At 52.3% G+C, this 57,478-nt stretch carries 59 protein-coding genes and 2 pseudogenes (1 of these 61 cut by a window edge); 20 read left to right on the forward strand and 41 right to left on the reverse strand.

All coding sequences use genetic code 11. The annotated features are described in order from the left end of the window. Window positions 1-16: 16 nt before the first annotated feature. The 8 genes from C772_RS09465 to C772_RS09500 all read right to left on the reverse strand — a co-directional run bounded on the left by C772_RS09465 (window position 17) and on the right by C772_RS09500 (window position 6,789). Window positions 17-1,000, reverse strand: a complete 984-nt coding sequence (locus C772_RS09465) for a zinc-binding dehydrogenase (protein ID WP_008299524.1) — start codon at window positions 998-1,000, stop codon at window positions 17-19. Next, window positions 981-1,937, reverse strand: coding sequence for an ArsA family ATPase (locus tag C772_RS09470; protein WP_008299525.1), 957 nt, complete (start codon window positions 1,935-1,937; stop codon window positions 981-983). The genes C772_RS09465 and C772_RS09470 overlap by 20 nt, the downstream gene beginning before the upstream one ends. Window positions 1,938-1,950: 13 nt before the next feature. Further along, complete coding sequence (locus C772_RS09475; protein ID WP_200858847.1) at window positions 1,951-2,229, reverse strand: cory-CC-star protein; 279 nt, start codon at window positions 2,227-2,229, stop codon at window positions 1,951-1,953. 38 nt (window positions 2,230-2,267) lie between these two features. After that, complete coding sequence (locus C772_RS09480; protein ID WP_008299527.1) at window positions 2,268-4,004, reverse strand: carbon starvation CstA family protein; 1,737 nt, start codon at window positions 4,002-4,004, stop codon at window positions 2,268-2,270. Window positions 4,005-4,201: 197 nt separating this feature from the next. Beyond that, complete coding sequence (locus C772_RS09485; protein ID WP_008299528.1) at window positions 4,202-4,654, reverse strand: NUDIX hydrolase; 453 nt, start codon at window positions 4,652-4,654, stop codon at window positions 4,202-4,204. Window positions 4,655-4,665: 11 nt separating this feature from the next. Next, window positions 4,666-5,145 carry an SRPBCC domain-containing protein gene (locus C772_RS09490; RefSeq protein WP_008299529.1) on the reverse strand — a complete coding sequence of 160 codons (480 nt, stop codon included), beginning with the start codon at window positions 5,143-5,145 and terminating at the stop codon, window positions 4,666-4,668. 86 nt (window positions 5,146-5,231) lie between these two features. Continuing rightward, on the reverse strand, window positions 5,232-6,008 hold the full coding sequence (locus tag C772_RS09495) for an exodeoxyribonuclease III (RefSeq protein WP_035002006.1): 777 nt from the start codon (window positions 6,006-6,008) through the stop codon (window positions 5,232-5,234). 58 nt (window positions 6,009-6,066) lie between these two features. Continuing rightward, window positions 6,067-6,789: a YebC/PmpR family DNA-binding transcriptional regulator gene (locus C772_RS09500; protein ID WP_008299531.1), complete on the reverse strand. Its 723-nt coding sequence runs from the start codon at window positions 6,787-6,789 to the stop codon at window positions 6,067-6,069. 155 nt (window positions 6,790-6,944) lie between these two features. Between C772_RS09500 and selD the strand changes: the two genes are divergently transcribed. The 5 genes from selD (at window position 6,945) to C772_RS09525 (ending at window position 11,471) form a co-directional block, all read left to right on the forward strand. After that, the gene (selD, locus tag C772_RS09505) at window positions 6,945-7,985 is read left to right on the forward strand and encodes a selenide, water dikinase SelD (RefSeq protein ID WP_008299532.1); all 1,041 of its coding nucleotides are present in this window, start codon (window positions 6,945-6,947) and stop codon (window positions 7,983-7,985) included. A 25-nt stretch (window positions 7,986-8,010) separates the two neighbouring features. Next, on the forward strand, window positions 8,011-9,093 hold the full coding sequence (mnmH, locus tag C772_RS09510; protein WP_008299533.1) for a tRNA 2-selenouridine(34) synthase MnmH: 1,083 nt from the start codon (window positions 8,011-8,013) through the stop codon (window positions 9,091-9,093). Between the two features lie 304 nt (window positions 9,094-9,397). Then, a complete protein-coding gene (locus tag C772_RS09515; protein ID WP_008299534.1) occupies window positions 9,398-10,126 on the forward strand; it encodes an ABC transporter ATP-binding protein in 729 nt (242 codons plus the stop codon). Further along, window positions 10,123-10,881, forward strand: a complete 759-nt coding sequence (locus C772_RS09520; protein WP_008299535.1) for an ABC transporter permease — start codon at window positions 10,123-10,125, stop codon at window positions 10,879-10,881. The genes C772_RS09515 and C772_RS09520 overlap by 4 nt, the downstream gene beginning before the upstream one ends. 173 nt (window positions 10,882-11,054) lie before the next feature. Continuing rightward, window positions 11,055-11,471, forward strand: coding sequence for a universal stress protein (locus tag C772_RS09525; RefSeq protein WP_008299536.1), 417 nt, complete (start codon window positions 11,055-11,057; stop codon window positions 11,469-11,471). A 328-nt stretch (window positions 11,472-11,799) separates the two neighbouring features. Here the strand turns inward: C772_RS09525 and C772_RS09530 are convergent, their stop codons facing one another. Both C772_RS09530 and C772_RS09535 read right to left on the reverse strand, forming a co-directional pair. Then, a complete protein-coding gene (locus C772_RS09530; RefSeq protein ID WP_008299539.1) occupies window positions 11,800-12,153 on the reverse strand; it encodes a nuclear transport factor 2 family protein in 354 nt (117 codons plus the stop codon). 26 nt (window positions 12,154-12,179) lie between these two features. Then, window positions 12,180-12,590, reverse strand: coding sequence for a carbonic anhydrase (locus C772_RS09535; RefSeq protein WP_008299540.1), 411 nt, complete (start codon window positions 12,588-12,590; stop codon window positions 12,180-12,182). Window positions 12,591-13,101: 511 nt separating this feature from the next. Between C772_RS09535 and C772_RS16840 the strand changes: the two are divergent. Next, window positions 13,102-14,125: pseudogene (locus C772_RS16840) on the forward strand (IS1182 family transposase); the annotation flags it as partial. Window positions 14,126-14,265: 140 nt separating this feature from the next. On the opposite strand, the gene C772_RS09545 reads toward C772_RS16840, so the two are convergent. The 3 genes from C772_RS09545 to C772_RS09555 all read right to left on the reverse strand — a co-directional run bounded on the left by C772_RS09545 (window position 14,266) and on the right by C772_RS09555 (window position 16,293). Further along, window positions 14,266-15,453 (reverse strand): MFS transporter, encoded by a 1,188-nt coding sequence (locus C772_RS09545; protein ID WP_008299547.1) that lies wholly within the window; start codon window positions 15,451-15,453, stop codon window positions 14,266-14,268. A 59-nt stretch (window positions 15,454-15,512) separates the two neighbouring features. Further along, window positions 15,513-15,932 (reverse strand): MarR family winged helix-turn-helix transcriptional regulator, encoded by a 420-nt coding sequence (locus tag C772_RS09550; RefSeq protein ID WP_008299548.1) that lies wholly within the window; start codon window positions 15,930-15,932, stop codon window positions 15,513-15,515. Window positions 15,933-16,017: 85 nt separating this feature from the next. After that, window positions 16,018-16,293: a hypothetical protein gene (locus tag C772_RS09555; RefSeq protein WP_008299550.1), complete on the reverse strand. Its 276-nt coding sequence runs from the start codon at window positions 16,291-16,293 to the stop codon at window positions 16,018-16,020. A gap of 154 nt (window positions 16,294-16,447) precedes the next feature. On the opposite strand from C772_RS09555, the gene proB reads away from it, so the two are divergent. From proB to C772_RS09585, 6 genes and pseudogenes are all read left to right on the forward strand, one after another. Further along, window positions 16,448-17,572 carry a glutamate 5-kinase gene (proB, locus tag C772_RS09560; protein WP_008299552.1) on the forward strand — a complete coding sequence of 375 codons (1,125 nt, stop codon included), beginning with the start codon at window positions 16,448-16,450 and terminating at the stop codon, window positions 17,570-17,572. After that, window positions 17,569-18,831 carry a glutamate-5-semialdehyde dehydrogenase gene (locus tag C772_RS09565; RefSeq protein ID WP_008299555.1) on the forward strand — a complete coding sequence of 421 codons (1,263 nt, stop codon included), beginning with the start codon at window positions 17,569-17,571 and terminating at the stop codon, window positions 18,829-18,831. The genes proB and C772_RS09565 overlap by 4 nt, the downstream gene beginning before the upstream one ends. Window positions 18,832-19,159: 328 nt before the next feature. Next, a pseudogene (locus C772_RS16375) lies at window positions 19,160-20,033 on the forward strand (transposase). 338 nt (window positions 20,034-20,371) lie between these two features. After that, window positions 20,372-20,863, forward strand: coding sequence for a DUF2243 domain-containing protein (locus C772_RS09575; protein ID WP_008299560.1), 492 nt, complete (start codon window positions 20,372-20,374; stop codon window positions 20,861-20,863). Next, window positions 20,853-21,647, forward strand: coding sequence for a cytochrome c oxidase assembly protein (locus C772_RS09580; RefSeq protein ID WP_008299562.1), 795 nt, complete (start codon window positions 20,853-20,855; stop codon window positions 21,645-21,647). The genes C772_RS09575 and C772_RS09580 overlap by 11 nt, the downstream gene beginning before the upstream one ends. Window positions 21,648-21,699: 52 nt before the next feature. Further along, window positions 21,700-22,632 carry an aldo/keto reductase gene (locus tag C772_RS09585; protein ID WP_035002010.1) on the forward strand — a complete coding sequence of 311 codons (933 nt, stop codon included), beginning with the start codon at window positions 21,700-21,702 and terminating at the stop codon, window positions 22,630-22,632. Window positions 22,633-22,732: 100 nt separating this feature from the next. On the opposite strand, the gene C772_RS09590 is transcribed toward C772_RS09585, so the two are convergent. Next, window positions 22,733-24,115, reverse strand: a complete 1,383-nt coding sequence (locus C772_RS09590; protein WP_008299565.1) for an MATE family efflux transporter — start codon at window positions 24,113-24,115, stop codon at window positions 22,733-22,735. A gap of 172 nt (window positions 24,116-24,287) precedes the next feature. On the opposite strand from C772_RS09590, the gene C772_RS09595 reads away from it, so the two are divergent. Continuing rightward, a complete protein-coding gene (locus C772_RS09595; RefSeq protein ID WP_008299566.1) occupies window positions 24,288-24,764 on the forward strand; it encodes an S-ribosylhomocysteine lyase in 477 nt (158 codons plus the stop codon). Window positions 24,765-24,815: 51 nt separating this feature from the next. Here C772_RS09595 and C772_RS09600 read toward each other — a convergent pair whose 3' ends face one another. The 6 genes from C772_RS09600 to C772_RS09625 form a co-directional block, all read right to left on the reverse strand. Then, window positions 24,816-26,237 carry a sodium:solute symporter family protein gene (locus C772_RS09600; protein ID WP_008299567.1) on the reverse strand — a complete coding sequence of 474 codons (1,422 nt, stop codon included), beginning with the start codon at window positions 26,235-26,237 and terminating at the stop codon, window positions 24,816-24,818. Between the two features lie 526 nt (window positions 26,238-26,763). Further along, window positions 26,764-28,518 (reverse strand): aminodeoxychorismate synthase component I, encoded by a 1,755-nt coding sequence (pabB, locus tag C772_RS09605; RefSeq protein WP_008299569.1) that lies wholly within the window; start codon window positions 28,516-28,518, stop codon window positions 26,764-26,766. Then, window positions 28,511-29,104, reverse strand: a complete 594-nt coding sequence (locus tag C772_RS09610) for an anthranilate synthase component II (RefSeq protein ID WP_008299570.1) — start codon at window positions 29,102-29,104, stop codon at window positions 28,511-28,513. The genes pabB and C772_RS09610 overlap by 8 nt, the downstream gene beginning before the upstream one ends. 147 nt (window positions 29,105-29,251) lie before the next feature. After that, window positions 29,252-30,388 (reverse strand): zinc metalloprotease, encoded by a 1,137-nt coding sequence (locus C772_RS09615; RefSeq protein ID WP_008299572.1) that lies wholly within the window; start codon window positions 30,386-30,388, stop codon window positions 29,252-29,254. Continuing rightward, the gene (locus C772_RS09620) at window positions 30,382-30,681 is read right to left on the reverse strand and encodes a TIGR04104 family putative zinc finger protein (protein WP_008299573.1); all 300 of its coding nucleotides are present in this window, start codon (window positions 30,679-30,681) and stop codon (window positions 30,382-30,384) included. Before C772_RS09620 ends, C772_RS09615 begins: the two co-directional genes overlap by 7 nt. Window positions 30,682-30,698: 17 nt before the next feature. Then, complete coding sequence (locus tag C772_RS09625; RefSeq protein WP_008299574.1) at window positions 30,699-31,202, reverse strand: DUF1648 domain-containing protein; 504 nt, start codon at window positions 31,200-31,202, stop codon at window positions 30,699-30,701. A 150-nt stretch (window positions 31,203-31,352) separates the two neighbouring features. Here C772_RS09625 and C772_RS09630 point away from each other — a divergent pair, with 150 nt between their 5' ends. Next, window positions 31,353-32,096: a glycosyltransferase family 2 protein gene (locus C772_RS09630; protein WP_008299576.1), complete on the forward strand. Its 744-nt coding sequence runs from the start codon at window positions 31,353-31,355 to the stop codon at window positions 32,094-32,096. Window positions 32,097-32,265: 169 nt separating this feature from the next. Here the strand turns inward: C772_RS09630 and C772_RS09635 are convergent, their stop codons facing one another. The 4 genes from C772_RS09635 to C772_RS09650 form a co-directional block, all read right to left on the reverse strand. Next, on the reverse strand, window positions 32,266-33,015 hold the full coding sequence (locus C772_RS09635) for a hypothetical protein (protein WP_008299577.1): 750 nt from the start codon (window positions 33,013-33,015) through the stop codon (window positions 32,266-32,268). Window positions 33,016-33,093: 78 nt separating this feature from the next. Next, complete coding sequence (locus tag C772_RS09640) at window positions 33,094-33,522, reverse strand: DUF1801 domain-containing protein (RefSeq protein ID WP_008299579.1); 429 nt, start codon at window positions 33,520-33,522, stop codon at window positions 33,094-33,096. Window positions 33,523-33,541: 19 nt separating this feature from the next. Next, window positions 33,542-34,450, reverse strand: coding sequence for a homoserine O-acetyltransferase MetA (metA, locus tag C772_RS09645; RefSeq protein WP_008299581.1), 909 nt, complete (start codon window positions 34,448-34,450; stop codon window positions 33,542-33,544). A 112-nt stretch (window positions 34,451-34,562) separates the two neighbouring features. After that, window positions 34,563-35,648: an SDR family oxidoreductase gene (locus C772_RS09650; RefSeq protein WP_035002056.1), complete on the reverse strand. Its 1,086-nt coding sequence runs from the start codon at window positions 35,646-35,648 to the stop codon at window positions 34,563-34,565. Window positions 35,649-35,853: 205 nt separating this feature from the next. Here C772_RS09650 and C772_RS09655 point away from each other — a divergent pair, with 205 nt between their 5' ends. Further along, the gene (locus C772_RS09655) at window positions 35,854-36,105 is read left to right on the forward strand and encodes a DUF2188 domain-containing protein (protein WP_008299584.1); all 252 of its coding nucleotides are present in this window, start codon (window positions 35,854-35,856) and stop codon (window positions 36,103-36,105) included. A 75-nt stretch (window positions 36,106-36,180) separates the two neighbouring features. After that, window positions 36,181-36,507 (forward strand): ArsR/SmtB family transcription factor, encoded by a 327-nt coding sequence (locus C772_RS09660; RefSeq protein ID WP_008299585.1) that lies wholly within the window; start codon window positions 36,181-36,183, stop codon window positions 36,505-36,507. A 59-nt stretch (window positions 36,508-36,566) separates the two neighbouring features. Here the strand turns inward: C772_RS09660 and C772_RS09665 are convergent, their stop codons facing one another. Further along, the gene (locus C772_RS09665; protein WP_008299586.1) at window positions 36,567-37,544 is read right to left on the reverse strand and encodes a formylglycine-generating enzyme family protein; all 978 of its coding nucleotides are present in this window, start codon (window positions 37,542-37,544) and stop codon (window positions 36,567-36,569) included. An 88-nt stretch (window positions 37,545-37,632) separates the two neighbouring features. Here C772_RS09665 and C772_RS09670 point away from each other — a divergent pair, with 88 nt between their 5' ends. Next, a complete protein-coding gene (locus tag C772_RS09670) occupies window positions 37,633-39,237 on the forward strand; it encodes a sulfatase family protein (protein WP_008299587.1) in 1,605 nt (534 codons plus the stop codon). Between the two features lie 40 nt (window positions 39,238-39,277). Here C772_RS09670 and C772_RS09675 read toward each other — a convergent pair whose 3' ends face one another. The 6 genes from C772_RS09675 to C772_RS09700 all read right to left on the reverse strand — a co-directional run bounded on the left by C772_RS09675 (window position 39,278) and on the right by C772_RS09700 (window position 45,230). Then, a complete protein-coding gene (locus C772_RS09675; RefSeq protein WP_008299588.1) occupies window positions 39,278-40,189 on the reverse strand; it encodes a cation diffusion facilitator family transporter in 912 nt (303 codons plus the stop codon). A 259-nt stretch (window positions 40,190-40,448) separates the two neighbouring features. Further along, window positions 40,449-41,186, reverse strand: a complete 738-nt coding sequence (locus tag C772_RS09680; protein WP_152419757.1) for a hypothetical protein — start codon at window positions 41,184-41,186, stop codon at window positions 40,449-40,451. A gap of 83 nt (window positions 41,187-41,269) precedes the next feature. Next, on the reverse strand, window positions 41,270-41,590 hold the full coding sequence (locus tag C772_RS09685; protein WP_008299590.1) for a hypothetical protein: 321 nt from the start codon (window positions 41,588-41,590) through the stop codon (window positions 41,270-41,272). Between the two features lie 118 nt (window positions 41,591-41,708). Next, the gene (opuFB, locus tag C772_RS09690) at window positions 41,709-43,229 is read right to left on the reverse strand and encodes an osmoprotectant update ABC transporter permease/substrate-binding subunit OpuFB (RefSeq protein ID WP_008299591.1); all 1,521 of its coding nucleotides are present in this window, start codon (window positions 43,227-43,229) and stop codon (window positions 41,709-41,711) included. After that, window positions 43,222-44,181: an ABC transporter ATP-binding protein gene (locus tag C772_RS09695; protein WP_035002065.1), complete on the reverse strand. Its 960-nt coding sequence runs from the start codon at window positions 44,179-44,181 to the stop codon at window positions 43,222-43,224. The genes opuFB and C772_RS09695 overlap by 8 nt, the downstream gene beginning before the upstream one ends. 95 nt (window positions 44,182-44,276) lie before the next feature. Next, window positions 44,277-45,230: an alpha/beta hydrolase family protein gene (locus C772_RS09700; protein WP_008299593.1), complete on the reverse strand. Its 954-nt coding sequence runs from the start codon at window positions 45,228-45,230 to the stop codon at window positions 44,277-44,279. Window positions 45,231-45,396: 166 nt separating this feature from the next. On the opposite strand from C772_RS09700, the gene C772_RS09705 reads away from it, so the two are divergent. After that, window positions 45,397-46,401, forward strand: coding sequence for an LLM class flavin-dependent oxidoreductase (locus C772_RS09705; RefSeq protein WP_008299595.1), 1,005 nt, complete (start codon window positions 45,397-45,399; stop codon window positions 46,399-46,401). Between the two features lie 337 nt (window positions 46,402-46,738). Here the strand turns inward: C772_RS09705 and C772_RS09710 are convergent, their stop codons facing one another. Further along, window positions 46,739-47,557, reverse strand: a complete 819-nt coding sequence (locus C772_RS09710; RefSeq protein ID WP_008299597.1) for a serine/threonine protein kinase — start codon at window positions 47,555-47,557, stop codon at window positions 46,739-46,741. Between the two features lie 203 nt (window positions 47,558-47,760). Between C772_RS09710 and C772_RS09715 the strand changes: the two genes are divergently transcribed. Continuing rightward, window positions 47,761-48,891: a trans-sulfuration enzyme family protein gene (locus tag C772_RS09715; RefSeq protein ID WP_008299599.1), complete on the forward strand. Its 1,131-nt coding sequence runs from the start codon at window positions 47,761-47,763 to the stop codon at window positions 48,889-48,891. 175 nt (window positions 48,892-49,066) lie between these two features. Here the strand turns inward: C772_RS09715 and C772_RS09720 are convergent, their stop codons facing one another. From C772_RS09720 to C772_RS16965, 4 genes are read right to left on the reverse strand one after another with little or no spacing between them, the layout of a single operon-like run. Then, window positions 49,067-49,960, reverse strand: a complete 894-nt coding sequence (locus tag C772_RS09720) for a PhzF family phenazine biosynthesis protein (RefSeq protein ID WP_035002014.1) — start codon at window positions 49,958-49,960, stop codon at window positions 49,067-49,069. A gap of 32 nt (window positions 49,961-49,992) precedes the next feature. Further along, window positions 49,993-50,751, reverse strand: a complete 759-nt coding sequence (locus tag C772_RS09725; protein WP_008299603.1) for an arylamine N-acetyltransferase family protein — start codon at window positions 50,749-50,751, stop codon at window positions 49,993-49,995. Between the two features lie 45 nt (window positions 50,752-50,796). Continuing rightward, window positions 50,797-51,210: an NADPH-dependent FMN reductase gene (locus C772_RS09730; protein ID WP_326977098.1), complete on the reverse strand. Its 414-nt coding sequence runs from the start codon at window positions 51,208-51,210 to the stop codon at window positions 50,797-50,799. Window position 51,211: 1 nt separating this feature from the next. Next, window positions 51,212-51,364: a hypothetical protein gene (locus C772_RS16965; protein ID WP_008299606.1), complete on the reverse strand. Its 153-nt coding sequence runs from the start codon at window positions 51,362-51,364 to the stop codon at window positions 51,212-51,214. Between the two features lie 135 nt (window positions 51,365-51,499). On the opposite strand from C772_RS16965, the gene C772_RS09735 reads away from it, so the two are divergent. Then, entirely contained in the window at window positions 51,500-51,922 is a 423-nt protein-coding gene (locus tag C772_RS09735; RefSeq protein ID WP_008299608.1) for a VOC family protein, read from the forward strand. 48 nt (window positions 51,923-51,970) lie between these two features. On the opposite strand, the gene C772_RS09740 is transcribed toward C772_RS09735, so the two are convergent. From C772_RS09740 to asnB, 5 genes are all read right to left on the reverse strand, one after another. Then, window positions 51,971-53,155, reverse strand: a complete 1,185-nt coding sequence (locus tag C772_RS09740) for a macrolide family glycosyltransferase (protein WP_008299610.1) — start codon at window positions 53,153-53,155, stop codon at window positions 51,971-51,973. Window position 53,156: 1 nt separating this feature from the next. Then, window positions 53,157-53,591 carry a helix-turn-helix domain-containing protein gene (locus C772_RS09745; RefSeq protein ID WP_008299611.1) on the reverse strand — a complete coding sequence of 145 codons (435 nt, stop codon included), beginning with the start codon at window positions 53,589-53,591 and terminating at the stop codon, window positions 53,157-53,159. Between the two features lie 325 nt (window positions 53,592-53,916). Further along, the gene (locus tag C772_RS09750) at window positions 53,917-54,987 is read right to left on the reverse strand and encodes a carbamoyl phosphate synthase small subunit (protein ID WP_008299612.1); all 1,071 of its coding nucleotides are present in this window, start codon (window positions 54,985-54,987) and stop codon (window positions 53,917-53,919) included. 74 nt (window positions 54,988-55,061) lie between these two features. Further along, window positions 55,062-56,366, reverse strand: a complete 1,305-nt coding sequence (locus C772_RS09755) for an ammonium transporter (RefSeq protein WP_008299613.1) — start codon at window positions 56,364-56,366, stop codon at window positions 55,062-55,064. A gap of 54 nt (window positions 56,367-56,420) precedes the next feature. Continuing rightward, window positions 56,421-57,478, reverse strand: partial view of an asparagine synthase (glutamine-hydrolyzing) gene (gene asnB / locus C772_RS09760; RefSeq protein WP_008299614.1) — the 3' portion only. The gene runs 790 nt beyond the window's last position; 1,058 of the gene's 1,848 nt are visible here — the last part of the coding sequence; the start codon falls outside the window, past its right edge — the gene reads right to left on this strand; its stop codon occupies window positions 56,421-56,423.

The raw sequence follows: 57,478 nt of genomic DNA on the forward strand, positions 1-57,478 counted from the left end.
GTCTATTGTCTTCCGCTTAATCCTCAATGCGTATGGCAATTTTGCCGAACTGCGTGCTGTTCTCCAGCTTTTCCATCGCTTCCCGGATGTCATCCAGGGGATAAACCGAATCGACAACCGGATGGATGTCCTTGTTCTCCATCAATTTCAGCAGGTCACGCAGCTCTTCCCGGTTCCCCATTGTCGAGCCGAGAAGATCATACTGTCCGTAGAAGAAAGAGCGCAGGTCGAAACGGATGTGATCATCCGTCGTGGCGCCGAATGAAACGATCCGTCCGCCTTTTTTCAGGACCTCCAGCGCCCGGTTGAACGTCGCTTCGCCCACACTATCAATGATGAGATCGATGGTTTCATCCTTCAGTTCCGCTTTCCAGTCCGCATTCGTGTCGATGGCGAGGTCCGCGCCGATTTCAGCCGCCCGGCTGCGCTTGTCCGCGCTTCTGGAGGAAACGATGACCCTGGCCCCGAGCGCCTTGGCAAACTGGATCAGATAAGTTGCCACGCCGCTTCCCGCCCCCGGAATGAACACTGTCTGGCCTGCCTCGATCTGTCCCCGGGTGACCAGAGCCCGGTATCCCGTCATGGCAGCAAGCGACAGGACGCCGGCCTCTTCCCATGACAGTCCGGCGGGCTTCGGCTCCAGCTGGTCTGCCGGGAGCACGATCTTTTCGGCCATCGTCCCGTTGTCCGGCATGCCAAGGATTTCGAAACCGGCGGGAGGGGCAGCCGACTGCTCCATCCAGCCGAGGGCCGGGTTGATGATGACTTCGTCGCCTTCCTTGAAACGGCTTACTCCTTCCCCGACCCGGCTGACGACACCCGCTCCGTCCGAGCCGATGACGACCGCTTCCTTGTCGGGCCCGAGGCGTCCCGGTATATAGAGGTCACGGCGGTTCAGCCCGGACACTTTCAGTGAGACGACCGCCTCACCCGGACCGGCGGCCGGATCCTCCATCTCCTTCAGTTTCCATTTTCCCATTTCATAAACGAATGCCTTCAATTTGTCCACCTGCCTTAAAATGTTGACTGAATGCCTCCAAATCTTCCATCGAAGCAATATCCCTCGGGAATAGGGGCACATAGATCAGTTCCTGCTCTCCGAATGTTTCTGCGATCAGTTCCAGGTATCCCCGCTCATGCACCCTGCGTTCCCTGAGAAATTCCCCGTCCGCCTCTTTCGGCAGCACCTTATTGACGATCAGGGTCCGGACGTGGAGATGATGGCGGCCGAGAAGCGACACCGCCTTCTCCGTCTCCAGGATCGGCAGCCTTTCAGGATTAAGGACGAAGATGAACCCGGTTTTTTCAGGATCGAGCAGAATCTCCCTCACCCGGGTAAAGCGATCCTGCCGGTCCCGAAGGACATCATAGATGGGATCCTCCACAGGATCTCCGTCATTCAGCAATGCCGAATAGTTTTCGTTCGTCTTTCTTCTCCTCTCCAATAGGCCCCTGATCCAGACTCCCATCAGCTCGGGCAGCGTCAGCAGCCGGATCGTATGGCCTGTCGGAGCCGTATCGAAGATGATCCGGTCAAACCGGTCCCGCTCCTCGAGAAGGATGGTCACCAGCCTGTCAAACAGAGCGGCTTCATCCGCACCGGGAGATGCCTTGGCCGTGTCCAGCTGACGGTTGACTTCGTCTGCCATCGCGGAGTGGACAACCCCCTTCAGATTGTCCTTCACGGTTCCGATGTAGGCCTCGGTCTCCCTGTCCGGATTGATTTCCAGCGCGGACAGGCGCTCAGCCACTTCTGTGATCTCCCCGTCCAATTCCCTCCCGAAAATGTCCCCCGTATTATGTGCCGGGTCAGTGGAAACCAGCAAGGTCCTATGCCCGTCTGCAGCTGACCTGAGGGCAATGGCCGCAGCAGAAGTGGATTTTCCGACTCCGCCCTTTCCCCCGACAAAGATCACTTCTTTGCTCAAAACATCCATTCTGATCCCCCCTTCAGCAGCACCGGATACCGGTCAGCGGGGATTTCTCCATCCCCATCCGGAGGTGCCAGTCGTGAAATTTCTCAATCATGTACGGGTACAGCTCCAGTGTATAGTAATAGACCGGATTTGGGATGCCGATCATCTCGGAATACAGGAGAAGCAGGAAAAGATCATCCTCATCCCGGAGTTCCGCCGCGATTTCCCGCTTATGGGGAAGGCTGATGACTTCCTCGTAATACCGGATCAGTTTCTTGAGTTTTTCCGACAGTTCGATCTGTTCCACCTCCATTAAGAAAGGGGCCGTACGGACGGCCCCCGTTCCCTGCATCAGTCTTCCGCCGGCAGTTTTTGGTCAATGCCCCTCGTCAGGACATTAAAGGCAGTCAGGATGATCCAGACCGCAAACACGAAGATGATTGCTCCGAAGACGAACAGAAGCATATTCGAGTTGCTGCCCCACATCGACCATTCGAAGAACACCTGCTGGAACATGGCGATGAGCGTCATGAACAGGAGGAAGATCATCGGGATCAGCGCGACCATATAGTTCCTGCCAAGCTTTTTCAGCCAGACCGCAATCAGCATCAGGCTGATGCCGGCCAGCAGCTGGTTCGCGGTGCCAAATAGCGGCCACAGCAGATACCCGCCGGATCCGAAGCCGTTCGGCCCTTTGGGGATCAGGACAAGTGCGGCACTGGACAGGACGGCCACGGACGTTGCAACATGCGCTTTGGCAAGGACGGGCATCTTGTACTCCATGCCGATTTCGGCGATGATATAGCGCATGAGACGGACGGAAGAATCCAGTGTCGTCGCCGCAAAGCTGATGATGATGATGGAGACGATCGTTGTGGCGACACTTGCCGGAAGACCAAGTCCTCCCGCCAGGACGGACGCCCCTTCGACGAAGTTTCCGAGTCCGCCGGCGTTGGCTGCACCGAAGCTGCTGTACGCCTCCGTGAATGCGGCGGCACTCGGGAACAGCGTCACGACAGCCAGGATGGAAATCAGCGCCAGGATCCCTTCACCGACCGCTCCGAGGTAGCCGACAAAGCGGGCATCTGTTTCTTTATCCAGTTGCTTGGAGGATGTTCCGGATGACACGAGACCATGGAATCCGGAGATGGCCCCGCACGCAATGGTGATGAACAGGAGCGGGAACCAGGAAACGTCATTTGCCGCATGGACCGCCGGCGCAGTGATTTCAGGATTCGTGAAAATCAGGCCGAGGTACAGAATGCCGAGTCCGACCACGAGCTGATGGGAGTTGATGAAATCACGCGGCTGGAGAAGTTTCCAGACCGGAAGTGTCGAGGCGATATACACATAGATCATGAGGATCACGATCCAGATGAAGAAGGCAGACGACACCGCACCGAGACCGAACAGCCCTGCCCCTTCCTCGCCGCCCATCATGGAGACGAGGTCGACCTGCAGCCAGCTTACCTGGCTGGCGACAATTGCCGTGATGTACATGACCGCAAGTGCGATCAGTGAAGGGACAAGCATCTTCTTCTGCCGCTTATAGACGGCATACCCGATCCAGACTGCCAGAGGTATCTGGATAAATACCGGAATCACACTTGCCGGATACTTGATGAACAGATTCGAGATGACCCAGGCAAATACTGCATTGACCATCAGGACAAGGATCAGGATGATGAACAAAAACAGCATTTTGGCCCGTTGGCCGATCAGCCGGTCCGCAATCGTCCCGACCGACTGGCCCTTGTTTCTGACAGACAGTGCCAGCGTCCCGAAGTCATGGACACCTGCGGCGAACACCGTACCTAAAATGACCCACAGGAAGGCAGGCAGCCAGCCCCAGTAAACGGCAATGGCAGGACCGAGGATCGGAGCTGCTCCTGCTACGGACGTAAAGTGGTGTCCCCACAGGACAAATTTGTTCGTCGGAACAAAATCGACGCCGTCCTTGTACTTGTGTGACGGTGTGACGTAATTCGGATCAAGACGGAAAATGCGTTCTGCGACAAACTTGGAATAATAGCGATAACCGAGCGCGAACACAATCATCCCGATCACGGCAACCAGAATTGCATTCAAACGATTTACCCCCTTTTAATTGGTTATATGGACCCACCTGCCGGCAATTAGCCGCAGTGGCGGAAACCCCTGTATCTCTTTTCGGCACTCTCTCTATGTATATGTGTTCATTATAAGTGAAATTTCCGTTTATTCAAACCTATCAAATAAGTTTATGAGTTTTTTCGGAACAAAAAAATGACGGGTCCGTATCCCCGTCACTTCCTGCTGTTGATATATTGCATGATCTGCTGCCTGATCATCGGGTTCAGACCTTCCGGAAGTTCATCCGGCCGGAAAAATCGGGCATCGGCCGTTTCCTTTCCGTCCGCTCTTGGCTCCTGGTCCCCTGCCGCATGAGCGGCATAGACAATCGTGACGGAATAATACTCGTCGCCATTTTCTAGCCTCGTAAATGTCTGTGGACCGGAAACGACTGTCACGAGAGTCAGTCCGTCAATTTCGATGGCTGTTTCTTCGAGCACTTCGCGGCGGCCCGCCTGCTCTGCGGATTCCCCCAGTTCCATGAACCCGCCCGGAATGCCCCAGCGGCCGTCAAAATCTTTCTTCAGAAGGATCCTGCCAAGGCCGTCCAAGACACCGACCCCCACGCCTGTCAGCAAAAGCGGCCTGCTGCCGGTCAGTTCCCTGAGTTCGCTGATGTATCCCATTCTGATCCCTCCTACAGATTTCCGACGGCAAGACTATAGGCATCATGCCATTTTTCCCAATCAGCATGCCGGTTTTCAGGCTGTCCGCCGTCCAGAAGAATGCCGATTACATCCAGGCAGACATGCCATCCTGCCAGATCCTTCACGGTCTGTCCGGTCAGCTGGTTGACCGTTTCCTTGAACGCCAGCACGGTTCCTGTCCCATCAGAGACCAGGTCAAACCGCACCACGTCACCGAACCAATCAAACTCAACTGTTTCTCCCGATTCAAATCTGAAAATCTCCAGCTTCTCTATCCCATGTTCTCCCATATCGAAAAGGTAATGGCCGCCTTCGGCTGCTTCACCCATCCGCAGCTCATCAAACCAGCGGGAAAGCCGGTCATTATCGGTCAGGTAAGTCCACACTTCCGCTTTCCCATGCGGATACCGGACTTCCCGATAAGCCGTCAGCCCTTCTCCGTTCCTGTTCAATTCAGCGATTTCAGCCATTTGTCTCCCCCTCAGAAAAAAATCAATCCGCCCTGCCAACATTTCGGCAGGACAGATCCGGAATCCTTCTTAAATTGATAAACCGATCAGGACACTGCCCGGCCTGGCTCAAGGTCGGCCTCAAGGACAATCGGGCAATGATCGCTCCCCATGATGTCACAATGGATATCCGCGTTTGTCAGAAGCGGCCCCAGCCGGTCCGAGGCGAGAAAGTAATCGATCCGCCATCCGATGTTCCTTTCGCGGACCTTGTTCATATACGACCACCAGGAGTAGACATCGGTCCGGTCGGGATAAAAGTGCCGGAATGTATCAATGAAACCCGCATCGAGCAGTTCAGTCATCTTCCTGCGCTCCTCGGAGGTGAAGCCCGAATTGCCGACATTTGTCTTGGCGTTTTTCAGGTCGATCTCCCTGTGGGCGACATTCAGGTCACCGCATAGGATCACCGGTTTTTCTTGGTCCAGCCGCTTGACATGGTCCAGGAAGCGGTCTTCCCATTCCAGCCGGAACGGCAGACGGGCCAGATCCCGCTGGGAGTTGGGCGTATAGACGGTAATCAGATAAAAAGCCGGAAATTCGAGGGTGAGAATTCTTCCTTCTTCCTGGGCATCCTCATCACCGAGGCCGTAGCTGACAGAGAGCGGCTCGTGCTTCGTGAACACCGCAGTGCCGGAGTAGCCTTTTTTCACTGCGTAGTTCCAATACTGATGATAGCCGTCCAGCTCCAGGCTGATCTGGCCCTCCTGCAGCTTCGTCTCCTGCACACAGAAGATATCGGCATCCACTTCATTGAAATAATCAAGAAACCCTTTTTTCACGCAGGCTCTCAGGCCATTTACATTCCACGAAACTAATTTCATCCTGGTGCTCCTTTCATGCAAAAACCCGCCTTCCATGGAGGGCGGGCATGCCAGGCTATTATTCATCGCCGAGGTCGACATTGTGATAGACCTGCTGGACATCTTCCAGGTCGTCAAGCACGTCGATCATTTTTTCGAACTGGGCCTGATCCTCTTCACTGAGCGATACTTCCGTCTGTGGAAGCATGCTGAGTTCAGCCACCTGGAATTCGGTGATGCCGTTTTTCTTGAAGGCTTCCTGAACAGTGTGGAAATCCTCGGGCTCGGCGTAGACGATCACGCTGCCCTCTTCCTCGAACACGTCACGGACTTCAATGTCTTCTTCCATCAGCATCTCGAGGATTTCTTCCTCGCCTTTGCCTTCGGTGGCGAAAACAGCCGTTGAGTCGAACATGTAGGAGACCGATCCTGCCACACCCATATTGCCGCCGTTTTTGCCGAATGCTGCCCGCACTTCCGATACCGTCCGGTTGACGTTGTTGGAAAGTGCATCGACGATCACCATCGAACCGCCGGGACCGAAGCCTTCATAACGGAACTCATCGAAGTTTTCATCCGAGCCGCCTTTCGCTTTATCAATGGCCCGGTCGACGATGTGCTTGGGTACGTTATAGGTTTTCGCGCGCTCAAGCACCATTTTAAGTGCCTGGTTGGATTCCGGATCCGGTTCGCCGCGCCGTGCAGCCACGTAAATTTCACGGCCGAACTTTGCGTTTACCCGGCTGGTGCTCTGGTCTTTTGCAGCTTTCTTGTCCTTGATATTGTTCCATTTACGACCCATGGGATCCACTCTCTTTCGGATTTGAACTTCTCTGCAATAATATAGTATACCATTTTCTCCTAGCAATATGAACACCGAAGCGTTGCTCCCCTACCCGAAAGGGACGATATGATATCATGGAAAGAAAAGACTTGCCAAAGAAAGGCCGGGATGACATGGCTTCAATCAAATTGACTACACTCACAAAAAAAGGCGGATGCGGATGCAAAATCGGACCTGCAGATCTCGCGGGCGTACTTAAAGAACTGCCTGCAGCCGTTCCGGACCCAAATCTTCTCGTCGGTCTCGACACAAGCGATGATGCGGGCGTCTACAAGTTGACTGATGACCTTGCACTTGTCCAGACAACCGACTTTTTCACGCCGATCGTCGATGATCCTTATGACTTCGGCCAGATTGCCGCAACCAATGCCATCAGCGACATCTATGCCATGGGCGGCAAACCTGTCACGGCTTTGAACATCGTGGCGTTCCCGATCGGAAACCTTGACAAGAAAATCCTTGCCGATATCCTGCGGGGCGCAGCGGATAAAATGAAGGAAGCCGGCGTCACGCTTGTCGGCGGCCATTCAATCGATGACCAGGAACCGAAATACGGTCTTGCCGTCACCGGGACGATCCACCCGGACAAAATCCGCACGAATGCCGGAGCCAAGCCCGGTGACAAACTGATCCTGACAAAGCCGATCGGTGTCGGCATCTATACGACCGCGCTGAAACGCGGCCTTCTTTCCGAGGAAGATATCCGGGACGTGACGAAAGTGATGACAACGCTGAACAAAACCGCGGCCGAGACCATGGACGGATACGATGTCCATGCCACTACCGATGTGACCGGTTTCGGACTCCTCGGACATGCAACGGAAATGGCTCAGGGCAGCAAAACAGGACTTGTCATCCGCTCGGAGGATGTTCCTGTCCTGCCCCGCACCCATGAACTCGCCGAGCAGGGCGCAGTCCCGGGCGGCACCAAAAACAACCATGCGCATGTGGCGGACAGCATCGCCTATCCGGATTCGATGGATGAAACCGGGCAGTGGATCCTCTGTGACGCGGTTACCTCTGGCGGCCTCCTCGCTGCAGTGGAAGGCAGTCAGGCGGACGGACTGCTGGAAGCCCTCCGTAAAAACGGGGTTGATGCGCATATCATCGGCGAAGTGACTGAAGAACACGCAGGAACCATCCGGGTCCTGTAAGCCACGATAAGGAAAGAGATGAATCATGAAGCGAGAACTTACACTCGATGAATTATTTAAGCTGCGGCAAAACGGGTATCACGCCATCGTGGATGTGCGATCCCCGAAAGAGTACGCCGAAGGCACGATGCCCGGCGCCATCAATATCCCGATCTTTGACAACGAAGAGCGGGCGGAAGTCGGCACCATCTATAAGCAGGAAGGCCAGCAGGCAGCGATGAAGCGCGGCCTGGAGATCTTCTCCGCCAAACTTCCTGAATACGTTGATGAATTCCGCAATCTGGACAGGCCGTTCACAGTCTTTTGCTGGCGCGGCGGCATGCGGAGCAAAACAGCCGCAACGATGACAGATCTGATGGGCCTGCGTGCCAGCAGGCTAATCGGGGGCATCCGCACCTATCGCCAGTGGGTGGTTTCCGAACTGGAAAAAGCGGAATTCCGTCCGCCTCTCATCGTCCTGAACGGATACACGGGCGGCGGCAAAACAGCAATCCTCCACCGCCTGGAACAGGACGGGTTCCCCGTCATGGACCTGGAGGGGATGGCCGGCCACCGTGGCTCCATTTTCGGGGCGATCGGCATGGAGCCGAGCAACCAGAAAAAGTTCGATGCCCTCCTGGTCGGTGCCATGAAGAAATATGAAGATGCGCCCTATGTCATCATCGAAGGGGAAAGCAGGAGGATCGGGAAAGCAGTCCTTCCCGAGTTCTTCGACCGCAAGAAGAATGAGGGCCTTCATCTGTTCCTCCGACTGCCGATCGAGGAGAGGGTGCAGAACATCCTGAATGATTATGACACGGATGCCTATCCGGAAAAATTCCTTGAAGCCTTTTCCAAAATCGAGCGCAGAATCCATACGCCCATTGCCAAGGAGATCCGCGACCACCTAGAGGCAAACCGGTTCCGGGAAGCCTTCCGCCTGCTTCTGGAGTTCTACTATGACCCCCGCTACGAGCACTCTGCGGGCCTGGATGAACATGACGAACGCCAGATTTTCATCGATGCGGATCATATGGACGACGCCTACCGGAAAGTCCGCCAGCAGATCCAGCGCATCGGAAGAAAGCTTGCATCCGGGGAAGCCGCTGCGGAGCAGGATCAGAATTAAGGCAAGCAGTAAAAGCAGACGGGGAACCATTGTCATCCCCCGCCTGCTTTTTCATTTGCCGTAGGAACGTCACGGACACTGAAACCAAGCCGGAAAATCGGTTTCATCATTCATTACTTTAATTTCACTATTCATCCTTCCAATCTCGTCATTCGGGTATGTGGCCGCGCGAATGACGAAACTGGCGATACGAATGACGGGACTCTAGCCTTGAATGACGAAATTGGATTCGGCAGGTTACCAACTTCACCTGAAATATGCTACATTACAATTATTCTAAATTAGGTTTCAGGAGCGATGCCAAGTGACAACATATCAACCAGCCATCCACTTCAAGGATGTCCGATATTCGATTGACGGGAAACCGATCCTGGGCCCGATCACCGGGTCATTCCCGGCAGGACGGATCACGACACTGGTCGGTCCCTCCGGCGCAGGAAAAACGACAGTCCTCAAGTTATGCAATGGCCTTCTATCCCCCGATTCGGGCGAGATTCTTGTGCAGGGCCATCCCGTGGAATCCATGGAACCGACTGCGCTCCGGCGCAAGGTCGGGATGGCACTCCAGGATGCCCCGATGGTGAGCGGATCTGTCTATGACAACCTGGCATTGCCGCTCCGGCTTCAAAAAAAGGAACTTTCGGAAGCAGATGCCGTCTCCTGGCTGGAGGATGTCGGCCTGTCGAGCGAGTATCTCCATAAGAAAGCGACTGAGCTGTCCGGCGGTCAGCGGCAGAAGGTGTCCATTGCACGGACACTTGTCAATCGCTCAGATATTTTATTGATGGACGAGATCACTTCAGCTCTCGACCGGGGCTCAAGGCGCGAAATCGAGTCACTCGTCACACGCATCAACGAAAAATATGGCACGTCGATCATCTGGATTACCCACAACCTGGAGCAGGCCATCTCCATCGGCGACTACACATGGGTACTGATCGCCGGTGAACTGGTCGAAACCGGAGAAAGCCGGATTCTGGAAGACCCTACGGACGAACGGGTACGCCGATTTGTAAAGGGGGAACTGAAATGAGCCCGATTGCCCTGTCACTGACACTTATTTTCGTCCTGATCCCCCTGTTCCTATCCAGGACACTGAACCTAGGGCTTGAGAAAGACACGGTCATCGCAACGGTCCGGTCAATCATCCAACTGTTTGCAGTGGGTTATATCCTTAAATTTGTCTTTGACTCCGACAGCTATATCTATATTCTGCTGATGATTGCACTCATGATTTTTGCCGCGGTCCATAATGCTTCAAAAAAAGGCAAGGCCATTCCCGGCATCATATGGAAGATCACCGTAACGATCATCGCGGTTGAAGTGCTGACCCAGGGAATCCTGCTCGGCTTCGGCATCGTACCGGCAACCGCCCAGTACATCATTCCGATCAGCGGGATGGTCGTAGGGAATTCGATGGTTCTCTCCATCCTGTTCCTGAACCGTTTCACATCCGAGATGGATGCGCACAGGAACCGCACCGAGCTGATTCTGTCACTCGGAGGCACCCCGAAGCAGGCCGTCCATTCGCAACTGACGGATGCCATCAAAGCCAGCACCATCCCGACGATCGAAAGCCAAAAAACAATGGGGCTCGTCCAGTTGCCGGGCATGATGAGCGGCCAGATCATCGCCGGAGCCGATCCGGTACAGGCGGTTCAGTTCCAGCTCCTCATCCTGTTCCTCCTACTGACAACTGCCGTCGTTTCAAGCATTCTGCTCGGCTTCCTTTCCTATCCGTCCCTGTTCAATGAACGGATGCAGATGATCCGTCAGACAAACGAATAAACAATGCCCGCAGCCATGATTCCAGGCTGCGGGCATTTCAAATAAGGCATAAAGAAGGATTTTCCTTTTGCCGGACGGAACCTCTTCCATATAGGAACGCTATGCTGAGTGAATACCAAAGTTTCCGGGAAGAGTATAAACATGTCTGCCAGAGACTGAGGAGGAGATTGTAAATGTACAAACGGATACTGCTCGCCGTAGACGGTTCAGACCATTCGATCCGGGCCGCCGAACATGCCGCCGCACTTGCAAAAGCGATGGATGGCGCCATAGAGATCGCGTATGTGGCCGATTTCTCAAAATCCAAGGATGCCGTCCTGCATGCAAGGGGCCGTTCGGACCTGGAGATGCAGAGAAGGCAGCGTCTCCTCCCGGCTGAAGATTTGCTGAAAACAAATGACATCCCCTATGAAGTGAACATCCTGCACGGCGAGCCGGGCCCGGCAATCGTTTCCCACGCCAACGCCCATTCATTCGATCTGGTCATTATCGGAAGCCGAGGACTGAACCCTCTGCAGGAAATGGTTCTCGGCAGTGTCAGCCACAAAGTCATGAAACGTTCAGACTGTCCGGTAATGATCATAAAATGACCTTCGTTTTGGAAATGAAAAACGGGGGCTGCGAAATCAATCCGCAGCTCCCGTTTTTGCCGTGCCTGATCAGCGCCAGTTTTTCATAATTCCGAGACCGATGATGGCGATGAATGCAACAATCGAAACGATGATCAGAATCGGAAGTAAAGTATCTCCCAGGTAATTCAAGGCAGTTCCTCCTTAACACCAATTCAATAACTTTATCCGGGTGTAACCCCTCATTCTACATTGTACCCCATACCCGGATTTTGTGACAGATATTCTCTGCCAAATTTGTGGACGGAGCTCCTTCAAATCAACATTTCTTCACGATTCCGCCACTTCTTTACTTGTCCGGAACCGGTGTCCCCTGATGAAACAGCATCTTCCAGGTAATGCCGTCAGATTTCCAGATCGAACTTCGGTTTGCTGCTCGTCCGGTTTCTTTGTCCACTGTCCGGTAAAGGGCCAAAACCGCATGCTCCCCGATGGTCTGCAGACGAAATTGCTCGATGTTCAGTCGGACGCTGCCGAGTGAACCTGCACTTATACAATCGGCTTTGGAAAAACATCCGCCAGACTTGCCGAATTCAAAAAACGATTCATCGAGAAACGGACCAAAACGATTGGGATCGTTCCTGACCTGATTGTCCAGCAGGGCCGTTTCAAGCTTCAGAATATGCGCTGTCAACGCTTCCAATTTCGGTCATCATCCTTCATGAGGATTTAAGCTTCCACAGGTTTGTCAGACTTGATGCAGACGATTTCGACTTCCCACTTTTCATTAATGTAAAGCCCGGCAATTTCTTTGAAACCGAGGTTCCACGATTCGATGAGATCCACAGAGTCCAGGATCTTGCCTTTTTTCTTTTCTGCACTCACGGGATATCCGGCACAGTCATAGTGGCCTGCAATGGCAATATACTGCGATCCATGGCGGTCGGTCGAGACGCGGACACGGTCATAGATATTCTCGATCAGCACTTTGTTATCGCTCCTGAGCAATTTGTTCGGGCCGGCTTCTGTGATCATGTCCACATATAGCGCATCGTAGCGTTGTTTCATCCAATTCATGACCGGTTCCTGAACACGGCCGTCCATACAGTTGATCGCTGTTACAAATTCATTCTTCGCCATGACGTTCCTCCGTTTCCGGACGGCCGGATGGGCACGTACCGATTAATCTTCCACAAGCTATTTATAGAATATCAATTTTCCCGTCCACTGAAGCGAATAGTTGAGAATTTTGTCGAAATCGTTCTATAGTCATGGTTCTCCGGAAAGGGATCCTACGAATCGTTGACCCTGAAAAGCAGGACCATCGTTCGGTTGTAAGCGATTATACAGCATTCCCCCCGTTCCGTCTCCGAAAAACAAAAAAGGATGCCATAATTGGCATCCCAGACTGTAGACAAAGTGAGTGGAATACTCCTTTGTCTACAGTTTTTTCTATTCCTGAAAATCCTTCGGATTTCCGCTGCGGGCCCTCGCTTACCGCGGGCGTTGCCGACGCCAATGCGAAGTTTGGCGTCTGCGCTCAAAAGCGAAAGCGTTGAGCGGCATTAGCTGCACTCCTCGAGCTGCGCTCTGCGGGGTCTTCGGCTAACGCTTTTCCCGCAGGTGTCTCGGGCCCTCCGCTTCAATCCAACGGCGATTCAAGGACACAGACCTATTCGAACAGATCTTCTACCGGATCCATAAACAGGTGGCGGACCGTGGGTTGCTCCGTGCGGAGCACGTGTTTATCGATTCCACTCACGTCAAGGCCAGCGCAAACAAGCTGAAGTTCACGAAAAAAGTGGTCCGTAAGGAAACATGCGCCTACCAGTCCCTACTCGAAGAAGAGATCAACGCCGACCGTGAGGACAACGGAAAGAAGCCTTTCCCTCCGGACAAGTGGGACCGTGTAGAGGAGAAGGAGATCAAGGAGAGCACGACTGATCCCGAAAGCGGCTATTACGTCAAAGACGAGCGGGAAAAGAAATTCGCCTATTCCTGTCACGCAGCCACTGATCGGAACGGATTCTTCCTCGCCTCAATCGTGACACCCGGAAATGTCCATGACAGCCCCATATCTTCGAAACGTTGCTGAATGCCGTCAAAGAGAAAGTCGGAAAGCCGCTTGCCGTTGCTGCTGATGCCGGATACAAAACGCCTCATATCGCAAAGGTCATGATTGATGACGGAATCCGCCCTTGCCTGCCTTACACCAGGCCGCGCGGGAAAAAGGTTATCTGAGAAAAAGCGAGTTCCACTACGATTCCGAGAAGAATGCCTACCTCTGTCCAAACAGACAGGAACTCCGGTATTCGACCACCAATAAGCAAGACTACCGGGAATATAAGTCCAATGGGACCAAATGTGCAGGTTGTCCGCTGCTAGCTCAGTGCACTCAAAGCCAGAACCATGTAAAAGTTATCACCCGGCATGTCTGGCAGGACTACCTTGATCAGGCAGAATCCATTCGGCTCACCCCGGAAAACAAAAAAATCTATGCAAGGCGAAAAGAGACCGTCTAACGCGGTTTCGGAGATGCCAAGGAGAAGTGTGGCATGCGATGGACGACCCTTCGCGGAAGGGCAAAAATGTCCATGCAGGCGATGCTTACTTTTGCTGCCTTGAATCTGAAGAGATTGGCCTGTTGGACCTGGGAGTCACCGGAACCGGCCTGACGGCCGGTCAATCCAAGGGAATTTAAGGGGCAAAACACTCGAAAAATCTACATGAATGACAAAACGTACCCAGAAAGATTTCTTCTGGGTACGTTTTGTCTACAGTCTGAAAGGATGCCATAATTGGCATCCTTTGAGGTTTATGCAGTTTTTCTTTCCCGGTGTTCCCTGACGCCATACACAGCGATATATAAGACAAGTGCGAATAGGACTATACCGGCGAGAAGCTTATAGATTCCGGAATATCCGATGATCGGAACGAGGCTTCCAAGGATGTAGGGGCCGAATCCTACACCAAAATCGAGGAAGATGAAAAATGTGGAAGTGGCGAGTCCCATCCTGTGAGGATCCGCGACTTTGACAGAGAGGGCCTGCGCACTCGACTGGAAGTTACCAAAACCAAGGCCGATCAGCACGCCCGCTCCCAGCAGCATGGCGCCTGTCACCGATTCACTCAGCAAAGTCAGGCCGCCGGCAAAAAGGAGGAGTGCAGGCACGACAACGATGTTGCCGCCCTTCAGATCCAAGAGCTTTCCGGTGAAAGGCCGCGACAGCAGCACCGTGACCGCGTAAACGAGGAAGAAGAAACTCGAAGCTGTAACCAAGTCCATTTCTTCCGCGTAAAACATGATAAAGCTCAACACCCCGCCATAAGAAATCGCTACAAACAGAGTGACTATGCCGATCGGAAGCGCATTTTTCTCCATGACTGACCAGATGCTGAATCGTTCCTTTTCCTTTTGTTCATGGGTAAATGCCAGATCCTCATCCGTTTTGATCATAATTGCCAGGATAAACGAGGCGAGAGCCAGAATCGTACAGAAAAAGAAGAGCATCGCAAACGGCAGATTCTTTGCGAGCAGGATTCCGAGGAATGGACCGAGCGCAGCGCCAAGAACGGAAAACATGCTATAGTAACCGATCCCCTCCCCCCTGCGGTTCGGAGGCAGTATACGGGCAACGATGGATCCCGTTGCAGTCGAACCGACTCCCATTCCAATGCCGTGAATAAACCGGATCAGCAGGAGAAGCGGAAGGTTAAAGGCAAGGAAGTAGGTAGCGCCCGAGATTACATAAAGAAGGGTTCCCGCCACCAGGACTTTCTTATTGCCGACTTTTTCGACAAGCGGTCCTGCAACAAACCTTGCCATAAGCGCACCAATAATATAGGAACCGGAGACGAGGCCGGCTGTGCCGGCGTCTGCCCCGAATCGGTCCGCGGCAAACGGGCCGATCGTCACCATCAACAGGTACATCACAATAATAAGGAAAAAGTTAATAAGTGATGCGAAAATAAAATCTTTCGTCCAAAGCTGCTGTTTTTGCATGGAAAACCTCTTTCTAATCTTCATGGAAATTTATCAGCCACAATAAAAAACTCCCTCCGTTACAGCCTTTGCTGCATCTCCAGGAAGCGTGTGATCATGGCATTCAGTTCTTGTTCGGGAATATCGCCGATCACTTCCCGTTCAAGCTTTTCAACTGCAGACGATGTCTTTTCATATACTTCCCGTCCATGAATGGTCAGCAGGATAATCTTGGCCCGCCGGTCCTCCCCCGGGCGGGTTTCAATCAGGCCGCTTTCCATCAACTGCTGAATCGTTCTGGAGACAGTCGGCTTTTCGACAAACTGCCTTGCTGCCAGCTCCGCAGGTGTCATTTCTTCCTGCTCCGCTATCAGCCGGAGCGCCGACCATTGGGGAACAGTGAGGCCATCTTTCGCCAGAACATCTGCAGTCCTTTGGATAAACGGGCGGTATATGTCCGTAAATCTCCTAAAAAACAGCTGATGGGTTTTTAGTTCCATATTATCCACCACTTTTATTAGTTAGTTTTGCTAACTAATAATATCATACTGAAGTTGCCTGCGTCCATAAAAAACAGCAGATGGCTTATTTGCCATCCACTGCTTCCGGTAAGTATACGGTCTCGCCTGATTGATTGTTTACTGGGATTTCTGCTGTGTAGTCCAGCTTCATTTTCTCCAGCTCGAGTTTCATCTTTTCCGTTTCGGCAATAAAGTTCTGCTGTTTCAGTTTTTCAAGTTCAATTTCATCCTGGAGCCTGTCAGCCTGGTATCTGGCCATTCTTCTCCTGTGATCCGTAATAATCGCAGTCAGCGGGATGCTCATGACGATCATTACAATAAAAATTGCTTCCGGCATCATTTACAGCTCCCCTGTTTCATTTTATAGAGATACGGTTTACTATTAGAAAAAGATTCACATCAAGGAGAAAATATATTTTGCGCCAGATTCTTGTTGATTAAATATCAGAAATGTTGCATAATCATTCTTAACATTCGTATGGGGGGCGTTTCGGTTGAAGAAAAGGCGGGTTGTCGTCAAAATCGGCAGCAGTTCACTGACAGATACGTGCGGCGGGTTGTCGAAACCGAAGGTCCAGGAGCATGCGGCGGCAATCGCTTTGCTGATGAAGAGCGGCCATGAAGTGGTCCTCGTGTCTTCCGGTGCCGTTGCCGCAGGTTTCCGGGACCTCGGATATGCCGTCCGCCCCGGTACAACTGCCGGCAAGCAGGCTGCGGCCGCAGTCGGACAAGGACTGCTCATGCAGGCGTACACCGATGCCTTCCGAAGCCACGGTATCGTGACCGCACAGCTGCTGCTCACAAGACAGGATCTGATGCGGAAGGAACGCTTCCATAATACCGGCAGGATGCTCGAAGAACTTCTTCACAGAGGGGCCCTGCCGATTGTGAACGAGAACGATTCGGTATCGGTCGAAGGAATAACGTTCGGGGACAACGATATGCTCTCGGCACTCGTCGCAGGGCTCGTGCACGCCGATTTCCTTGCGATTCTCACCGACGTGAACGGGCTCTATGACGGCAATCCGAACCATGATCCGGATGCCAAGAAGTACACGTTCATCCCTGAAATCCATGATGGCCTTCTCCGTCAGGCGTCGGGCGCGGGTTCGTCGGTCGGTACCGGCGGCATGCGTTCAAAGGTCCTCGCCGCAAGGACCGCAGGAAGCCTTGGGGTCCATGTATTCATCGGGACGGGAGACGGCGCCGAAAAACTCCTTGATATTGTGGAAGGACGCGGTGACGGAACGTATATCGGCATCTCCTCGCTCATGTCCGGCAAGGATTCCAAGCGATGGTTGGCCCTTTGCTCAGTGCCGGCCGGAAGCATTACGGTGGACGGCGGCGCGGCCCGGGCTCTTGCAGGAAAAGGAACCAGCCTCCTCCCTGTGGGAATCACCTCTGTCAGCGGAAACTTCAAACAGGGAGAAGTAGTCAATGTCCTTGATGAGGACGGTGAACTGATCGGCAGAGGCATGGTGAACTATCCTGCCGATACGGTCAGCAAAATCATCGGCAAACCAGGAGACGAAGCGATGAAGATTTCCGGCGGGACCACGCCTGAAGTCATCCACTGCAACCGGTGGATCCATCTTAAAACCAAGGAGGCGGTACGATGACGAATGTACAGACTACCCAAGCAGATGAGCTTCAGATAAAAGGGCAAAAAGCCAAGCAGGCTGCCGCTATGATGGGCGTGCTGCCGACGTCCGCTAAAGACGGGGCGCTTAAAGCCATCTCGGCAGGACTCCTGCACAATACACCCTATCTCCTCGATGCCAACCGGGCCGATCTGGACGCCGGACGTGCAGCCGGGCTTTCCGAATCACTTCTGGACCGCCTGATGCTCGATGAAGCACGCATCCGGGCCATTGCAGATGCGCTGATCGACCTTACCCGACTCGCCGATCCGGTCGGCCAGGTACTGGAGGAATGGGAGCGGCCGAACGGATTAAAATTGTCCACTGTCCGCGTCCCGCTCGGTGTCGTCGGCATCATCTATGAAGCCCGGCCAAATGTCACGGTCGATGCCGCAGCGCTCTGCCTCAAAACGGGAAATGCCGTGATCCTGAGAGGCAGCTCATCCGCCATCCGCTCCAACATGGCACTGGTGAGCGTCATCCGGGAGGCCGTCGCCACGGCCGGGCTTCCTGAAGATGCCGTACAGCTTGTGGAAGACACAAGCCGTGAAACAGCGTCCCGCCTGTTCAAGATGAATGATGTCCTGGACGTCCTCATACCCCGGGGCAGCGCAAACCTGATCCGGACCGTCGTCGACAATGCGACCGTTCCGGTGATCGAGACCGGCGCCGGAAACTGCCATGTCTATATTGACGAATCCGCCGATAAGGAGATGGCGATCCGGATTGCGGTCAATGCCAAGACACAGCGGCCTTCCGTCTGCAATGCAGCGGAAAAGATTCTGATCCACCAGAACTGGCCCCACACCGCGGAACTTGTCGCCGCTCTCCAATGGGAGGGTGTCGTCGTCCATGGTGACGAAGCCGTCATTGATCTCGCAGATGGTGTGCTGGTCGCGTCCGAGGAAGACTGGGCAATGGAATACCTCGACCTCGAGGCCGCCATCAGGATCGTCTCCTCCACCGAAGAGGCCATCACCCATATCAATACGTACGGCACACGGCACTCCGAAGCCATTGTGACGTCCAGCCTGCAAGAAGCAAAGAAATTCCAGATGGGAGTGGATGCCGCGGCGGTCTATCACAATGCCTCCACCCGCTTTACAGATGGCTTTGAGTTCGGTTTCGGTGCGGAACTCGGGATCAGCACCCAGAAACTGCATGCGCGCGGGCCGATGGGACTCCCGGCCCTCACATCCGTAAAGACACTCATCTCGGGCAATGGGCAGTGCAAGTAACCATTCGCCATTCCTGATAAAAATCCTGCAGGACAAATACAGCCGGCTCCGATTCACGGAGCCGGCTCAGACTGTAGACAAAGTGAGTGGAATACTCCTTTGTCTACAGTTTTTTCTATTCCTGAAAATCCTCCGGATTTCCGCTGCGGGCCCTCGCTTACCGCGGGCGTTGCCTTAGCCTCCTCGAGCTGCGCTCTGCGGGGTCTTCGGCTAACGCTTTTCCCGCAGGTGTCTCGGGCCCTCCGCTTCAATCCGCCATAAGGCTTATTGAGGCAAACGGTACCTGTTACTATAATCGAATTAACAGACTACAAAACGGGTGATGAATATGCTGTCAAAATCGAATGGAACCAATCGTGATCAACTTGAAATGGTCTCGCTTGATGAGATGGTCCCGGAGGACCACCTGGTCAGGAAACTCGAGAAAGCCATCGACTTTTCGTTCATTTAAGATCTCGTAGAGGATTTGTATTCAGACCGTGGCCGTCCTAGTATCGATCCGGTTGTCCTCATCAAGCTCCCATTTCTCCAATACACCTTTGGCATCCGTTCGAGGCGCAGCACGATCGAAGAAGTCAATACGAACCTGGCTTACCGCTGGTTCCTGGGCTTCGGCTTCTATGATAAAGTGCCACATTTTTCGACTTTCGGTAAGAACTACGAACGGCGATTCAAGGACACATACCTATTCGAACAGATCTTCTACCGGATCCTGAAACAGGTGGCGGACCGTGGGTTGCTCCGTGCGGAGCACGTGTTTATCGATTCCACTCACGTCAAGGCCAGCGCAAACAAGCTGAAGTTCACGAAAAAAGTGGTCCGTAAGGAAACACGCGCCTACCAGTCCCTACACGAAGAAGAGATCAACGCCGACCGTGAGGACAACGGAAAGAAGCCTTTCCCTCCGGACAAGTGACGACCGTGAAGAGGAGAAGGAGATCAAAGAGAGCACGACTGATCTTCGAACCGTTGCTGAATGTCGTCAAAGAGAAAGTCGGAAAGCCGCTTGCCGTTGCTGCTGATGCCGGATACAAAACGCCTCATATGAACGCGGTTTCGGAGATGCCAAGGAGAAGTGTGGCATGCGATGGACGACCCTTCGCGGAAGGGCAAAAATGTCCATGCAGGCGATGCTTACTTTTGCTGCATTAAATCTGAAGAGATTGGCCTGCTGGACATGGGAGTCACCGGAACCGGCCTGACGGCCGGTCATTCCAAGGGAAATTCAGGGGCAAAATACTCGGAAAATCCACATGAATGACAAAACGGACCCAGAAAATTTCTTCTGGGTCCGTTTTGTCTACAGTCTGAGCCGGCTCCGATACACGGAGCCGGCTTTTTCATGACACCATTTTCCGGACGATCACTCTTGCCGGAATGACTTTTTGCCGGGGCTGCCTCACTGTCAGAGTTCATTGATGCGAGTCAGCCACCAATCACACTGGAGAAAGTCAAGCCTCCGGCGCAGTTTACGGGCTTTCAGACAAGGCAATACTTCATATAATTCCCTATCATCATTCGGAAAGAAGGAAGCAGAGCCATGCCTATACCAGCGCATCAAAAATACCATCACCAGAAAAAGAACTTATGGGCGGGAATCCTGTTCGGTCTCGGATTTGTCGCTTTTATCGACGAGACCATCTTCCACCAGCTGCTTCACTGGCATAAATTTTACGACCGGTCGACCACCTCCATTGGCCTGATCTCAGATGGACTTTTCCATGCATTCAGCTGGTTCGCCACAGTGGGCGGCCTTTATCTGGTTGCAGACCTGATGCGCCGTCATGCGTTCTGGCACAAGATGTTCTGGGGAGGCAAGCTGCTTGGTGGAGGCGGATTCCAGCTGTTTGACGGTACCATCCAGCATAAGCTGATGAGAATTCATCAGATCCGTTACAACGTTGATATTTTGCCATACGATCTGATTTGGAACATCACTGCCGTCATCATGATCATTGCCGGGCTTCTCCTGATCCGCAGTGCCAAGAAAGACAATATAGGGGTAAGTGGAGGCGAGACGCTTGCATCATGAGCAGCAATTCCTGCCCCCTGCCCTGCAGGTTCTGATCGTGTTATTCGCGCTTTCCGGAGCGGCTGGATACTTTACCCTGATGCTCCGGACCAACCGGGTCAGGCGGCTAAAGCACTGGCCGGCCTGGAGGTGGATTTTGTGGCTATCCGGGACAGTGATGGCGGCTTTGGTTATTGCCGGTCCGTTTGCAGAGGCGGCCCACCATGATTTCCGCCTTCATATGGCAGGCCACCTTCTCCTCGGGATGCTTGCTCCGCTCCTGATTGCCCTCTCTGCCCCTGTCACCCTTCTTCTCCGTGCACTCCCTGTCACTGCGGCCAGGAGGGTGACAAAAATGCTCCGGCATCCCGTCGCCCGATTTTACCGGAATCCCATCACAGCGTCCGTGCTGAACATCGGGGGACTCTGGCTGCTTTACGCCACTCCCCTTTTCCAGCTGATGCACCAGCACCTGTGGCTTTACCTGCTCATTCACCTCCATGTATTTGCGGCGGGCTATCTGTTCACGATCTCGATGATTTATATTGACCCTGCCCCTCATCCGAGCAGCCATCTGTTCCGGACGCTCGTTTTCATTTTCGCACTTGCGGCGCACGGTATTCTGAGCAAAATCATCTATGCAGAGCCGCTGCCCGGTTTTCCGCCCGACGAGGTCCGCGAAGGGGCCATGCTCATGTATTACGGAGGCGACCTCGTGGATCTTGTCATCATCATCCTGCTGTTCCGCAGCTGGTATCGGGCAACCGCTCCCCGGCACCTCTATCAAAAAATTGAATCCTCTTAACGTCTCCCCTACACTTGAGTAGGTAATCCAACAGATGAAGGGGATGGCATACATGAGCAAACAGGTTAACTTAGGAAAATCAGGGCTTAGCGTAAACCCGATCGGCCTGGGTACAAACGCGGTCGGCGGACACAACCTATATCCGAATCTGAATGAAGATACAGGCAGGGAACTTGTCCGTACGGCAATCAGCCATGGCATCGATTTTCTGGATACTGCATTTATCTACGGCATGGGCCGTTCGGAAGAGCTTGTCGGAGAAGTCGTACGTGAATCCGGAAGACGGCAGGAGCTGGTGCTTGCCACAAAAGGGGCACACCGCCAAACCGGGGACGGAATTGTCGTCGATAACTCCCCGGCCTTCCTCCGAGAAGAAGTGGAAAAGAGCCTGAAGCGCCTCCAGACAGACTACATCGATCTTTACTATATCCACTTTCCTGATGAGGACACACCGAAAGCCGAAGCTGTCGGTGCGCTGAAAGAACTGAAGGACGAAGGCAAGATCCGTGCGATCGGCGTCTCGAACTTTTCCCCGGAACAACTGAAGGAAGCCAACCGGGATGGCTATGTGGATGTGTTTCAGGGAGAATATAATCTTCTTGAGCGCGGCGCCGAAGAAGCTTACTTCCCGTACACATCCGAACAAGGCATTTCTTTCGTCCCTTACTACCCTCTCGCCGCAGGCCTTCTTGCCGGGAAGTACAGCGGCAATGAGACATTCGACGACCTCCGGAAAAGCCAGGCCCGCTTCCAGGGAGAGACGTTCAAACAAAATGTACAGCGCGTGAACAAGCTTCGGCCGATCGCGGAAGCCCACAATGCGGAAATTGCACATATTGTCCTTGCCTACTATCTCGGGAAAGGGCCGATCGATTCGATCATCCCGGGTGCCAAGCGTGCTGAGCAGGTGCTCGACAACCTGAAGACGCTTGAAGTGAATCTCTCAGAAGAAGAACATCACGAAATCGAATCGATTTTCAGATGAAACCCTCAATATGAAATACAGCAGCCGGCTCCTATTTTGTAGGAACCGGCTGCTGCATATATAATAAAAACCTATATCATTCTGGAAGTACCTCTTGCCGTCAGGCAATTTCAGGGGCTGGCTGCACGTCGTCGTCGACGAGTGCATGTCGTTCCCAGGCACGGCTTTTCCACCGGAGGGCCATGAAGATCCCCCTGGTCCATTCATCTGCAGCAATTGCGAGCCAGACCCCGACGAGTCCAAGATCCATCACGAAGACGAGGAAATAGCCGAGCGGAAGGCTCATCATGACCATCGAGAGTGCCGCCATCAGAACCGGGAACTTGGCATCGCCCGATGCACGGAGAGAGTTGATGATGACGATGTTGAACGTCCTGCCCGTCTCCAGCATGAAGGCCAGGAGGAGAACCGAAGCCCCAAGTTCGATGATTGCCTCATTGTCCGTAAAGAGCCGCATCAGCGGAAAACGGAACGTCATGACGACAGCGACCATGATGATTGTAAACAGAAACGCCCATTTCAGGCTTCTCCACAGCCCTTTATATGCCTCATCCTTGTTCCCCGCCCCGACAAGGCGCCCGGTGATGATTGAAGTACCGAGGCCGATTGCAAGAGCGAATAAATAGCTGAACATCGAAATGTTCACCGCATACTGCCGGGCGGCAAGCGCTTCTGTGCCAAGATGGGTTACATAGTATAGGAAGACGAGCTGGCACCCCTGATACAAGATCTGCTCAAACGCGCTCGGAAGCCCGATGTTCAGGATTTTTGTAATGTATGAACGGGTCCAGGTAATGTAATACCTGAACTCGACCTTATACTCCATCACTCTGTACAGCAGCCAGAAAAAGACGAAAACGGCAATGAGCCGGCTGCCGACGGAGGAAATCGCGGCACCCTGCACGCCAAGTTCGGGAAGCCCGAACTTCCCGAAAATCAGGGCATAGTTGCCGACCACGTGAATGATGTTCATCCCGAGAGAGACGAACATCGTCTGCTTCGTAAAGCCGTGCACCCGGATCACGGCAGCAAGGGAATTGATAATTGCCTGCAGGAAGATGGCACCGCCGACAATCGACAAGTAGGCCTCTGCGTGGGCCAGCACCTCTCCCTGGAGGTTCATTGCGGTCATCAGCCGATTCGTGAACAACATAAACATGACACTGAGTCCCAGACCGACGAGGAGGTTCAGCGAGACCGCCAAACCGGAAATTTTCGCGGCTTCTATATATCGCTTGGAACCGAGGTACTGGGAGACGACAATCGCCGCTCCGTTCCCGACAACTTCAAGCACCAGGATTGCGATATGAATATACTGGTTGGCAGCTCCGACTCCGGAGACCGCATCATCCGACAGCGAACTCAGCATGAAGGTATCGGTCAATCCCATCAGCATAAACAAAAACAACTCAAGAAAAATCGGCCACGTCAGATGAAACAGACTCAGCTTTTTTTCCTGGCCGCCAACTGCAGTCACAGACATCGCATTTCCTTCTTCCTTTTTTTAGAATCAAAACAGGAAATATCATACCACGCCGGATCTGTATTGGGAACCACTTCAACTCGGTTTTTGCCTGGAAAGTTTAGATGGTTTATTTTGTATTTTTAATCTGATATGATAAGTAGGAAATGATTCAGGAAAGGATGATGGCCCGATGGCACAAGTCGAAAGCTTTCTTCTCGACCATAACAAAGTGATTGCCCCGTATGTCCGGCTAGCAGGCACGGAACAGCACACCAAAGGCGCATCGCTTCAGAAATATGACCTCCGTTTTCTCCAGCCCAATAAAGATGCCATGCCGACTTCTGCGGTCCATACACTTGAGCACCTGCTTGCCACCTATATGAGGGATGAAATCGAAGGGATTGTCGATATTTCTCCAATGGGATGCCGGACCGGCTTCTATATGATTATCTGGGATGAGCACGATCCTGCGGATATCGCACGTGCACTGAAGGCGACACTTGAAAAAGTGATTGGAACAGAAACTGTACCGGCCGTTTCCGCACTGGAGTGCGGAAACTACCGCGACCACTCCCTGTTCGCCGCCAAAGAATATTCCAAGCAGGTCCTCGATTCCGGAATCAGCATCGATGCATTCGAACGGAAATTCGCAGAGCCCGTAAACTGAATTTTAAAAGGAGACTCCCGCCATGGAGTCTCCTTTTGTGTTTTGTGGGGTTCATGCACTGAGCGCAGGCTCTTCCCTGTTGGGAAGAAGCAGCGACACCAATATCGTTAAAATTGCCGAAGCGAACACTCCCCAAAGGATCCCTGCAGCCACCGACACGATGGCGCCGGCAAGTATTCCGGCTCTTGCCCCCCATACTGTGACACGGCTGTTCCGTTCTCCCATTTCAAACCGTTCCGACTTTCTATTCTTCCATAGCAGTCCGATAATCAGCACCGGAACAACGCCTCCCCCGGCCATCGTATAGGCCAGCGAGAACAGGTCGATGATTGATTCGAACATGAGGGCAGCCCCTACAGAAAACACACCGACCAGGAGAACGCACCAGCGGGTCATGTTTACATAAAAGGACTCTTCCTTCTTTTTCATGTTCGGAATCACCAAATCATTCACAATGACAACGGAAGCCGCATGCAGAAGCGAAGATGCGCTTGAGATCGCCGCAAGAAAGACGAGAAGGAAAAATGCCAGCACTGCGACAGGCGTCAGCTCCTCCAGGATGAAATAGGAGATGGCCTGGTTTGGATCCAGCGACTGGTCTTTCGTATAAATGACAAGTCCGGTCAGCGTTGTCAGCGATGTGAATACGATGGCGACAATCCCGCCGATCAGCATGGCCCTGCTGGCCACTTTGGGGCTCTCTGCCGCGAAACACCGTTGCCAATAAACCTGCGCGGCCAGAACCCCGAATACGCCGGTCACAAACAGGCTCAATACTTCCATGAAGGAAAGATTCAGCGATGCCAGATGGATTCCCCCGACTTCGTCAAGCCGGGTCTGGAGTGTCGAAAAGCTGAAGTCGACCTCACTAAATACCGTGTAATAAAACCAAAGCGCAATTCCGATGAGGAGCGACCCCTGAATGAAGTCCGTCCAGACAACCGAATACATGCCCCCGATGGTCGTATAGATGATGAATACGCCGGAAAACAAAAGGATCATCGGAAGCGGTTCTGCCCCGGTGAACGTTGAGAAAAGCGCTCCCATCCCAATTGCCTGGCCGCTCGTCCAAGCAATCATGATCGCCGAAGTGAGGACAGCGATCAGCGCCCGGGCAACCCGGTCACGCAAAATCAGGTCATCCATCATTTCAGCTATGGTGACATATGTAAATCGCGCTGCAAATCCTGCAAATACTAGGGCAAATAAGACCTTTGCACCCTGCTCCCCAAAAACAAACGGGATATTGGCCACTCCGATCTCATAGCCTTTGGCAGAGTGTCCGACGAAATTCCCTACCCCCATAATGGTCGCGATATCTGTAAAGAGAATCAGTATAAAAGGAAGTGTACCGCCTGCAATTGCATACTGCACAAAACTTTCCCCTGATTTTTTCCTGAACAAAAACGCAATCATGATGAAGAGCGCACATAACACGATGGTTAATCCCCAGATCCAAACTGATATATTCACCAAATCCCCCCCTGTTCCGCGTCTTCCCCTTCCCTTCCACACCTTTCTGCAAGATTCCTTTTTTTACATACATTTTGCTGATTCTTGTCTGTCAGCCACTAAAAAAAGCCATGCGGCTGCATGGCCCAGACTGTAGACAAAGTGAGTGAATGACTCCTTTGTCTGCAGTTTTTTCTATTCCCGAAAATCCTTCGGATTTCCGCTGCGGGCCCTCGCTTACCGCGGGCGTTGCCGACGCCAATGCGAAGTTTGGCGTCTGCGCTCAAAAGCGAAAGCGTTGAGCGGCATTAGCTGCACTCCTCGAGCTGCGCTCTGCGGGGTCTTCGGCTAACGCTTTTCCCGCAGGTGTCTCGGGCCCTCCGCTTCAATCCGCCATAAGGCTTATTGAGGCAAACGGTACCTGTTACTATAATCGAGTTAACAGACTACAAAACGGGTCATGAATGACAAAACGGACCCAGAAAATTTCCTCTGGGTCCGTTTTGTCTACAGTCTGAGCCATGCGGATGCATGGCCCCTGTTCCATCTACCCCTCCAGTTTATTCACGAGACGGACTTCCACCCATTTCCTGACACTGTTGATCATCCAGATTCTTGTGGAGGATTCCAGGTCGGACAGGTCCAGCTCTCTTTCCCGAATGATGCCTTGTTCGAGCAGAGCCTCACGGTAAGTGCCGGCAAGCAGTCCGGCGGTCACTGGAGGCGTCCAGCGCCGGCCACCGATTTCCAGCACCAGGTTGCCATTGATGAATTCGGTCAGTTTCCCGTCCTGATTCCAAAGGAGTACATCAAAACTGCCGGGTACTGCGTGCTCCTCATAAACCGCACGGTGCGTCGTTTTATGGTAAAGGAACGGATCTTCCCTGTCGACAGGCCGAACGGCGAGTGTCACTTCGGGCAGGCGCGGTGTGGCGGCAATCTCCTGAGCTTCCACGGACAGCAACCCGTCCCTGCCGAGCAGGCAGCGGATCTTGTAGTGGCCTTCCGGTTGCTTGTCCGCCATCTGTTCCAGCTTTTCTGAGACTGATTCCCGATCAAACGGAAAACCGAAGTATCTTGCGGAGCGGGACATCCGGTCGAGATGCGCCTCTTTCAGGAAATAGCAACCATCCTCGAGCAAGAGGCTTTCCAAAAGGCTGAACTCCGGCCGGTCCAGTTCAAGAAAACTAGACTTGGCAAGGATTTCTCCGTATTCCTCTTCGCTTGTCGAATCCCATGTAATGCCTCCTCCTACCCCATAGGTGGCATTCCCGGATGCCCGGTCAATGACCACCGTGCGGATCGGGACATTGAACACGGCCTCCCTCTCCGGGGTGATGAATCCGATGGCACCGCAATAAACTTCTCTCGGAGCCTGCTCAATTGTTGAGATCAGATCCATCGTGCTGACTTTGGGCGCACCTGTGATGGAACCGCACGGAAACAGCGCGCCAAATACATCAATCAGATCTGTTCCTGCCTCAAGATCCGCCTCCACTGTCGAAGTCATCTGGTGCACAGTCGGATAGCGCTCGATTTCGAAAAGCTTTGGCACCTTCACACTTCCCGTCTTGGCAATCCTGCCAAGATCGTTTCTCAAAAGGTCGACGATCATCACATTTTCCGCTCGGTTTTTCTCAGAATGTGCCAACCATTGTGCGAATGAATGATCTTCTTCCGATGTTTTCCCTCTTTTGGCTGTTCCCTTCATCGGCCTGGCCGTAATGCGTCCGTCTTTTACCCGGAAGAACAGTTCAGGGGAAGCGGACAGCACGGCATGTTCGCCCGTGTTGATATACGCACTGTAGCTGCAGGCCTGTGCGCGTTTCATGCGCTCAAACAGTGCGACTTCATCTCCCCGGAACTGGCTGAGCAGCCGGATTGTATAATTCGTCTGATAGGTCTCTCCTGATTCGATCGCTTGCTTGATGGTCCCGATGGCCTCTCTGTATGCCTGCTCCCCGGTATCCGGCTTCCAATCAGAAACTGCGAATGGACCGGAAGACCGAAGAGTACTGTATTCGGGTTCGGCGAAGATTCCGAACCATAGGAGCGGCATCGAATGCCCCTCCTTTACCCGATAAGCCGGATCAAAGGCCGGCGCGGCTTCGTAAGAGAGGAAACCGGCAGCGTACAAACCGGCGTCCACAGCTTCCTGGACACTCCGGAGTGCAGGAATCACATCATTTATCTGTTCCGCACGGATCACCTTTACGGGGTTGCGGAATGTATGCGGGACCACTGTTCCGTCAGCAGAGGCGTATTCAAATGACAATACCTGCTGCCGGCACTCATTACGCATGGCGGATCACCTCCGGCCTGCTCACCCGCAAAAAGAAATTCCTCAGCATATCCAGACCCCTCTCAGTAAGGATGGCTTCCGGGTGGAACTGGACGCCTTCTACCTGAAACACTTTGTGACGGATCGCCATGATCTCCCCACCGGCTGTTCTGGCGGATACTTCAAGACAGTCCGGTAGTGTCTTCTCCTCAACTACCAGGGAGTGATACCTGGCAACCCTCAGCGGTGAAGGGAGTCCCGTGAATACACCGCAGCCATCATGTGTGATCGGGGAAGTTTTGCCGTGCACCGGGCAATTGCCTTTTCCGACAGTACCGCCGAATGCCCGGGCGATCACCTGCTGGCCGAGACAGATGCCGAGGATGGGGATCTCTTTATGGAATCGGCGGACAAGCTCGAGGCAGACGCCTGAAGAATCCGGATTCCCCGGGCCGGGAGAGATCAGGATCGCCTCGGGTGCCATTTTCCGTACATCTTCAGTGGTCACTTCGTCATTTCGGCGTACTGAAGCTTCCATTCCTATGCGCCGCAGGTATTGGACAAGATTAAAAGTGAACGAATCGAAATTATCAATTACCAGTATCATTGTTTCTCTCCATTATCGTTATTCCGTATCTTCCCCAGTATAATCGCCCACGCCCTTCCCGTACATAGAAGAAACCGGATGGATTCCCGCAAGCAACTGCTGCTTGCGCGGATCCATCCGGCCGGTTTATCCTTGGCGTTCTCTGCCTCATTGATGGTGCGGATCATTGAGAAGCTGTCTTAATGCAAGAACGCGCCCTTTTTCATACATTCCTTCCAGATACAGCGAATGCCACTGGCCAAGTACGCGTTCAAGCTCCTCCAGGCAGTTGCTGAGCTGCCCGGGCTGCTCGTCCAAATAAGCTAAATAAGCATCGCGGAACAGCCTGGTAACCTTCTCGGCGTCTCCGATCTGAACGAGCTTCGTACGGATTTCCGGCTCGGAAGCGAGCTTGCCGGCAGCATAAAGCACATGGACCATCGCGATGTCTGCCATGTCCTGCAGGGGATCGATTTTCTGATCCCGTTCGCGGAACGCGATTCCGCGGCCCAGAACCTCGGCTACTGACGGGTTTTCAGGTATGTAATAGGGGGACAGTGACGCATACAAGGCCGGCGTCAGCGGATGATCAGGCTGCAGCCTGATCAGTTCCTCTGCTTCGGCAACTGTTTCCGGGCTCCAATCTGTCCCTTCCGCATCTTCCTGCATCAGACGGTAACTGATCAGCACCAGTTCTTTGCCCGGCGTTTTTCCTGATAGCATGGACAAATGCTTTCCGTCCGTCATCATTCCTTTGCTGTCGGTCGGAATCAGGTTTGCTGCTCCCAGAAGGAGGTTGACAATGGCAAAGGTAAGCAGAACACCGGATGGCAAAATCGTGTAAACGAGCACAACCGCAAAGGCTGCCACTACCATATTCGCCGCAGGCCCTCCGGCCACATAACGTTTCAGCCGTGACTCCATCTCCCCTTCAGATACCCCTTCAGGAAACCGCAGCATGGCACGTCCCAGGTAACCGAGCGCAGGCTTTTGAAAAATGATCTGTTTTTTTCCGCCCGACCGGATCAGGACGATCGGACCAATGCTCATATTCATGAATGCCATGCCCGATGCAACTCCTGCGATTGCATGCCCGAATTCGTGGATGACCAGGGCGAGCACCGCACTGACGACAATGGCAGCGAGGATAATCACTGTACTCTGAAGGTCGATCACCGGTTCGTGGATAAACAGATAAGGAAGGAATACAGGCCATAGAACAATGCCGATGACAAGCCCGGCCAATGTCTGCCCGAGGCTCTTCTTCCTCTGCCCCTTCCCTTTGTCCCGGGTTGCCGTTACCATATCGGTTCCTCTTCTTCAGTGAGGTCAATCAGCCTGGGGTAAACCAAATTGAATATGACTGCAATCATCAGCATTTCCCCTATCACAGCCAGCCAGTTTAAATCCAAAAACACATTGATCAGCATGGGGATCACAACCAGAAACGGCATCAAAGCTCCCCGTTTTCTGGAGGCGGCAGTCAGATGCTGTTCCTTTCTGCAGTTTGGACAGGTCATCGTTGGCTTCAGGGTATACATTGCCCGCAATGTCTCCCTGAATGACCAGTGATGACGGCAATTTGCACAGACGGGCATGCCGCCCCCTCCTTTCGTTACCGGTGCCTCAGCGACCGGATCATGAAAATAATCATTGGAGCAAACATGAGTGCAAGGAAAACCGGAAGAAATCCAATACCGAGAGAATCTTCCTCGCCGAGTGCCACTTGAGCAAAAATATAACTCAGATAAACGAAGACCAAGCCGATCAGGTTCTTCAGTACATTCAGCATCATTCTGGAATTGCGGTACTGAAACTCGATGTTGCGTTCATGAAGTTCCACCATGTAATTGTGCTTATGCGGGTATTTCTCAAGGATGGTCATCCCGATCCAAAGCAGGCCCGCGATAATGGGCAGCATCACAAGTGTCCATTTGGATCCCCAGCGGTCCACTTCGCCTGCCCCGTTAAAGTGGGCCGGAATTTGTTCCGGCAAAACACCCCAGACAGACACCAGATAAACGACTATCCAAACAAATGAGCCTATCACGGCTCCGTCCATTATGCGTTCAACTATGGTTTTTGGGATGTCCAGCTTTGGACGTTCATCGGTTTTCATGTTATCACCCCTGCTTCAATTTACGGTCTTCAATCCCTTCCGGTTTCATATTTTTCAATACTAGTCTGGGAGAAGTTTCGATTTCCCTCTGTATACATCCGTTGAAACGGGTATAGGACAGTAACCACGAAACCGGAAGGAGGGACAAGCATGAATCAGTCAATCATTATTCCCGCTTATAATCCGGATCGCCACCTGCCGGGTTATATCCGGCAGCTCAGACAACAGGGAGATTTCCTGATCATTGTGGTCGACGACGGAAGCGCACTTTATTCGAAACCGGTCTTTGAATCGATTCGCAGCATGGAAGGTTGCACCGTACTTATACATGAACGGAATCTGGGCAAGGGAGCCGCACTGAAAACAGCGTTCAGGCATGTGCTTGAGAATTGTGAAGATGTCGCCCATGTCGTGACTGCCGATGCCGACGGGCAACATGCCGTCGAAGATGTCATTAAAGTTGCCAGGGAAACAGCCGGGTCGATCCGGGGGCTGGTTTTCGGGGTCAGGGACTTTGTCCACCCCGACATCCCATCCAGAAGCCTGTTCGGCAACAGGCTGACCTCCCGGCTTTTCCGGCTGTTATTCGGCAGACGGCTGCAAGATACCCAGACGGGCTTGAGGGGAATCCCACGCAGAGAGCTCCGATGGCTCATGACAATCCGTGGAGACCGGTATGATTTTGAAATGAACACGCTGATCCACGCGGTACGGGAAGAGGTGGCCATCCGTGAAGTGGACATCCGGACCATCTACCTGGATCACAATGCCAGTTCCCACTACCGCCCTGTCCTTGATTCGTTCCGGATCTTCAGGAAAATCATTACGGGCTACTTTAGCGGAAGTTCACTCTATGAAAATCCATCAACACGGAAAGTTGCCGAGGACACCTGAAAGCCGGAAAAGCCTGACCGACAATTCGGCAGGCTTTTTTGTATCAAGGGTGGAGATGCAACGCACATACACAAAAGAGGCCTCGCGGCTGCTTGCCGTGGGCGTCTTTTGCAGAGGAACATATTCTATACTCTCTATTTACCCGAATATCCACTCGGGAAACTTTGCATCAGTGAGTGGTCGTCCCGCTCATCTCGTCCAGTACTTCCCCAGGGATATCGATACCCTCCACCTTGTTGATCCGGTGGTAATTCAGCTGATAACTGATGGTTTCGGTCTGCCCCTTTTCCGAACCCGTAACGGTATAGTAAAAATCTTTCATCATCGAAGTATTGCCGTCCAGACGGACCTCAAGCCGGCTGCTTGCCTTCTCCGGCCGGATCGACCGGAAAGAGATGGACAGTGTTTTCTTGAATGCCTCAAACACCTTTTGGCTGTCTCCGGCATAGACAAGACGATCCTCTGCATGATCGGTCCCCAATTCCCCTTCCACTTCACGCAGCAGCTGTACAATGTCCATATAGCGGACCGAAGGCAGATCATCAGCAGTGATATCTTCAGTACTCCTGTTTGTCCATCCATCCCCCAGATTGATCACAAGCCGTTCCCCGGCCTGATAGTATTCAAGTGTGGATGTATTCTCCCGAGAAACCACTTCGGGCATCCTCTCATAGACAGCGTGCATCTCCGGCATATCGAAGTCTGCCACTTTGATCTTTCCCGAGGTCGCTTCCTGCTTCCCGTCCACGGTTTCTGCCTTGATCTCAACAGCCAGCTCATAGGAGTCCACTTCCGAGATGGTACCAAGAAGCTCGCCCAACAGTTCCTCTCCGGCTTCGCCACCATTTTCCTGATCAGCTTCTCCTCCGCACCCCGGCAGGAAGAGGATGAATATCAGCAGCCACCATTGTTTTTTCATCTGCATCCCTCCTGCTGTCCGCTCTTACTTTACCCCCACGACAAAAAAGGAACCTGCACGTCAGCAGATTCCCTGTCCTTATTCGATGCCATCGGGATATGTCTTTTCTAGAAAACCGATCGAGCTCCGGATGATCTCCTTCAGGACATTCTGGTCGATGTCATCGAGTTTGTTGACATACACACACGCCTTGCCGGACGTATGCTTTCCCAATCGCGAAAGCTGTTCTTCCCGTTCCGCATTGTCGACTGTCACATAAAGGCTGATTTTCGCCTTTCTCGGGGAAAACCCGACAAGCGGCGCGTCACCCTCATGGCCCGTAGCATATCGATAGTGATATTTTCCGAATCCGATGATGCTGGGACCCCACATCACTGCTTCCCTGCCGGTCGTCTCTGCAAATAAATCGAGGAGGCGATAGGCATCCTCTTTCTTCCGCGGATGTTCGATCTGCTCGATGAATTCGATGACGCTGCTGTCGGTCGGTTTCGTTTTCTGCTCATACATTCGGATTTCTCCTCCCCGGTCATTCCCAGACGTATGGCGTTTCCTGGTACACATAATAATTAAGCCAGTTCGAGAACAGCAGGAACGTATGGGAGCGCCACGTATTGAGCGGGATGTTCTCCGGATCGTCGTCCGGGAAGTAATGCTCAGGGATGGCTGTGCCCAGGCCTTTATTCTGGTCCCGCCGGTATTCGATCGCAAGCGTATCCGCATCGTACTCCAGGTGTCCGGTGATCATGATGTGCCTTTCATCTTTCGATACGATGATAAATGCACCCGCCTCGTCCGATTCGGATAACAGCTGAAGCTTCGGATGATTCCGGATTTCTTCCGAATCCACCTCGGTATAGCGTGAATGGGGCGCGACGAACAGGTCATTGAATCCGCGTGCCAGCCGGACAGTCGGGTCCGAGATGGTATGCCTGTATACCCCGAAGCACTTTTGAGGAAGCGGCCGCTTTCCGATTCCATAGAAATGGTAGAGCGCGGCCTGTGCGCCCCAGCAGATGTTCAGGAGTGAGGTGACATTTTGGTCCGACCATTCAAAGATTTCCGTCAGTTCGCTCCAATAGTTCACTTCTTCAAAATCCAGATGTTCGATTGGCGCACCCGTAATGATCATTCCGTCAAACCGCCGATGCCTGATTTCATCGAACGTGACATAAAATGCATCCAGATGGGACTTGCTCGTCGTTTTAGACTGATGGCTCGCCATCGTCATGAACGTGACATTCACCTGCAGCGGCGTATTCCCGAGGAGCCGCAGCAGCTGGAGCTCTGTCCGTTCTTTCTCTGGCATGAGATTCAGGATCAGGATGTTCAGAGGACGGATGTCCTGGGAAACAGCCCGGTCCGAGTCCATGACGAATATTTTCTCTTCCTTCAGCTTCTTTGCGGCAGGAAGGTCTTTCGGTATGTTGATCGGCATGTCCGATTTCCCCCTTCTTGGCAGGTTGTCTATATGAAGGCATATGGATAAACCGCAATACCCAAATGATAGACGATTCCGGGGCCGAATGGTAGGAGAAAGTTTCGGAACTTCAGACGACTTCGATTAGTTTGGCAGGATCATTCCTGTGCAGCCGGTAGTATTCCACCGCAGCAGGGATATAGTCGGCGAAGTCCGGACATTTGATGCCTGCCGGTTCGAGGTCCCTCTGGGCTTCCGTGCAATCATACACAGCCTCAAGCCGGAAGTAGTCCAGCGTCTCCTTTTCCACTTTTACCCACTTCCGCAACGGAGGGAATGACAGCATGATCCGGACAGTCGAATGGGGCATCGTGAATGAAGGCGCTTTCCCGGTAAGCGCCTGGGCAATCAGCCGGAACGCTTCTCTTGCCTGGTAGGGGTTCGGATCAGTCAGATGATACACTTTGTCCTCTCCGACAGGATGGCGGGACAGATAAACGGTCGCTTCTACAATATAGTCAACCGGCACCAGATTGATCAGCGCCTCCCCTTTGCCCACATAAGGAATCGGCATCCGTGAAAACTTGTCCAGGTAGCGCATCATGAAATAGGGACCATCGAACTTGGCTGTTTCCCCGGTTTTTGAATCTCCCAGCACAATGCCCGGACGGATGATTGTCGTCGGTATGCGGTCCCTCATATACTGGACAAGCACTTCCGCATCATGCTTCGTCTTTTCATAGTGATTTTTGAAATCCTGGCCAAGCGCCAGCTCATTTTCATAGATGGTGCCTTTACGGTCGCCGGAAACATAGGCAGTGCTGAAATAGACATACCGTTCAATCGACTTGCATTCAAGAACCCAAAGGTTCACATTCCGGGTCCCCGTGACATTGACAGACTGTGCGATCCTGTCATGGACGGCAAGGTCGTAGATGGCCGCCAGGTGGAAGACATGGGTCACCGTCTCTTTCAGCTGCTCAGAAACTGCCTTCTCCAATTTTAGATTGGTCTTCGTAATATCGCCGGCATGGATCCTGAATCGTTTGGTGCGTTTGTTTCCTCTGAGCCTTTGAACAACACGCTCCGCCTCCGGAATGGCAGACTCATGGACAAGCAGCTCGAATTCGGATTCCGGCTCCTCCTCGGCCAGCCTGGCGATCATCCGTGTTGCGAGAAACCCCGGAAACCCCGTGAAAAAATAAATTCGCTTCACCAACTCCTGTATACCTCCCCCATATCATCTCTTCAAGGACCCAATGGAACGATTGACTATGCCGGCTTTTTCTGCGCCGCCGATCCCGATTCCTTCCCATTCAGAAAGATAGTCAAAACAAGTTGTGTTCTCGCTTATTTCGACAGCCGTTTCACCGGAGGCAAACGGGGAAAACACAAACTATCAAGGATAGGGAGGGTTCAGAATGCCAGGAAGAAATGACAACGGACCGGACAAGTACTTTGGAGACCGTGCAGGGACCGACAAGGCCAACTATCACGTCGTCCCGGCCGACGGCAAATGGGCATTGAAAAAAGAAGGCGAAGAAGAGCAGATGATGCAGGAGAATGACAAATCCGGTGTCGTTGCCCGCGCCAAAGAGTTGGCCGAGGAATACGGCAGCATGGCCATCATCCATGATGAGGACGGGAAGATCGAGGATCAGATTGAATATTGAAGTGCGGAGGCGGTCCTGCGTGACAGGGCTGCCTTTTATCTTTTGTTATAATGGAGGCAACAAGGAGGCAGCGACATGCAGGACGAGACGAATATCACGCCATATGATGAAAATGAGCTGGACGAGGAGACTCTTTTTATCGTCTCCCAGACGTTCAAGGCACTGTCGGATCCGACCAGGCTGCGGATCCTGAATCTTCTTTCGGAGCACGAGTACCCGGTCAATGAAATCGCTGCCCGGCTATCCCTGCTCCAGAGTACCGTTTCCCACCAGCTGCGCTTCCTGAAGAATCTCCGGCTCGTAAAGTACCGCAGAGAGGGGACTTCCCTGCACTATTCCATCGATGACGAACATGTCGTGGACCTTCTCCGGCAGGCAATTGGCCACGCAAGACATCATTAAACAGGTGATCCGCACCCCCCCGCGGATCACCTGTTTTGATCTGTACCTGGCTGCATATGTCAGATTCCCGCATCGGAAGCGAGCCGGTTCTGTGCGGGATCAGCCACACAGCGGAAGCCGGTATTTCCTGTCGAACTATCAGGCGTGTTCGACGATCGGGCGGCGACCCGGTAACGGTTACAGTATGAATCATGGCAAAGATAAGATCCGCCCTTCGTCACCTTCGCCATTCCCTTTTCCGGACCCCCGGGATTCTGGTTTCCGGCCCGGCGTTCTGTGAACCAGTCCGAACACCACTCCCATACATTGCCGGACATATTATAGAGGCCGTATCCGTTTGGTGAATAAGATTGCACGGGAGCCGTTCCGGTAAATCCGTCAGACGCTGTGTTGTTCAACGGAAATTCTCCCTGCCAAATATTACATTCATGCTTTCCATCCGGCATAAGCTCATCTCCCCACGGATATTTTTTGGACTCAAGGCCCCCTCTTGCGGCAAACTCCCATTCCGCCTCGGTCGGCAGGCGTTTGCCGGCCCAATTGCAGTAGGCCAATGCATCCCGGTAGGAAACATGGACCGCTGGATGATTCATCCGATTATCTATTCCCGAGTCCGGGCCTTCCGGATGCCGCCAGTCAGCTCCCGGAACCGCAAGCCACCATGGCGCCTGCGGGACACTTCCCGTCACCGTTTCGGCAGTCCTGTCACTGACCAGCAGATGAAAGACAAACGACCACCCGAACTGTTCAGCATCCGTGATGTAGCCGGTCTGCCTGACAAATTCGCAGAATGATTCATTCGTAACAGCAACTGGATCGATCAAAAACGGATCCACCGTGACTTCTCTGACTGGCCCCTCCCCGTCTTGCAGAAAACTCTCCCTATCTTCGGCCCCCATACGGAATGAGCCGCCCGGTATGTAGATCATTTCCTCTTGAATACGGGACTTTCCGAACTGTTCTTTAAAGTAAAGGGCTTCTTCCCGTACATGACTGTTTCGGCCAGGCGGGCAGCAACCCGCTTCCGGATTTTTCATCACGTTCACTCCTTTTCCTCTCTTTTCCGTAGCCTTCCCTGTTTGTCCTTCCGCCCAAACAGGGAAAGATACAGTCGAGGTGATTCAATTGGAACAGAAAAAACCGAACGTGGTGCTGATTCTCGCGGACGACTTGGGATATGGAGACGTTTCCTCCTTTAACCCCGATTCCAAAATCCGTACAGAAAACATCGATGCCCTGGCGGATGCCGGCATGCGGTTTACGGATTCTCATGCAACATCGGCACTTTGCACTCCGTCGAGGTATGGCCTGCTAACCGGAAGATATAATTGGCGCTCACGGCTGAAAAGTTTCGTCTGCCCCGGTGACTCCGAACCGGTGGTCGAAGAGGATAGAAGGACGATGGCCCAGATGCTGCAGGAACAGGGGTATCAGACGGCTGCAGTCGGCAAATGGCATCTCGGGCTCGGCTGGCAACTTAAGGGCGGGTATGACTTTGAAAAATTCGGCCTGGATGCCGAGGAGTTTCATGTTCCCGGGACCCGGATGGGACGTGATGGCATCTTTGACCCGAGTGTCGGGCTGATCGACTTGGAAGGGCTGGACATCGACTATTCGAAGCCCATTACCCATGGACCCCTCCAGATGGGCTTCGACTACTTCTATGGAACGCCGGCTTCGCTTGATCAGCCTCCTTTTGTCTATATTGAAAATGACAGGGTGCTCGAAGAACCAGCTGAAATCACAGGTGTGCCGGGACTCGACCGGCTTGGAGCCAGCCAGCAGACAGCATGGCAGGTTGGAGTAAAGGCACCTCATTTCGTACACGAAGAGGTACCGGCCGACATGCAAAACAAAGTGTTGGAGCTGATCGACCAGTTTTCAGACAGTGACCGGCCGTTCTTCCTCTACTACCCTGTCCATCTGGTCCACGGTCCCATCCTGCCGCTTCCGGAATTCCAGGGCCTGTCGGGCATCGGTGGTTACGGAGACTGGGTTCTCCAGCTGGATGCCTACGTCGGCCAGATCATCGATAAACTAAGGGAGAAAGGGATTTTTGAAGACACCATTTTTATTTTCACGAGCGATAACGGTGCATCCGGGGTTGCGGACTTTTCCCATCTGCTCAAGATGGGACACAATCCGAGTTATCATTTCCGGGGGAAAAAGTCGGACATTTGGGAGGGCGGGCACCGGGAGCCGACCATCATTTCTTATCCCCGAGTGATCAGGAGCGGTTCCTCCTCCAACCATATGGTGAGCCTGTCGGATCTGTACCGCACACTGGCCGAGCTGACCGGTGCAGAACTTGAGGACCATGAAGCGGAAGACTCGGTATCCAATCTTCCGATCTGGAAGGGCCGGGACGAGCCCGTCCGCAATGATATCGTCCACTCTTCGGGCAACGGAGGACTTTCCATAAGGAGAGGCCACTGGAAACTGAATCTTGTTACCGATGGAGGAAGCATGGACGATATTGGCCCGGATGTTTCATTCAAGCCTTCCGAACTGTTCGACCTCAGCCGGGACGTCGAGGAACTTCATAATGTCATCGACCAGCATCCCGATATCATCGACTCTCTGATGAACGATCTCGAGGAATATGTGAAGAAAGGCCGGTCCACTCCCGGTGAGCGCCAGCAGAACGAGCGCAATCACCCGACCGGCGATTGGCCGCAGCTGGAATGGATGGACGGATACGAGGACTATATTGCCCAATTTAAGGAATAGCGAAAAAGGTGATCCGCAGTCAGCCAGCGGATCACCTTTTTCAGTTACACGTTCCATGAGGGCTTGGGCAGCCGCCTCCGTCAGTCTCAAGCTGGATGGTGCTGTGTTCGATCGAGAACCGGTCGTGAAGGATCCGGTGGGCGTTGTGGAGTATCCGGTCCGGATTCCCGTGGTCATGGATGGTCATATGGCAGCTGAGGAGAGGCTCATCAGGCGTAATCGACCAGACATGAAGGTCATGGACATCGGTCACTTCATCCAGTTGTTCAAGGGACTTCCGGATTTCTTCGGGGTCGATTCCATCAGGTGACGATTCCATCAGGACATTGGCGGCATCCTTCGTCACTCTCCAGCCGCTCACCAGCACAAGGACCGAGACGATGATGCTGGCAATCGGGTCGGCAATCCACCATCCGAAGAGAATCATCAGGATGGCTGCCGCGATCGCGCCTACAGAGCCAAGCATGTCGCCGATTACATGCAGAAATGCGCTCCGCACATTCAGATTGTCATCCTTCTCACCCCGCATAAGAATGATGGCTGCGGCAATATTAACGAGCAATCCGATGACGGCAATGATCAGCATGCCGGTGCTCTGCACCTCCGGCGGGGCCATGAAACGGCGCACCGCTTCAAACATAATCACCGCCGCGATCACAATTAGTGCAATGCCGTTGACAGCGGCCGCCAGGATTTCAAACCGGCGGTAACCGAACGACTTCACTCCTGTCGCCTTTCTGGCACCAAGCAGAATGGCGACAAAGCTGAGACCCAGTGCCGCCGAATCGCTCAGCATATGGCCCGCATCGGATAACAGCGCCAGGCTATTCGTGAGGAATCCGCCGATGAATTCAACAGCCATAAACGCAGTGATCAGTATAAACGCCCAGAACAATGCTTTTTTATTGGATGACGCATGACTGTGAGAATGACCGTGATGATGATGGCCCATAAAATCTCCTCCCGAACCCACTATATGATTATGTGCTCATATATACATTATGTCAGTCCGATGCTTATGGTGCAACCTGATGATGAATTCTTTTTTACCCGCAATACGGACTGTCATTGCATCAGAACACAAAAAGCAGCCACTGACGGCTGCTCAGACTGCAGACAAAGTGAGTGGATTACTCGTTTGTCTGCAGTTTTATTTTATCCCTGAAAAATTTGGATTTCCGCGCGGAGCACCGCTTACCGGCAGCTCATTATTATCTGGGCAGCTTGCCTAGTTCCGACTTGCAGACCGGCAAATCGAGATCGGTGAATTTGGCCAGCAGGCCCCTGACCAGATCTTCAAACCACTCCGGCGAAGTCGGTGAAAGATAGACCGATTCGATCAGAACGGATAAATCTACACCGATATTGGTTCCGTATTCATATGGCCCGCGCACGATGGTCTTTAGTTCCTCAGGATCCGGAATGTCGTCATAGAGAAGAAACAGCCTCAGTTCATTCTCGAACTCGAATGATTTCCGCTTCAGGAAAAGATAATCACTCAGGTGATCACTGCTGTATTCAACCTCATTGAAATCAACATATTTCACAACCCCTGCTGTCACATCCCGATTATCCAGAAACGCATCCTGCAGCCGCCGGTATGTCGTCCTGATGGCAATCCCCTCATCGCTCTGCAAATAGAGGTTCCACATGGCGACCGATTCGTAGTCATTCATATGCCAGCTGTTTACAAAACTGTATTTCCGGAGACCTTTCAGCATTTTTTTCTGCTCGTAGAATTCTTCGATGCCCCTCCAGTCTCCCCGTCGCCTGGCCGACTCGAGAAAACCCGAAACCGGGTTTCCTTCAAATGGGTCATCAAAGCGGTCGATGCGGCTGAAGAACAGGGAACGGTTGATCAGAAGATCCACGAACTTTGTGAAATCCACATACCTCCATAATGGCTGATCGGGGTCAGGAACCTCCCAGTTCCGATGATTGATGAACACACACATCCCACCTTCTATCCTGCTACGATTCTATCCCCTGTGTTGGGCCGGTACTAAACCGGGAGCCGAAGAACATTGAATGGTTAGCGGATTTTCCGGTAGCGCTTATATCTATAGCCGCCAAGGGCGAAGGTTTTTTTCCCGGCAGCTTCAGCTGTTGCGTCTTCCCTTTCTGAGATGGAATCCCCGCTGACCGTGACGAGCTCGGCATGGTTTCCGCTGGTCACGAGAAAGTATGTCTCCTTGTCTTTCAGTTGGCCCACTGCCCGATTCAATGTCAGCGTTTCATCAAACAGCATATCCAGCAGCCTGAACTTTTTCTCTGCAAACCCGGTCCTGACGAGCTCATAGATCGATGAGCCTTCCGGAACTGTCTCCAGTATGGTTTCCTCCGCTTTTTTCATCGATGTCCTCTCCTTAGACGATTTGTTTATCCTGCCTTGAGTCTACGTATGGAGCCGGAAATGGTTTCAAATAGGGAAAACCTGATCCCGTGCCGCAAAATCGGACACAGGATCAGGCTCACTGGTATTCTATAAGCTTTGCCGATTCGAGAAAGTCTCTGGCAACATCTTCTGCAGGAACTCCGTCAACATTGACCCGATAATTCATTTCGCGCATTTCATCGTCTGAGATTTTGCCGGACAGCACATTCAGCGCCCGTACAATTTCGGGGTAGTCTTCAGCAGTTTCCTCCTGCATAAGCGGGGCTCCCTGATAAGGCGGAAACAGCTGCCGGTCATCCTGCAGCACTTTCAGGTTGTACCGTTCGATTTCGCTGTCCGTTGAATACGCATCGACCAGATTGATGTCCCCTGATTCAATTGCCGTGTACCTGAGCTTTGGCTCCATCGTGACAATTTCGGGAAACTCAATACCGTATAGGGATTGGATGCCGAGATAGCCGTCTTCCCGATCTGAGAATTCCAGCGTGAATCCGGCACGGACCTGACTTTCGATTTTTTTCAGGTCGGAGATGGTATTCAAGCCGTTTTCCTCCGCAAAAGTTTCCGGTACGGCAAGCGTATAGGTATTGTTGTATTGCATCGGGGCCAGCAAGGCCATGCCAAATTGTTCCGACAGGCCGTCGCGGGCCTGCTCGTAGACTGCCCGGCTATCCGTACTTTCTGCGGTCTCCTTCAGGAATTCGGAAATTGCCGTTCCGGTGAATTCGGGATAGATATCGATCTCGCCCGAACGGAGTGCATTAAAAACAAAACTTGTCTTTCCAAGCCCCGGCTTTAGCTCAACCACCAGATCGGTTTTTTCTTCGATCAGGATTTTGTACATATTGATCAGAATTTCCGGTTCTGAACCGAGCTTTCCGCCGATGACCAGTTTTTCATCTCCCTTGTTGAACAGGGGCACTGCCAGCACAAGTGCCGCAAGCGCGAAAATCCCTGTAATTGCAAACACACTTTTCCTGAATGGCATGTCCTCGAATTTCTTCAGGATCAGGTCAAAGACGATGGCTAACATTGCTGCCGGAATTGCACCGAGTACGATCAGGGATGTGTTGTTCCGGTCGATACCGAGGAGGATCAGGTCACCGAGCCCCCCTGCGCCGATCAGTGCCGCAAGCGTCGCCGTTCCGATGATGAGGACGGTGGATGTCCGGATGCCTGCCATGATGACCGGCATGGCAAGGGGCAGCTCCACCTTCAGGAGTCGCCTGCGGGTATTCATGCCCATCGCTTTTGCCGCTTCGATCAGGGACGGATCGATCTCCCGGATTCCGGTATAGGTGTTTCTGAGTATGGGCAGCAGTGCATAAGCCGTCAGTGCGATGACGGCCGGTATTCGCCCGATGCCCACGAGAGGGATCAATAATCCGAGAAGGGCAAGAGACGGGATGGTCTGGATCACTGAGGCAGCTACGAGGATTCCTTCAGCCAGTTTCCTTCTTCCGGTCAGCCAGATACCGGCCGGCAACGCGATCAGGACTGCAAACAGTAAAGCGATAAAGGATATCTCGATGTGCTCCAGCAGCGCGGTCCATAAGTCGCTTTTCCGCTGGTCGAAGACGGATAAAAACTCAGTCATGTTGACCGGCCCCTTTCCTTCCGGCAGCAAGAAGGCGGAAAGCCGCGGCCCGATCTATCATGCCGATCAGCTCGCCTCCGTCTTCCACGCCAACTGCTTCATGATCGGCCATCACGCTGACGAGGCGGTCCGCACGGATATCCGCGGTAAGAACGGTCTGCGGTTTCGGAGTTATGTAAGGAGAGCCGGAAACCCAATGTCTCAGATCCAGAACATCTTGCAGATGGTCTTTTCTGCTCCCGATGAACTCCCGGACAAACTCTCCGGATGGATTCCTCCTCAGTTCATCGGGCGTTCCGGCCTGAACGATCTTTCCATCACGCATCAAGCAGATCCGGTCGGCCAATTTCAGCGCTTCGCCCATGTCATGGGTGACAAACACGGTGGTCTTGCCGAATGACCTTTTCAGATGCAGCATGTCATCCTGGAGTTTTTCCCTTGCCACAGGATCCAGCGCACTGAACGGCTCGTCCATCAGCAGGATTTCCGGATCTGCCGCCAATGCCCGGATGACCCCGACACGCTGTTGCTGGCCTCCGGATAATTCGGATGGCTTTCTGTGTGCAAAAACGGCCGGATCCAGACCGACCTGTTCCAAAAGTTCATGTACGCGCTGTTTGATCGTCCCCTTTTCCGTCCGTTTCATATCCGGGACCACCCTGATGTTTTCTTCGACAGTCATATGCGGAAAGAGGGCGATCTGCTGCAGAACATAGCCGATGTTCCAACGCAACCGGTCAACATCATAACGAACGGCATTTTTTCCGTTGATCAGGATGGATCCGGCTGTCGGTTCGATCAAACGGTTGATCATCTTGAGGGTCGTCGTCTTTCCGCATCCGCTCGGCCCGATCAGGACGATGAACTCACCTTTTTTTATCTCTAGATTAAGGGAATCTACGGCTTTTGTGCCGTCCCCGTATTGTTTGGTCACGTTCTGAAATTCAATGATGGATGCGATTGTCACTCAACCCCTCCCGATTGTTGTTCCCATTTTACCATTTACATGAAAGAACAGCGGTCCGGAATGGTTCCGGCCCGCTGTCTTTACCCCGGTTGCACCGATCGTTTCTTTGCCAGCCAATCCCCAATGATGGCAGTCAGCCCCGGGGACAGCGGACTATCGGCAATGGACTTATATTCCTTCAGGAGCCCCAGCATCGTATGCTCGCCTTCATACTCTTTCAGCAGATGATTCATGTCAGGAATGATGTGCCATTCAGACTCGCCAGGAACCGTTTCCGCGATGAGCCGGGCATGTTCAGGCGGTACCTGGAGGTCCTTGCTGCCGGTCACTGCAAGGACGGGACAATCCGCACGCGTAAGGTATTCCACGACATTGTAGTCCAATGTCTCCCGTAGCCATTTTGCGTTCAACCTGATTCCCTTCACTCTCATAACCGGCTTGTCGGAGTTCGCCACTTTGCTGAAGATCTGTTCGTTTTGCTTCCTTGCACGGTCTGTCACCTTGAATGTCCTGAAAATCCAGCCTTTCAGTCCTTCCGTCTCATTCATCTCCTCATAAGCCATCTCATTCTGTCTCGGCATGAGGTCTGCGGACGGCTCTGCTGCCCCGGCCAGAAGAATCATTCCGTCCACCGGCTCCAGGTTATGGACAGCCGGCGCAATCATGGCACCCTCGCTATGACCCAGAATGAGGATCCGTTCCGGGTCAGCATTTGGATGCCGCTTCAGGAAGCGCACCCCCTCGACGGCATCATCAATCAGGTCGGAAAGGCCGGCTTCATTGAATGAACCCTTGCTTTTGTAAGTGCCGCGTTTGTCATAGCGGAGCGTCATGTACCCTTGTGTTGCCAGGAATTCCGCCAGCTCTTTATAGACATTCATCTGCAGGTTCTTGAGGTTGCCGTCACGATCCCCCTTGCCGGAACCGGCGATGATGAGCACAGCCGGATAAGTGTCCTGTTTTTCTTCCGGCATGGTCAATGTTCCGCTCAGCGGAAAAGCCGATTCAATCGTCACCAGCGCTTCCTTGTACATATTCCGACCCCTCCTGATATTTCCTGATTTCCATCATTCATTTCGATATTTATGCTTCTGTTCCCTTTTCCTCAAGCCTTATTATTTGAAACTGTCATCCGGTCCAGTGGCCGTACCCTGTGGTAAAGTGAAATCGAAGTGATTGAGAAAAAAGGAGAAATGACGATTGGTCACCTACAACATCCTTGACTATTCCCCCATCGATGAAGGATCGGATGCGCGCCATGCACTTCTCCATACAACAGAGCTGGCCAAAGGGGCGGAAAAGATGGGCTACAAACGATTCTGGGTGTCCGAGCATCATCATGTGCGCTCCATTGCCGGCAGCAGTCCTGAAATGCTGATGATGCATCTTGCCGATTCAACAGAACACATCCGGATCGGCTCCGGCGGTGTCATGCTTCCCCACTACAGCCCATATAAAGTCGCCGAGAATTTCCGTGTCCTGGAAGCATTGCACCCGAACCGGATCGACCTTGGAATCGGCCGATCACCCAGCTACCGGCTCGTCAACCGGGCCATGAATGAATCAAAAGGAAAACGCTTATCTTATGAGCAGCAGATTGAGGATATTCGCCATTTTCTTTCGGAACCGAAAGCCAATCACCGCTTTAAGGACCTTACTGCCATGCCGGTCATCGAAACCGTTCCGGAGATGTGGCTTCTCGGAACCGGCCAGGGCAGTGCAGCAATCGCTGCCGGTCAGGGCATGGCATATGCTTTTGCGCACCTCGGAAAGCCTGAGGGCGGACTTGAAGCGGTAAGTCACTACAGGAATCATTTCAACCCCTCTCCCCTTCTCAGCAGTCCAAAGGTCATGATTTCCGTTTTCGCGGTCGTAGCAGAGACCGCAGAAAAGGCGGAGTCACTGGCCAAGGCATTTGATCTTTGGCTGCTGTCTGTGGAGTCCTCCAGTCCCCCGCCTTATTATCCGGCTGTGGAAACAGCATTGGCGCGAGGATTTAGTGCACTGGAGAGGGAAAAGATCCGGCACAACAGGAAACGCATGTTTATCGGAACACCCGTACATGTAGCAGAAGAGATCAAAAAAACTGCCAGTACTTATCATGCGGATGAAGTGACGATCGTCCCCAATGTCTATGGTGCTGAAAACCGCATGAAGGGAATCGCACTGCTGGCGGAAGCACTGGACATCAGAAAAGCAGAATGACCGAAAAACCTTCCGGGAGAGGCGGATTGCCACTCCCGGAAGGTTTGTTCGAATGCTAAATTCCTTTCTTTCCGCGTAGTTATAGATCAAGATGGGAAAACTATGACGAAAAGCCATGACACCACATCATTTTCCCATCATGTTATACTGAACACCATTTCAAACAGGAAAAGAGGCCTGACATGCTAAAAAAAATCATGAAACAGCTGAAAAACCTGTCACGCGGAAGCAGCTCCCGCAGACATCATGATCGTCGCGGGAGCTCAAGCAGCCGGAGATACAACCGTTCCCCGCTAAACGGAAGCAAATACTACAAAAGGCGCGGACGGAGCAGCAGCTAACTTATGGTCCTGATACTCGAAACTGCATCTTGCAGATCAGCGGCGATTTCACTGATTTTTCCGTAAGGCTCCATGATGCCCAGCAGCCGTTTCAGCAGATGGACGGTTTGATTATTTAAACTCAGCTCTTCTGTCCAGGGAAGAGCTTTTTTGTTTTTCGGTGTGTAAGTGGTGTAGAGCAGATAAAGCAGAATCTCCCCCAGATCGTAGTAATCCTGAAGCCTGAGCTGTTCGATGCTGTTATGTTTTCCGCATTGGCCGGCCGGCTTTACAGCCTCGTTTTCACAGACTGAAAGCCCAAAATCGATCAGATAAAGATCGCCATGGCTGATTAAAATGTTCGGGATCCGCAGGTCCTGATGATAGATCCCCTTCCCATGAAGATATTCGACGATTTTAAGAAGACGGTATAGAATCTGCAAGGACGCTTCCTCATCGAACGATTGTTGCCCGGAAAAAATCTGCTCTTCCAGGTTATCTGCTTCAATAAACGTCATCGCATAATAAAGGTGCTGGTCATCATCCGAAAAATCGTCGATGAACACCGGCAGATTCGGATGATCCAGCTTTTTCATGATCGCCATTTCCTTCCTGAACATGGCAATTTCTTTTTTGCTGTACCGCCTGCTCGGCCGCAGCTGCTTTACAACCGTCTTTTCTTTGGTTCGCAGATCCGTACAAAGATAAATAATGCCGTAACTGCCCGCTCCGATCACATCAGACACTTGATATCGCTCTTGCAGCACTGTATCTTCCCGGATCGGCCAGTCCACAAAAAACTGGCGGATTTTCCGTGTGACGCGCAGAATGTCCATATTGGTTGTTTAAACCCCTTCTTTAACTTCTTAAAGGTGAATGTATCATCCACGGCTTCCCATGACCATAACGGTGCTCTGACAGAAGGCATCAATTATTATAAAGTCGGACTTGCATGAAATTCGTGTAAAATGGTGTTGGGAAGGTAGTTGGGCCAACACAGAAAACCTTCATACATAACCATGGAAAGCGGGGCATTTATATGCGTTTAGAAACAAAGGCCATCCACGCCGGACGTTCGATTGATCCATCAACAAGTGCGGTCACCATGCCGATCCATCTCTCTTCAACATACGAACGGGCGGGAGACGGATCTTATCCGAATGAATATATCTACAGCCGGATTAATAACCCGAATCGCAGGGCTTTGGAAGACTGCCTCACATCGCTCGAAGAGGGATTCGATACTGTCACGTTCGGATCCGGAATGGCGGCGATTTCTTCCCTGATTGAGTCACTGCCTGCCGATAAACCACGACGCGTGGTGATGCCCGATGATATGTACCATGGCATCCGTTCCCTCCTTACAGATACGGATATCGGAACCAACTACGATGCCGTGTTTGTAGACATGACCGATCTCACCAAAGTGGAGGAAGCCATCAATGCGGCACCAACCGGGCTCGTCTGGATGGAGTCCCCTTCCAATCCACAGCTGAAAGTGACTGATATCCAGGCAGTGGCAAAGCTGGCCAGCGATGCCGGTGCATATTCTGTTGTCGATAATACATGGGCAACCCCGGTTCTTCAGAAACCTCTCAGCCTCGGTGCGGATTTTTCATTACACTCAGTGACCAAGTATATCGGCGGGCACAGCGATCTGCTCCTCGGGGCTGTCATCGCAAAAACAGATAGCCCGATGCTTGCCAGATTAAAGGCTGCCCAACAGGCAAAAGGGGCCGTTCCTTCCCCATTCGACTGCTGGCTTGCCCTGCGTGGCGTTCAAACACTTCCCCTGCGCATGGCGACCCACTGTTCAAACGCTTCGGCAATTGCAGATTTCCTGAAACAGCACCCGAATGTGGAAGCCGTCCATTATCCCGGACTTCCTGAACATCCCGGACACCAGGTTGCGGCAAAGCAGATGAGCTCCTTTGGCGGTATGCTGTCCTTCCAGGTAAAAGGCGGACAGGAAGCGGCCATGGCGGTCACTGCAAAAGCGAAACTGTTTATACGGGCCACAAGCCTTGGCGGAACTCACAGCCTGATCGAGCACAGGGCTTCGCTTGAAGGCGTCCATGCGGTTGCTCCTGATAATCTGTTGCGTGTTTCGGTCGGAATCGAGCACGTAGAAGACCTTAAGGAAGATCTGTTGCAGGCACTGGAAGGATAACTGCCCCAAAAACCCGGATTACAAACGAATCATAGTGCAAAACGGCACGGACTCTGATCGCTTACCGCGGACCGGCACCGAGCTCCGCCTGAAGCGGATCTCGACAGCCCGGCTTTTCTCGCAGGTATCTCGCAACGTCCGTGCCGTTTCTTATGGTTTTCGCTTATTAGGCAGCCTAGAATAAGATACTTAACTCTTTCACATACACTGCTTTTCCGGTGATCTGAACATCAAGGTTCTCTTTATGTTTCGATACTTGTACAGCAACACGTCCGTCTTTTCCGATTTCCTGTCCCTGTTCTACCACTAGATCCAAACGGCCGGTGAATCCCGTTTGGATGAACTTGGCGTAGTAAGCTCCCATAACTGCTGAGGCTGTGCCTGTGACGGCATCTTCCACTGTTCCGGCATAAGGCGAGCTGAAATGCCGGCCATGCATGTCTGCAGCCGGATCGTGTGTTTCCAGGCAGAACGGATGAATGGAGGCTCGCGGCAATTCCTGCAGGACATCAGGGAACCGCTGATTATCCGGCTTCATTTCCTGAAATGCCGAAAGATGTTTGACCGGAACGAGAAGTGTCCAGCTTCCTGTACTTCCATATAGGATCGGGAAAGTCGGATGAAGATCGGATTCCTTTAGTCCGATCGAATGCATCAGCTCTCTTTTTGATCCTTCGTATTCAATGAACTTCGGAACTGCCTGTTTCATCGCAATAGACCACTCATCGTCTTGGTTCCTGGTCACTTTTATAGGCAGAATGCCTGCCTTCGTCTCAATCGTCAGCAGCTCATTGCCGTCCAGCTTGCCTCTGCCGGCAAGTGCATAGACCATCGCCATGGTCGCATGGCCGCAAAGATCCGTTTCATAACCTGGTGTAAAATAACGGATCTTCAAGTCAGCCAGATCCGAATCCAGTAAAAACGCTGTCTCATTGTATCCTGCTTTTGCAGTGATCTCCTGCATATCTGAATCTGAGAGACCCTTACTATTCAACACAACTCCAGCGGGGTTCCCCTTGCCTGGCTCAGTGCTGAAAGCATCATATTGATAAACCTTAACTGTCTTCAATTTCTATCCCCTGCCCCAATAGATGGTTTCGATTAATGATTCAGGTCCAGTTCAATTCCAAAATACTGTTTCAGTACGCATGCCATATTCTTGTCGTCGATCACCGTTTTTTGCTTTTCACCACTTCGTGTTGTGGTAAAGGTGTTCCCCGACAGTGTCATCCTGCCGTCTTTTGTCGCCAACGAGACAAGTGGCCGTCTTGTAAACGGGGAACGGGGGGAAGACTGGTTGAACTGGCAGACCTCCTCAAAATCATTGAGTGTTCTGAGGGCCGTATCGAGGCGATAGCGCGTTTTCCAGCCTTCTTGCTTCATATATTGTTGAAGTTCGAATTTACCATCCCCTGAATTTGCCATCCGGTAAGTTCCGCTGACATCTTCCCTCTCCTCCCCTGATAACGGGAGCGGGACCCTGACTGAATCACCGAAGCCGACATCGACAAGGTAAGGCTGCTCCATTTCAACGATCAGGCAGGCATGACTTCCCGTCAGAGTCCAGCCGCCATCCGGCCGTTTGACTGTAGCGGATGCCAAACGGCTATTGAAGCCTAAACTCCGGAGCAGCCAGTTAAATAATCCGTTCAGCTCATAGCAAAAACCGCCCCGATGCTTCAACACCACTTTCCTGAAATAAGTTTCCGCATCAAGCGGAATCCAGACTTTTTGTATCACATCCAGATTTTCAAATGGGATATGAAGCATATGATGTTCCTGAAGTTGAAGGAGCGTGTCCATATTCACTTGGATCGGGCCACTCCAATTCAAGCGTTGCAGGTACCGATCTATTTCCAATCCAATCCCTCCCTTAGATTAGGAGTATCAGTTACATGGGGAGGATTAGCCCCTGTTCATGATACCGTACTGCAATTGGATCATCTCTTCGGCCAGTTTCCGAATTCTCTCCAGAATCCGTTGATCCATCAGTTCATCCGTCTCGATATCAAAAGCCTCATTCAGGATAAAGACGTTGTCTGTGGGAATCAGTCCTTTCAGATAGGAAAGGATGGAACCGAGATGATATTCGAGTACGAGGAAATGTTTTTCCGTCTGTCCGGTTGCCACCATTCCGGTCACCTTATTTCTGAATGCATGTTCCGGCATATGATCGAATATATTTTTCAAGGCCCCTGTAAGGGATGCCTGATAGATGGGGGTCCCGAAAACAAGAAAATCAGCGGACTGGATTTTTTTAACGGCATTCCAGGTGTCTTCATTATAAGCTGCCAGCGGAAGACCGGCGGCGAACTCAATTTCATATTCCCCTCAGATCAATCAATTCCGTTTCGATACGGGAATCCAATTGTCGGGCAGCGGCCAGAACGCTGCCTACAGCAGCGGATGTTTTTTCACCGGCAAGCGCGCCGGAAACACCGACTAGTTTCATAGATAAATCTTCTCCTTCCATAGTGGACGTGCTCCATGATGATAGTAAGGATACTCGTTCAAGCTTGAACAGCCATTTTATCAGAATATTAACTCGATATGCTGGATCTGAGGAATAATGAAATCCGTTGCTATCACACAAGGGGAGCTGGACAATATGAATTTTATCCCTTATTTACAGCTGAATGGAACCGCCAGAGAAGCCATCAGATTCTATGAAAAGGTATTCGGTGCAGAAAACCTGGGAGTCCTTACGTTTGGTGATATGCCTGCTTCTCCGGAGTCTCCTTTCCCTGAAGACGCAAAAGATCTGGTTGCACATGGCGCGATCAGGGTCGGCGGGTCAATGATCATGTTATCAGATACATTCCCGGGCCAGCCGGCTCAAGAGGGAAACAAGGTGATCATTTGTATTACGTTTGACGATGCTGACAAAGCCCATCAGGTATTTGAAGCGCTGCAGGATGGCGGACAGGTTGAAATGCCAATATCGGACACAGGTTTTAGCCCTGCCTTCGGTGTCATTAAAGATAAATTCGGTGTAACGTTTCAGTTTTATACGGAAGGAGTCCAAGGTTAGGCATTGCATCATGAAAAATCGGCTTTGTCAGACGACAAAGCCGATTTTTCATGGCTCCTCCCGTTTGATTCTCGACAATATTGCATCAGCTGCCGCTGCGGCACCGCCTGCATTCCTGAACTGCCCGGAAAGCGTGGCGGTATTTCTTCGATACTGTGGTTCCTCCAAGACCTGCCGGACAGCCTCCCTGATCGTCTGCGGCCGGTCGTTTTTAAGGATGATCCCTGCTCCCAGATCGGCAACGCGCTGTGCGGCCAATTTCTGTTCACTGTGCATCGGATACAGGACCATCGGGACTCCCTGGTACAGACTTTCACTGACACTGTTCATCCCGCTGTGAGTAATGAAGAGGTCTGCCTGTCCAAGAACCGCTATCTGATCGACTGTTTTCTTTATAGTAAAATTGTCCGGAAGCTTTCCAAATTGCCCGATGTCGGTTTTCTCTCCGACCGACATGACCACTTCGAATCCACTGCCTGCCAAAGCACTGATGCAATTCTTATGGAAATGGGCGTTGTTCAGCACTGTTCCAAGCGAGACATACACCAAAATTCCGGTTTTGTCTTTCTTCGCTGTTTTTGGGCCAATGCTCGGCATTGACGGGCCAACAAACGCGAACCGGCCGGAAAATGTCTCGGCAAGCGGCTGGAATTCCCTTGTAGTGAACACGATCGTCTCCGTCTCATTGTCATTCCCGATTAGAGATGTAAAGCTGTCCACTTCATAACCGGCTTGCTGCAGTTCGTTGATTTTCCTGCGAATCCGCCCCATCCCGGTGATCATTTTAAGTGCTTCCTTGAATCCCGGCTTCATCAGCTTGGCCGTATGCTGATTAAACGCGAATGTGGTCGTCGAGCTGATAAAAGGAATGTCCAGCTTTTGGGCATACAGCTTTCCCCATACACTCATCGAATCTGATACGATGCAGTCGGGCCTGATGGTTGAGAGTTCCTTAAGCACTTTCTCCTGCATGGCGAGCGTTGTCTCCATCGTCATTTCAATCAGTGCAGAAAAGTCTTTGCCTGCTTTTTTGCTAATTTCTTCATTTGTCGCCTGGGGGAGATATTGATCACACTCGATGTACCTGGCACCGGCTGCTATAATTTTCTCCCGGAACTCCCTGAATGAGTAATACCAGACCTCATGTCCCCTCTCCGTAAGCTCCCTTACTACCGGCAGGGTCGGATTCGTATGGCCGTGTGCCGGCAATGAGAAGAAAACGATTCTGCTCATCTCATTCCCCTCCTTCCGGTTCGGCATTCCGGATCATTTCCGCAAAGTCGAGCAATGTATCACGCTTCAGCAGAGCAATTCCCATGGAGCTGTCGTCACCTAAAACCACCAACTGGTCCCCTTCACGGATTCCGAACCTCTCCAGCGCCTTTTTAGGAACATTGACCTGTCCGTCTTGACCAACCTTGGCCACACCAAAAAAGTGCTTCCCTCGAGGCGCCATCCGGTTCGCTTCCGCTTCGGTCAGATCTCCCGACAGTTGCTCAAGCGAAACCTGAAAATGATCCGCAAGCACCCGGCATCTGTACAGGTCCGGAAGCGACTCCCCCGACTCCCATTTAGCAATTGTCTGCCTGGATACCCCCAGCCGCTCCGCCAAAAATTCCTGGCTCTGCTTGTTCCGCTTCCTCAACACACGAATATTAGTGCCGATCATCCCGCTCATCTCCTTTGGTTCCACTTTACCCCAAAGAAATGTTAATGACTACCAACCAAATCACGCAGTTATTGTTAATATTCGTGGCAATAAAACAGCAAGATACGTATCCAGCTGTTATTGGTAATTAGATAATTAAAGAATCTCTTCAATTTTCTGATAACCCGCTTGGATACGTCTGCGAATTCAACAGAGGCATCATCAGACATTTGACCCTTGAGCAACGCGAAATCACCAATCAGAAAAATGCAGTCACGCCGTTCCCTCTTCAAAACGAAAGATCAGGCATCCCTGCGTGAACGCAGAATGCCTGATCTTTGTCATCTTATTGATGTTCCGACAGCTGTCTTTCCTTGAGCCGGCCGACAAATTGTTCAAATATAAACACCGTATCCAGAGGACCGGGATGCCCTTCCGGATGGAATTGGATGGACTGAACCGGTTTTTGCCTATGCTGCAGGCCTTCCACGCTGCCGTCGTTCAGATTTCGGAACGACACTTCAAACAAATCATTGTCGATCGTCTCTTCTTGCACGACGTACCCGTGATTCTGTGAGGTGATGTAGGCTTTACCTGTTTTCAGATCCTTTACAGGATGATTCCCCCCGCGATGGCCGAAGAGTAGCTTTGTTGTTTTCGCGCCGTAGGCCATTGCAATCAGCTGATGGCCTAGACAGATTCCGAGGGTCGGATACGTATCTGTGAGTTCCCGGATCTTCTCCAGTTGATCGGCTGCATGTTCCGGATTCCCCGGTCCGTTGCTGATGACGACCCCATCAGGATTCAGACTTCGAATGTTTTGTATCGAATGATGGTATGGAACAACGGTTACTTTGCACCGTTGTTCAAGAAGATAATCCAGTATGGACTTTTTATAGCCAAAATCCAGAAGTACCACATGCGGTCCTCTATTCCCGTAGGTGATCACCTTTTTCGTAGTCACCCGATCATACATAGCGCCATCCTCACCGGCCTGAACCGCGGCGTCTTTCCGTTCAGAGATGATCCCCCGGACCGTTCCTTTTTTCCGTATGATTCTGACCAGCCTTCGGGTATCGACCCCTGTCAGATATGGCAGTCCATTTTCATCCATTCTTCCCTGCACTGATCCTGTCGCGCGGTGATGATGCCTGTCCGGCGATAGCTCGCCCGTTACTATGCCCCTCAGATGAAGTGCCGCACTTTCATCATCTTCGACGCTGACTCCATAATTTCCGATCAGCGGATAAGTGAAGACAATGATTTGCCCGGCATATGAGGGATCCGTAATGATTTCCTGATAACCGCTCATGCTGGTGTTAAATACGACTTCCCCCCCTGTTTCTACTGAAATCTCCCCGGACAAAACGCCTTCAAACACTTCTCCCGTTTCAAGAATCAAGTATCCCTGCTTCATCGATTTCCCCCTATGTTCATGTTCAGTATGCAACCCACCGGAAGGTCCGGCGGGTTGTGGTCTTTTTCGTTAGATCATGACTCTTTCAGAAGCTGGGCATTCAGCAGCTGTCGCGGAAGGACAGAGGTCGTATCATCCGAGTTGAATGCTTCGGGATAACCGTAGCTTCCATGTTCACTGATATCAAGACCGGCCAGTTCCTGTTCTTCTGTGACACGGAGGCCCCTCATGACGGCTTTCATGCCTAGCAGCAAGAGGAAGGATACTGCGAATGCGTAACCCGCGGATACCGTAATGCCCATCGCCTGCACTCCCAGCTGTTCCAGACCGCCTCCGTACAGAACGCCTGCCCGGCCGACAACAGCAAGCTCGGATGTGGCGAAGATACCCGTCGACAAGGTTCCCCATATCCCGGCGATTCCATGGACGGAAAGAGCGAAAATCGGGTCATCAATTCTCCGTTTTTCAAAGAAACGGACACTGTAGAAAACCATAATTCCTGCAACAGCCCCGATGATGACGGATGCCCATGTTTCAACAAATGCACAGGATGCCGTAATGGCAACCAGGCCGGCAAGTGTACCATTCAGCATCGTCGGGATATCTGATTTCCCCAGAGCCACCCATGAAATCAGCAATGCACTGACCGCACCGGCTGCCGCAGCCATCGCGGTATTCAGGGCGACGAATGCGAAGAAACCGTCTTCGACCCCCAAGGTGCTCCCCGCATTGAATCCGAACCAGCCGATAAAAAGAATCAGAACTCCCAAAGCTGTGTACACCTGGTTGTGCCCGCTGAGATTGTTGGCCGTGCCATCACTATTGTATTTTCCGATCCGCGGTTTCAGGAGAATGGTGGCCGCCAGGGCTGCCATTGCGCCTGTCAGGTGAACAACCGTCGATCCGGCAAAGTCCTGTTTGCCGTGTTCCGCAAGCCAGCCCCCGCCCCAGATCCAGTGGGCGATGACCGGATAGACCAGCACGGAGAACAGGACTGCAAAGACGAGGTAGACAGACAGCTTTGCCCGTTCCGCAAATCCTCCAAATGCGATGGTCAATGCAATGCCGGCAAACGCCAGCTGGAAGACAAAGAACGCAACGGTTGAATACGGACTCCCCGCGATTTCCTCCCCCGGGTAAAAGAAATCACTCATCCCGATAAAGAAATTACCGTTTTCCCCGAAGATAAATCCATATCCTACTGCCCAAAAAACGAGTGCAGCGATTCCGAATGAAAAGATCGTTTTGCCGGCGATGTGTCCCGCATTTTTCATACGGGTGGAGCCTGCTTCAAGCAGGATGAACCCTCCCTGCATGAAGATCACCAAAATGGCACCCAGCATGATCCAGACACTGTTCAGATAAAACAAGTCCGCCATGTCCATTCCTCCCGTATTCAATTTATATTGCGATGGGGGTCATCCCCCCATCGTTCAGCTGTCTACAATGTCAATGCCGTATTGATCAAACCATGTGTGGATCTGAGAAAGGTGGGCAATCAGCTGCGGCGCAGTCATCAGCTGGCCAAACCAGGGAGCCCTGAAGGAAGCACCGTCGGAGGCGAGAATTTCATCAACCTTCTTTTTTGAAATGATTTCCCATAGCGGCGAAGGCTTCCCGAGAAGATCCTGCAGTTTTTCTTTTACAAGCCTCATGTATACAGGATGATGGGTTTTCGGATACGGACTCTTTTTCCGGTAGAGGATGTCTGTTGGAAGGATCCCTTCCATCGCTTTTCTCAGAAGTCCCTTTTCACGGCCATCGAGTATTTTCATATCCCATGGAATATTCCAGGCATATTCGACGATCCGGTGATCGGCAAACGGAACACGGACTTCCAGCCCCGCCCCCATGCTCATCCGGTCTTTCCGCTCCAGCAACGTAGGCATGAACCAGGCCATGTTCAGGTAAAACATCTCTCTCCGCCAGGCTTCTGTCGAATCCTCTCCATCCAATACGGGCACCTCAGCGATTGTCCGATCATAGCGGTCCTCAATATATTCCTTCAGTGATAACTTTTTCCGCCAATCTCCCCGCAGCAACCCTTCTCTTTCTTCCTGCGATGTCATCCACGGAAACCGGCTATCCTGTAGGAGGTCAGACCTGTGGAACCAAGGGTACCCCCCGAATATCTCATCTGCGCATTCCCCCGAAAGAGCAACGACATGGTCCTGCCGGATCTGTTCACAAAACCACAGGAGCGATGCATCCACATCAGCCATCCCGGGAAGATCCCGGACCAGTACCGCCCGATCCAGACCGTTGACCAGTGTCTGTTGATCAATCACCTTTGAATGATGGTCTGTGCCGATAAAGTCCGACACCTTTTCGATCCACGGCGCATCCTGATCCGGCTGAAAAACACTTGATTTGAAATAGTGAAGATTCTGTTCATAGTCAATCGAATATGAGTTCAGCCTGCCTCTTCCTTCTTTTCGGAACTGTTCGGCTGCCACGGCTGAGATAATACTGGAGTCCAATCCCCCTGACA

This window comes from Bhargavaea cecembensis DSE10, from assembly GCF_000348905.1.
In the GTDB taxonomy this organism is placed as follows: Bacteria; Bacillota; Bacilli; order Bacillales_A; family Planococcaceae; genus Bhargavaea; species Bhargavaea cecembensis.

Bases quoted from the DNA above. Each gene is read 5' to 3' on its own strand.
- C772_RS09470 (WP_008299525.1), bottom strand. From the start codon at position 1,937: ATGGATGTTTTGAGCAAAGAAGTGATCTTTGTCGGGGGAAAGGGCGGA.
- C772_RS09475 (WP_200858847.1), bottom strand. From the start codon at position 2,229: ATGGAGGTGGAACAGATCGAACTGTCGGAAAAACTCAAGAAACTGATC.
- C772_RS09485 (WP_008299528.1), bottom strand. From the start codon at position 4,654: ATGGGATACATCAGCGAACTCAGGGAACTGACCGGCAGCAGGCCGCTT.
- C772_RS09490 (WP_008299529.1), bottom strand. From the start codon at position 5,145: ATGGCTGAAATCGCTGAATTGAACAGGAACGGAGAAGGGCTGACGGCT.
- C772_RS09495 (WP_035002006.1), bottom strand. From the start codon at position 6,008: ATGAAATTAGTTTCGTGGAATGTAAATGGCCTGAGAGCCTGCGTGAAA.
- C772_RS09500 (WP_008299531.1), bottom strand. From the start codon at position 6,789: ATGGGTCGTAAATGGAACAATATCAAGGACAAGAAAGCTGCAAAAGAC.
- selD (WP_008299532.1), top strand. From the start codon at position 6,945: ATGGCTTCAATCAAATTGACTACACTCACAAAAAAAGGCGGATGCGGA.
- mnmH (WP_008299533.1), top strand. From the start codon at position 8,011: ATGAAGCGAGAACTTACACTCGATGAATTATTTAAGCTGCGGCAAAAC.
- C772_RS09520 (WP_008299535.1), top strand. From the start codon at position 10,123: ATGAGCCCGATTGCCCTGTCACTGACACTTATTTTCGTCCTGATCCCC.
- C772_RS09525 (WP_008299536.1), top strand. From the start codon at position 11,055: ATGTACAAACGGATACTGCTCGCCGTAGACGGTTCAGACCATTCGATC.
- C772_RS09535 (WP_008299540.1), bottom strand. From the start codon at position 12,590: ATGGCGAAGAATGAATTTGTAACAGCGATCAACTGTATGGACGGCCGT.
- C772_RS09545 (WP_008299547.1), bottom strand. From the start codon at position 15,453: ATGCAAAAACAGCAGCTTTGGACGAAAGATTTTATTTTCGCATCACTT.
- C772_RS09550 (WP_008299548.1), bottom strand. From the start codon at position 15,932: ATGGAACTAAAAACCCATCAGCTGTTTTTTAGGAGATTTACGGACATA.
- C772_RS09555 (WP_008299550.1), bottom strand. From the start codon at position 16,293: ATGATGCCGGAAGCAATTTTTATTGTAATGATCGTCATGAGCATCCCG.
- C772_RS09565 (WP_008299555.1), top strand. From the start codon at position 17,569: ATGACGAATGTACAGACTACCCAAGCAGATGAGCTTCAGATAAAAGGG.
- C772_RS09575 (WP_008299560.1), top strand. From the start codon at position 20,372: ATGCCTATACCAGCGCATCAAAAATACCATCACCAGAAAAAGAACTTA.
- C772_RS09585 (WP_035002010.1), top strand. From the start codon at position 21,700: ATGAGCAAACAGGTTAACTTAGGAAAATCAGGGCTTAGCGTAAACCCG.
- C772_RS09590 (WP_008299565.1), bottom strand. From the start codon at position 24,115: ATGTCTGTGACTGCAGTTGGCGGCCAGGAAAAAAAGCTGAGTCTGTTT.
- C772_RS09595 (WP_008299566.1), top strand. From the start codon at position 24,288: ATGGCACAAGTCGAAAGCTTTCTTCTCGACCATAACAAAGTGATTGCC.
- pabB (WP_008299569.1), bottom strand. From the start codon at position 28,518: ATGCGTAATGAGTGCCGGCAGCAGGTATTGTCATTTGAATACGCCTCT.
- C772_RS09610 (WP_008299570.1), bottom strand. From the start codon at position 29,104: ATGATACTGGTAATTGATAATTTCGATTCGTTCACTTTTAATCTTGTC.
- C772_RS09615 (WP_008299572.1), bottom strand. From the start codon at position 30,388: ATGGTAACGGCAACCCGGGACAAAGGGAAGGGGCAGAGGAAGAAGAGC.
- C772_RS09620 (WP_008299573.1), bottom strand. From the start codon at position 30,681: ATGCCCGTCTGTGCAAATTGCCGTCATCACTGGTCATTCAGGGAGACA.
- C772_RS09625 (WP_008299574.1), bottom strand. From the start codon at position 31,202: ATGAAAACCGATGAACGTCCAAAGCTGGACATCCCAAAAACCATAGTT.
- C772_RS09630 (WP_008299576.1), top strand. From the start codon at position 31,353: ATGAATCAGTCAATCATTATTCCCGCTTATAATCCGGATCGCCACCTG.
- C772_RS09635 (WP_008299577.1), bottom strand. From the start codon at position 33,015: ATGAAAAAACAATGGTGGCTGCTGATATTCATCCTCTTCCTGCCGGGG.
- C772_RS09640 (WP_008299579.1), bottom strand. From the start codon at position 33,522: ATGTATGAGCAGAAAACGAAACCGACCGACAGCAGCGTCATCGAATTC.
- metA (WP_008299581.1), bottom strand. From the start codon at position 34,450: ATGCCGATCAACATACCGAAAGACCTTCCTGCCGCAAAGAAGCTGAAG.
- C772_RS09655 (WP_008299584.1), top strand. From the start codon at position 35,854: ATGCCAGGAAGAAATGACAACGGACCGGACAAGTACTTTGGAGACCGT.
- C772_RS09660 (WP_008299585.1), top strand. From the start codon at position 36,181: ATGCAGGACGAGACGAATATCACGCCATATGATGAAAATGAGCTGGAC.
- C772_RS09665 (WP_008299586.1), bottom strand. From the start codon at position 37,544: ATGAAAAATCCGGAAGCGGGTTGCTGCCCGCCTGGCCGAAACAGTCAT.
- C772_RS09675 (WP_008299588.1), bottom strand. From the start codon at position 40,189: ATGGGCCATCATCATCACGGTCATTCTCACAGTCATGCGTCATCCAAT.
- C772_RS09685 (WP_008299590.1), bottom strand. From the start codon at position 41,590: ATGAAAAAAGCGGAGGAAACCATACTGGAGACAGTTCCGGAAGGCTCA.
- opuFB (WP_008299591.1), bottom strand. From the start codon at position 43,229: ATGACTGAGTTTTTATCCGTCTTCGACCAGCGGAAAAGCGACTTATGG.
- C772_RS09700 (WP_008299593.1), bottom strand. From the start codon at position 45,230: ATGTACAAGGAAGCGCTGGTGACGATTGAATCGGCTTTTCCGCTGAGC.
- C772_RS09710 (WP_008299597.1), bottom strand. From the start codon at position 47,557: ATGGACATTCTGCGCGTCACACGGAAAATCCGCCAGTTTTTTGTGGAC.
- C772_RS09715 (WP_008299599.1), top strand. From the start codon at position 47,761: ATGCGTTTAGAAACAAAGGCCATCCACGCCGGACGTTCGATTGATCCA.
- C772_RS16965 (WP_008299606.1), bottom strand. From the start codon at position 51,364: ATGGAAGGAGAAGATTTATCTATGAAACTAGTCGGTGTTTCCGGCGCG.
- C772_RS09735 (WP_008299608.1), top strand. From the start codon at position 51,500: ATGAATTTTATCCCTTATTTACAGCTGAATGGAACCGCCAGAGAAGCC.
- C772_RS09740 (WP_008299610.1), bottom strand. From the start codon at position 53,155: ATGAGCAGAATCGTTTTCTTCTCATTGCCGGCACACGGCCATACGAAT.
- C772_RS09745 (WP_008299611.1), bottom strand. From the start codon at position 53,591: ATGATCGGCACTAATATTCGTGTGTTGAGGAAGCGGAACAAGCAGAGC.
- C772_RS09750 (WP_008299612.1), bottom strand. From the start codon at position 54,987: ATGAAGCAGGGATACTTGATTCTTGAAACGGGAGAAGTGTTTGAAGGC.
- C772_RS09755 (WP_008299613.1), bottom strand. From the start codon at position 56,366: ATGGCGGACTTGTTTTATCTGAACAGTGTCTGGATCATGCTGGGTGCC.